The organism is Deinococcus sp., assembly GCF_018260555.1.
In the GTDB taxonomy this organism is placed as follows: Bacteria; Deinococcota; Deinococci; order Deinococcales; family Deinococcaceae; genus Deinococcus.
Genome location: NZ_JAGLBB010000020.1, coordinates 1 through 44429 on the forward strand (window position 1 = coordinate 1; position 44429 = coordinate 44429).

The 44429-nt window shown below is 68.8% G+C and carries 38 protein-coding genes and 5 tRNA genes; 26 read left to right on the top strand and 17 right to left on the bottom strand.

Features of this window, described 5'->3' with window-relative positions; genetic code table 11:
• Nucleotides 1-911, bottom strand: a 911-nt coding sequence (locus QZ271_RS05600; RefSeq protein WP_291429744.1) for a transposase, incomplete at its 3' end; no start/stop codon positions are given.
• Between the two features lie 113 nt (nt 912-1024).
• On the opposite strand from QZ271_RS05600, the gene QZ271_RS05605 reads away from it, so the two are divergent.
• Nucleotides 1025-2059, top strand: a complete 1035-nt coding sequence (locus QZ271_RS05605) for a metallophosphoesterase (protein ID WP_291429745.1) — start codon at nt 1025-1027, stop codon at nt 2057-2059.
• A gap of 69 nt (nt 2060-2128) precedes the next feature.
• On the opposite strand, the gene QZ271_RS05610 is transcribed toward QZ271_RS05605, so the two are convergent.
• Nucleotides 2129-2374: a glutaredoxin domain-containing protein gene (locus QZ271_RS05610; RefSeq protein WP_291429746.1), complete on the bottom strand. Its 246-nt coding sequence runs from the start codon at nt 2372-2374 to the stop codon at nt 2129-2131.
• A gap of 363 nt (nt 2375-2737) precedes the next feature.
• Nucleotides 2738-3409, bottom strand: a complete 672-nt coding sequence (infC, locus tag QZ271_RS05615; RefSeq protein WP_291429747.1) for a translation initiation factor IF-3 — start codon at nt 3407-3409, stop codon at nt 2738-2740.
• Between the two features lie 476 nt (nt 3410-3885).
• Here infC and QZ271_RS05620 point away from each other — a divergent pair, with 476 nt between their 5' ends.
• The 4 genes from QZ271_RS05620 to recR all read left to right on the top strand — a co-directional run bounded on the left by QZ271_RS05620 (nt 3886) and on the right by recR (nt 5870).
• Complete coding sequence (locus QZ271_RS05620; RefSeq protein ID WP_291429748.1) at nt 3886-4563, top strand: NUDIX domain-containing protein; 678 nt, start codon at nt 3886-3888, stop codon at nt 4561-4563.
• Nucleotides 4564-4619: 56 nt separating this feature from the next.
• Complete coding sequence (locus tag QZ271_RS05625) at nt 4620-4835, top strand: hypothetical protein (RefSeq protein ID WP_291429749.1); 216 nt, start codon at nt 4620-4622, stop codon at nt 4833-4835.
• Between the two features lie 128 nt (nt 4836-4963).
• Nucleotides 4964-5254: a YbaB/EbfC family nucleoid-associated protein gene (locus tag QZ271_RS05630; RefSeq protein ID WP_291429750.1), complete on the top strand. Its 291-nt coding sequence runs from the start codon at nt 4964-4966 to the stop codon at nt 5252-5254.
• Between the two features lie 7 nt (nt 5255-5261).
• Nucleotides 5262-5870, top strand: coding sequence for a recombination mediator RecR (gene recR, locus QZ271_RS05635; protein WP_291429751.1), 609 nt, complete (start codon nt 5262-5264; stop codon nt 5868-5870).
• A gap of 160 nt (nt 5871-6030) precedes the next feature.
• Here recR and QZ271_RS05640 read toward each other — a convergent pair whose 3' ends face one another.
• Together QZ271_RS05640 and QZ271_RS05645 are read right to left on the bottom strand one after the other, a co-directional pair.
• Nucleotides 6031-6699 carry a polysaccharide deacetylase family protein gene (locus QZ271_RS05640; RefSeq protein ID WP_291429752.1) on the bottom strand — a complete coding sequence of 223 codons (669 nt, stop codon included), beginning with the start codon at nt 6697-6699 and terminating at the stop codon, nt 6031-6033.
• Nucleotides 6700-6749: 50 nt separating this feature from the next.
• Nucleotides 6750-7985, bottom strand: a complete 1236-nt coding sequence (locus QZ271_RS05645) for an MFS transporter (protein ID WP_291429753.1) — start codon at nt 7983-7985, stop codon at nt 6750-6752.
• Nucleotides 7986-8080: 95 nt separating this feature from the next.
• Here QZ271_RS05645 and QZ271_RS05650 point away from each other — a divergent pair, with 95 nt between their 5' ends.
• Nucleotides 8081-8773, top strand: a complete 693-nt coding sequence (locus QZ271_RS05650) for a glycosyltransferase (RefSeq protein WP_291429754.1) — start codon at nt 8081-8083, stop codon at nt 8771-8773.
• On the opposite strand, the gene QZ271_RS05655 is transcribed toward QZ271_RS05650, so the two are convergent.
• Nucleotides 8715-9896 carry a glycosyltransferase family 4 protein gene (locus tag QZ271_RS05655; protein ID WP_291429755.1) on the bottom strand — a complete coding sequence of 394 codons (1182 nt, stop codon included), beginning with the start codon at nt 9894-9896 and terminating at the stop codon, nt 8715-8717. The two genes, QZ271_RS05650 and QZ271_RS05655, sit on opposite strands and share 59 nt — an antisense overlap.
• A gap of 192 nt (nt 9897-10088) precedes the next feature.
• Here QZ271_RS05655 and QZ271_RS05660 point away from each other — a divergent pair, with 192 nt between their 5' ends.
• Both QZ271_RS05660 and QZ271_RS05665 read left to right on the top strand, forming a co-directional pair.
• Entirely contained in the window at nt 10089-11150 is a 1062-nt protein-coding gene (locus QZ271_RS05660) for a Sectered polysaccharide deacetylase (protein ID WP_291429756.1), read from the top strand.
• Between the two features lie 16 nt (nt 11151-11166).
• On the top strand, nt 11167-11715 hold the full coding sequence (locus tag QZ271_RS05665; protein WP_291429757.1) for a VOC family protein: 549 nt from the start codon (nt 11167-11169) through the stop codon (nt 11713-11715).
• 92 nt (nt 11716-11807) lie between these two features.
• Here QZ271_RS05665 and QZ271_RS05670 read toward each other — a convergent pair whose 3' ends face one another.
• The 3 genes from QZ271_RS05670 to QZ271_RS05680 all read right to left on the bottom strand — a co-directional run bounded on the left by QZ271_RS05670 (nt 11808) and on the right by QZ271_RS05680 (nt 17325).
• A complete protein-coding gene (locus tag QZ271_RS05670; protein ID WP_291429758.1) occupies nt 11808-14774 on the bottom strand; it encodes a GAF domain-containing protein in 2967 nt (988 codons plus the stop codon).
• 4 nt (nt 14775-14778) lie between these two features.
• The gene (locus QZ271_RS05675; RefSeq protein WP_291429759.1) at nt 14779-15465 is read right to left on the bottom strand and encodes a response regulator transcription factor; all 687 of its coding nucleotides are present in this window, start codon (nt 15463-15465) and stop codon (nt 14779-14781) included.
• Nucleotides 15466-15573: 108 nt separating this feature from the next.
• Nucleotides 15574-17325 (bottom strand): ABC transporter substrate-binding protein, encoded by a 1752-nt coding sequence (locus QZ271_RS05680; RefSeq protein ID WP_291429760.1) that lies wholly within the window; start codon nt 17323-17325, stop codon nt 15574-15576.
• A gap of 669 nt (nt 17326-17994) precedes the next feature.
• Between QZ271_RS05680 and hslO the strand changes: the two genes are divergently transcribed.
• Nucleotides 17995-18903, top strand: a complete 909-nt coding sequence (hslO, locus tag QZ271_RS05685) for an Hsp33 family molecular chaperone HslO (protein WP_291429761.1) — start codon at nt 17995-17997, stop codon at nt 18901-18903.
• A 38-nt stretch (nt 18904-18941) separates the two neighbouring features.
• Nucleotides 18942-20327 carry a lasso peptide biosynthesis B2 protein gene (locus QZ271_RS05690; RefSeq protein ID WP_291429762.1) on the top strand — a complete coding sequence of 462 codons (1386 nt, stop codon included), beginning with the start codon at nt 18942-18944 and terminating at the stop codon, nt 20325-20327.
• Nucleotides 20328-20478: 151 nt separating this feature from the next.
• Here QZ271_RS05690 and QZ271_RS05695 read toward each other — a convergent pair whose 3' ends face one another.
• Together QZ271_RS05695 and QZ271_RS05700 are read right to left on the bottom strand one after the other, a co-directional pair.
• Nucleotides 20479-21345 (bottom strand): hypothetical protein, encoded by an 867-nt coding sequence (locus QZ271_RS05695; protein ID WP_291429763.1) that lies wholly within the window; start codon nt 21343-21345, stop codon nt 20479-20481.
• Nucleotides 21346-21405: 60 nt separating this feature from the next.
• Entirely contained in the window at nt 21406-21657 is a 252-nt protein-coding gene (locus QZ271_RS05700; RefSeq protein ID WP_291429764.1) for a PqqD family protein, read from the bottom strand.
• 369 nt (nt 21658-22026) lie between these two features.
• Here QZ271_RS05700 and QZ271_RS05705 point away from each other — a divergent pair, with 369 nt between their 5' ends.
• The 5 genes from QZ271_RS05705 (at nt 22027) to QZ271_RS05725 (ending at nt 28957) form a co-directional block, all read left to right on the top strand.
• Nucleotides 22027-22236, top strand: a complete 210-nt coding sequence (locus tag QZ271_RS05705) for a hypothetical protein (RefSeq protein WP_291429765.1) — start codon at nt 22027-22029, stop codon at nt 22234-22236.
• Nucleotides 22223-25573: an ExeM/NucH family extracellular endonuclease gene (locus QZ271_RS05710; protein ID WP_291429766.1), complete on the top strand. Its 3351-nt coding sequence runs from the start codon at nt 22223-22225 to the stop codon at nt 25571-25573. Before QZ271_RS05705 ends, QZ271_RS05710 begins: the two co-directional genes overlap by 14 nt.
• Nucleotides 25574-25917: 344 nt before the next feature.
• On the top strand, nt 25918-27216 hold the full coding sequence (locus QZ271_RS05715) for a trypsin-like peptidase domain-containing protein (protein WP_291429767.1): 1299 nt from the start codon (nt 25918-25920) through the stop codon (nt 27214-27216).
• Nucleotides 27197-28321 (top strand): CCA tRNA nucleotidyltransferase, encoded by a 1125-nt coding sequence (locus QZ271_RS05720; RefSeq protein WP_291429768.1) that lies wholly within the window; start codon nt 27197-27199, stop codon nt 28319-28321. The genes QZ271_RS05715 and QZ271_RS05720 overlap by 20 nt, the downstream gene beginning before the upstream one ends.
• 24 nt (nt 28322-28345) lie before the next feature.
• The gene (locus QZ271_RS05725; RefSeq protein WP_291429769.1) at nt 28346-28957 is read left to right on the top strand and encodes a site-2 protease family protein; all 612 of its coding nucleotides are present in this window, start codon (nt 28346-28348) and stop codon (nt 28955-28957) included.
• Between the two features lie 431 nt (nt 28958-29388).
• On the opposite strand, the gene QZ271_RS05730 is transcribed toward QZ271_RS05725, so the two are convergent.
• Together QZ271_RS05730 and guaB are read right to left on the bottom strand one after the other, a co-directional pair.
• Nucleotides 29389-30030: a hemolysin III family protein gene (locus QZ271_RS05730; protein ID WP_291429770.1), complete on the bottom strand. Its 642-nt coding sequence runs from the start codon at nt 30028-30030 to the stop codon at nt 29389-29391.
• A gap of 222 nt (nt 30031-30252) precedes the next feature.
• Entirely contained in the window at nt 30253-31755 is a 1503-nt protein-coding gene (gene guaB, locus QZ271_RS05735; RefSeq protein WP_291429771.1) for an IMP dehydrogenase, read from the bottom strand.
• A 116-nt stretch (nt 31756-31871) separates the two neighbouring features.
• Between guaB and QZ271_RS05740 the strand changes: the two genes are divergently transcribed.
• Nucleotides 31872-31947 (top strand) — tRNA-Ala (locus QZ271_RS05740).
• A gap of 255 nt (nt 31948-32202) precedes the next feature.
• Here the strand turns inward: QZ271_RS05740 and QZ271_RS05745 are convergent.
• Complete coding sequence (locus QZ271_RS05745; protein ID WP_291429772.1) at nt 32203-33873, bottom strand: PQQ-binding-like beta-propeller repeat protein; 1671 nt, start codon at nt 33871-33873, stop codon at nt 32203-32205.
• Nucleotides 33874-34014: 141 nt separating this feature from the next.
• Here QZ271_RS05745 and QZ271_RS05750 point away from each other — a divergent pair, with 141 nt between their 5' ends.
• The 4 genes from QZ271_RS05750 (at nt 34015) to QZ271_RS05765 (ending at nt 37330) form a co-directional block, all read left to right on the top strand.
• Complete coding sequence (locus QZ271_RS05750) at nt 34015-34509, top strand: hypothetical protein (RefSeq protein ID WP_291429773.1); 495 nt, start codon at nt 34015-34017, stop codon at nt 34507-34509.
• Nucleotides 34510-34671: 162 nt separating this feature from the next.
• A complete protein-coding gene (locus QZ271_RS05755; RefSeq protein WP_291429774.1) occupies nt 34672-35586 on the top strand; it encodes a PEGA domain-containing protein in 915 nt (304 codons plus the stop codon).
• Between the two features lie 99 nt (nt 35587-35685).
• A complete protein-coding gene (locus QZ271_RS05760; RefSeq protein WP_291429775.1) occupies nt 35686-36687 on the top strand; it encodes an MBL fold metallo-hydrolase in 1002 nt (333 codons plus the stop codon).
• A 181-nt stretch (nt 36688-36868) separates the two neighbouring features.
• Entirely contained in the window at nt 36869-37330 is a 462-nt protein-coding gene (locus tag QZ271_RS05765) for a hypothetical protein (RefSeq protein ID WP_291429776.1), read from the top strand.
• Between the two features lie 100 nt (nt 37331-37430).
• Here QZ271_RS05765 and QZ271_RS05770 read toward each other — a convergent pair whose 3' ends face one another.
• Nucleotides 37431-38564, bottom strand: a complete 1134-nt coding sequence (locus QZ271_RS05770) for a citrate/2-methylcitrate synthase (protein WP_291429777.1) — start codon at nt 38562-38564, stop codon at nt 37431-37433.
• A 107-nt stretch (nt 38565-38671) separates the two neighbouring features.
• Between QZ271_RS05770 and tsaB the strand changes: the two genes are divergently transcribed.
• Complete coding sequence (gene tsaB / locus QZ271_RS05775) at nt 38672-39262, top strand: tRNA (adenosine(37)-N6)-threonylcarbamoyltransferase complex dimerization subunit type 1 TsaB (RefSeq protein WP_291429778.1); 591 nt, start codon at nt 38672-38674, stop codon at nt 39260-39262.
• A 70-nt stretch (nt 39263-39332) separates the two neighbouring features.
• Here the strand turns inward: tsaB and QZ271_RS05780 are convergent, their stop codons facing one another.
• Both QZ271_RS05780 and QZ271_RS05785 read right to left on the bottom strand, forming a co-directional pair.
• A complete protein-coding gene (locus QZ271_RS05780) occupies nt 39333-41201 on the bottom strand; it encodes an ABC transporter ATP-binding protein (protein ID WP_291429779.1) in 1869 nt (622 codons plus the stop codon).
• Nucleotides 41198-43153: an ABC transporter ATP-binding protein gene (locus tag QZ271_RS05785; RefSeq protein ID WP_291429780.1), complete on the bottom strand. Its 1956-nt coding sequence runs from the start codon at nt 43151-43153 to the stop codon at nt 41198-41200. The genes QZ271_RS05780 and QZ271_RS05785 overlap by 4 nt, the downstream gene beginning before the upstream one ends.
• Before the next feature lie 538 nt (nt 43154-43691).
• Between QZ271_RS05785 and QZ271_RS05790 the strand changes: the two genes are divergently transcribed.
• The 5 genes from QZ271_RS05790 to QZ271_RS05810 form a co-directional block, all read left to right on the top strand.
• Nucleotides 43692-43767, top strand: a tRNA-Thr gene (locus QZ271_RS05790).
• A 61-nt stretch (nt 43768-43828) separates the two neighbouring features.
• Nucleotides 43829-43914, top strand: a tRNA-Tyr gene (locus QZ271_RS05795).
• Between the two features lie 7 nt (nt 43915-43921).
• Nucleotides 43922-43994 (top strand) — tRNA-Gly (locus tag QZ271_RS05800).
• Between the two features lie 9 nt (nt 43995-44003).
• Nucleotides 44004-44078, top strand: a tRNA-Thr gene (locus QZ271_RS05805).
• Between the two features lie 198 nt (nt 44079-44276).
• Nucleotides 44277-44429 (top strand): GTP-binding protein (locus tag QZ271_RS05810; RefSeq protein ID WP_291429781.1); only part of this gene is annotated, 153 nt, incomplete at its 3' end.

Consider the following 44429-nt stretch of genomic DNA (forward strand, 5'->3'; position numbering starts at 1 on the left):
ATGACCAGCCGTTCCAGGCTTTTCACATCCCGCAGCTTGGACGCTTCCAGCTCGAACAACCCGCTTTTCTCGTCCAGAAACCCTTCCTCGATCTGAAAACGCTCGCCGTACTCGCCAAAGGTTTCCACGCTGGTGGGCTCGTTGCTCACCACCTGCCATTGCTCTGGGTCGTCTGATGGACGACCCAGAACGACGTGCACCGGCCCAAATTGCCGTCCGGTCAGACGCACATGGTGAAAGCACGCCGTTTCCCTCGGTTGGAGTTTCACATCGCCGATCTTGCAGAGGCGCTGCCCGTCTGGCGTGCTGAGGATCAGGGTGGATTTGATACGGATGCGGTAGGTCCATCCGCAGTGCTGGAGCCATGCCATCAGGTCGGTGTCGCAGAAACCCCGGTCCGCCAGCAGGCGGACCTGACGGATTCCCACGAAGTCCAGGAGACCTTTGGCTTCTGCGAGCACGGGGAGCAATTCGTCTGTATCGACCTGGGCACTGGAATGCTCGAGTACCCGGGACACCAGTGGAACAGCCCGCCCCCGGAAGAGGACGGATACCCGGATGAGGCAGAATTTCTCGAACAGGACGCTGGTATCCAGTGCGAGGACCAGGGTGTCCTGGCCCCACTCGCGGAGTGCGCGGGTGATGATCGGACCGTAGAGCAGGCTCGGGTGAAGGTGCTTATTGCCTAACCAGCGTCGAAAGCGGCGTTCGGTGCTCTGCGCGAACGCTGCGCGGGAGTGGACGTGAGGGAGCCAGAAGGAGGGTGTGCTGCGCCTGGAGAGCAGCATTCCTGTGACCATCCAGGCGAGGGTGTGGACGTTGCGGACGTCGTTCCACAGGGCACCCTGGAGATGAGGGAGGATGGCTTGGTAGAGTCGTGAGGCGTCCCCAGTGGCATTTTCGGTCTTCACAAACAGAAAGTGTCCCCTACCGGGGACGCTTTCTCATAATTTCTGTCAGGCGGTCAGGTCTCCCTGAGGCGCGCCGTCTTGCTTGCGGGCAGTATAGAGAGGAGAGTGGGCGCATGTTGCCAAGGTTGAGGATGGGGCTGGCGCTGGTCCTGGGGGGTTTTCTGGTGGCCTGCGCGCCGCGCCTGACGGGCGCCGTGACCGTGACGGACGTGCGGGCGGCGCTCCCGGCCCTGCCCGCTGAGCGGCTGCGGGTGCTGGTGATGGGGGATCAGGGCACGGGGACGGAGGTGCAGCGGCGGGTGGCGGCGGCCATGCGGGAGGTCTGCGCGCGGGAGGGCTGTGACCTGGGGGTGGGGCTGGGGGATCACTTCTACCCGGCCGGGCCGAAGGACGCGTCCTCGCCGTTGTTCCGGGAGCGGTTCGCGGACGTGTACGGGCCGCTGGGCGTGCCGTTCCTGATGGTGCCGGGCAATCATGACGAGTCGTGGCTGGTGGGCGGTGACGGAGCAGACGCGCGTGGAGCGGAGGTTCAGGTGGCGTACTCGGCCCTGAATGCACAGTGGGTGATGCCGGGCCGGTCATACCGCGCGCCGGTCGGGGCGCTGGCGGAGTTCTTCGCGGTGGATACGACGCCGCTGGCCGCGTACCTGCCGGGCCTGCGCCCTGCGGAGCGGCCGGGTGGCGCGTGGGACGCCGCCCAGCGGGCGTGGCTTGCGGGCGCGGTGCGGGGCAGCGGGGCGCGCTGGCGGCTGGTGCTGGGGCATCACCCGCTCTTCAGTAACGGCAAGCATGGGGACGCTGGCCGGTATGACAACCTGCCGCTGACATTCCAGAAGGGCGGCGCGGTGCGGGACCTGTACGGCGCGGCGTGCGGCGTGGCCGACATGATTCTCAGCGGGCACGTACACGCGCTGGAAGTCTTCGCGCCGCAGCCGGGGTGCGCCGGTACCTGGACGGCCGTGTCGGGCGCGGCGGGTGAGGTGGGAGGCGGCCCGGTCAGCGCGCGCCCGGCGGCTTTTGCGGCGTTCGGTCAGCCGGGCTTCCTGCGCCTGGAAATCACGCCAGACACACTGACCGTCTGGGCGTACACGGTGGCAGAGGACGGAGTGGTGACGGCGCGCCAGGCCGCCCGACTGCGCAAGGGGTGATGGTCAATGGTTGATGGTTGATAGAGGGGCTTCCTCCATCAACCATCAACCTTCTACTTTCGACGTGTTTTACAGGCCGGCTTCGGCCAGGAAGGCGTCGAGCTTCTGGGGGCGGAAGCCGCTGAGGCTGGCGGCCACGTCGCCGTGGACGAGCGTGGGGACGCTGCGACGCCCGCCGTTGACGCTCATCACGTACTGGGCAGCCTGTTCGTCCTGTTCGATGTTGATTTCCTCGAAGGCGAGGCCCTTGCCTGTCAGGGCGCGTTTGGTGGCGTGGCAGTCGGGGCACCAGCTGGTCGTGTACATCTTGATCATGGGGTCTCCTTGGTGGTGGGCCGGGATGATCCGACCCGGATCGCAGTCCAGTTTATAAAATAAAGCATGTGCGGAATTGGGATGCGGGCAACAATGCAACCCGCTGGCACGCAGATACCCCCTCATACGGACTCCGGGTTGAAGAGGCTGCGAAGACCGTTCCATCCAAGCCAAGCGAGTGGGAACCGAAGCGGGTTCCGGACATGGAGCGGACCCGCAGAGCCACGCCGCAGAGCGAGTGGAAGGAGAGCGGGCTGTCAGGCGGGCCACTGCCGGGCGGAACGTCCGTACAGGAGCGCGGCCTACCCCGGTTCAGGGCAGGCCGCGTTCGGTGTACTCAGCGGTGGGTGTGCTGAGCGGGGGTCAGGCGCTGGCGGCTTCGCTGGGGGCAGCGGCGGGCACGTCAGCCACGTCGCCCTTGCCGGTCACTTCGGCCGGGTCGGCGGCCGTAGTGGGAGCCGTGGTGGGGGCGCCTTCGGTCGGGACGTCGTCCGCACGTTCCTTCTTCGGTGCCGGGGGCGCCTTGGGGGTCATGATCATGTTCATGTCCATGCCCATCATGCTGGGGGTCCCCTCGGGAACGCCGATGTCGGCCAGGGTTTCGGCGACGCGCACCAGAATGCGCTCACCGAGTTCCGGGTGGGTGCGTTCACGCCCGCGGAACATGATCGTAACCTTGACCTTGTGGCCTTCCTCGAGGAACCGGCGCACGTGCCCGGTCTTGGTCTTGAAGTCGTTGCCGTCAATCTTCACGCGGAATTTGATGGCCTTGACTTCCTGGGCGCGGGCGCGCTTGCGGTTTTCCTTCTCGTTCTGCTGCTGCTCGTAGCGGAAGCGGCCATAATCAAGCAGGCGGCAAACGGGGGGCACAGCCTGCGGGCTGACCATGACGAGGTCCATGCCCGCCTCGCGGGCCATCTGCATGGCGTCGCGAGTGTCAATAATGCCCACCTGCTCGCCTTCCGCGCCGATCAACCGGATCTGGCGCACACGAATCTGCTCGTTGACCTTGTGTTCTTTCGCTATGTTCATCACCTCTTACGCGCCCGGTGCACGCTGGCCATCCGGGCGGCTGTCGCCCGCGCAGTTCGCGGGCGAATGAATTTCAGTCTATCACGCAGGGTGACGGCGCCGGACCCGGCGGGCTTCTGGCGGGCTGTGGGCATGAGCCGTTCCTCAACTTCCGGCCCTGTCGCTCTACTCGGGTTGAAAGGTGTGCAGACTCATTCAACCTGAGTAGAGCGAGCAAGGAAGAAGCCGGTTGCAGGCGGGAAGTTGGCAAGCTGGTGCCGACCTGCGCGCGCACGTTCTCGTGTCGCTGGCCGAGGCGCGCGCGCGGCGCGGCCAGCCCCGGCCACCGCGCCGGTCCCCGGACCCGCTCCCACCCCGGGCGGGCCGCTGCCACTTTCCACCCAAAACCCGGCCTGAAACGCGCTGGCGTAGGCGTCCGGCGGGTGCGGGGGCAACACTTATCCTTGACGTACCAGGGACACAAACCCTAGCATTCAGGGATGAACTCCCTCGCCCTTCCCCCGCAGGCCACGCAGGTTGGCCTGGCGGTGGATATCGCCGCCTTTGCCATGCACGCCGGAGAACTGATGGTGCTGCTGGTGCAGCGCGGCGAACTGCCGCACGCCCGTGACTGGGCGCTGCCCGGCGGGTTCGTCCACCCTGGCGAGGAACTGCATGAGGCCGCGCTGCGCGAACTGCGCACCGAGACGAGCGTGGAACTCGAACCCCGGCACCTCGAACAGTTCTTCACATTCGGGGAGGTCAACCGCGACCCGCGCGGCCGGATCGTCAGCGTCGCGCACCTCGCAGTGCTGCCTCACGGGACGGTCAGTGTCAGCGGCGGCGGGCACACCCTGGGGGCCGAGTGGGTCAGCGCGCACAGCCCGCCCCGCCTCGCCTTCGATCACCAGGCGATCCTGGACCGCGCCCTGGCCCGGCTGCAACTGCGTCTGGAGTACGCGAACCTGGCGCTGGAATTCCTGCCCGATACCTTCACGCTGCCCGAATTGCAGGGCGTGTTCGAGGCGATCCTGAACCGCAAACTGGACAAACGCAACTTCCGTAAGCGGTTGCTGTCGCAGGGCACTCTGACTGTCAGCGGCGAGCGCCGCAGCGGCGTGGGCCGTCCCGCGCAACTGTACCGCCGCGCCAAGGGCACCCGCACGCCCGCGCTATGAGGGCCCGGCGCTCAGTTTCGCCCTACCGCGCCCGGTAGGGGTGCTACAACAGCCGCATGATCATCGGTGGACTGTTCCTGCTGGGCACGCTGCTGTTCATCCTCAGTGCCGTGCTGGGCGGCGACACCCTCAGCCGCGTGCCGGGTTTCCTGAGCCTGATCACCCTGGCAGTTGCGGGGACACTGGGGCTGATGGGTCTGGGCCGCGCGGTCGGGATCGCCTCGCTGCTGCTGGGCGGCGTGGTGGCGGCGCTCCTGTTCGGGTGGCTCTAGCACACCCGTCAGGAAAATCTGTTCTGGCCCGTATCAGGAATCCTTCTTCTCCCTGTGTGCATTCAGAGGAGTCCTTCAGGAGCCGCGCGCCACCTTCTGGCCCCCTGCGGCCCGTTAGACTGCGTGTCATGGACATGAAGAAGCTGATGAAGCAGATGCAGCAGGCGCAGGCCGCCGCTGCGAAGATTCAGGACGATCTGGCGGCCAAGAGCGTGGAAGGCAGCGCCAGCGGACTGGTGACCGTCACCATGAACGGGCACGGGAAGGTCACGGCCCTGAAGATCAAGCCCGAGGCCGTGGACCCGGACGACGTGGAAGCCCTGGAGGACCTGATTCTGGTGGCCGTGCAGGACGCGGGCGCCAAGGCCGACGCCCTGCAGCAGGACGCCACGCGCGGACTGGGCATCCCCGGACTCTGAGGCGCGCTTGAAGTACCCTCCATCACTGGTGGCGCTGATCCGCGAACTGTCGCGCCTGCCGGGCATCGGTCCGAAAAGCGCGCAGCGGTTGGCGTTCCATCTGTTCGAGCAGCCGCGAGAGGACATTGAGCGCCTCGCGCGGGCGCTGCTGGAAGCCAAGCGGGACCTGCACACCTGCCCCGTGTGCTTTAACATCACGGACGCCGACCGTTGCGACGTGTGCAGCGACCCGACCCGCGATCAGGCTCTGATCTGCGTCGTCGAGGAACCCGGTGACGTGATCGCCATCGAACGGAGCGGCGAGTACCGTGGCCTGTACCACGTGCTGCACGGCGTGCTGAGCCCCATGAACGGCGTCGGCCCGGACAAACTGCACATCCGGCCCCTGCTGCCGCGCGTGCAGGCGAACCAGGAGGTCATCCTGGCGACCGGCACGACCGTCGAGGGCGACGCGACCGCCCTGTACCTCCAGCGGCTGCTGGAACCGCTGGGCGCCGTCGTGAGCCGCATCGCGTACGGCCTGCCGGTGGGCGGCGCGCTGGAATACGCCGACGAGGTCACGCTGGGCCGCGCCCTGGCGGGCCGTCAACGCGTCAGCAAACCCCCTGTCAGCTGACAGCCCCCCCACCCAACCCTCGCTCCATGGGGTGGGGGCTTTTTACTGTTCCTGCCCGCCGCTTATAGGAACTGCGGCTCCATACCGCGGAGGGGCGCCTGCCCTTCCTCGCGTCCGCTCGGATTGATTCGGGACTGCACCGAATCAATCCCAGTCCGTACTACCCCCCGTAACTGCCGCGCAGCCGCGCCCAGCCTTCTCTCAGGCCGATGCGGCGGGGGCGCAGGTCGTTCAGGGTGACGGGCTCCAGGCCGCGTCCGCGCAGGCCGGTCAGCAGGGCGCTCAGGAGCTCGGGGGTCACCTGGGGGCCGTCGTGCAGCAGAATCACGCTGCCCGGGCGGGTGCGGGCCAGGGTCTGTGCGGCCAGTTGCGCGGCGGGCTGGGCGGTCCAGTCGCGGCTTTCCACGTCCCACAGGGCAATCTGGCGACCACTGCGGCGGGCCAGCAGGCGGGTCAGGGGACTGTGCCCGCCGTAAGGTGGGCGGTACAGGTGCGGGCCGCGCTGACCCGCGCGGGGGTGCCACGCGACCTGCGCGTACTCCTGCCAGGGGGGCAGCAGCAGGGCGTGGCGGTGCCAGCGGCCGTGCGCTTCGACCTGATGCCCGGCCGCGTGCAGGGCGCGGAGCTCTCCGGGGTGGGCGCGGCAGGCGGGCGCAGTCACGAAGAATGTGGCGGGGGCGCCGTGGACGGCCAGGACGGCCAGCAGCGCGGGGGTGCGGGGGCCCGGGCCGTCGTCGAAGGTCAGGGCGACGAGGGGCGCGTGGCGGGAGCCGGGGCCCCGGGCGCCCAGTCCGGCGGCGCGGAACAGCAGGTCCGTCAGGGCCAGCACGCCCAGGCCACCGACCACCCAGGTCAGCGCCCGGCGCGCCTGTGAGCGCTTCAGGAGATCGCCTTGCCCGCGCCTGCCTCCGGTCCGCTGGTCTGCCGGGCGGGCGGGAAGGCGTGGCGGAACAGGACGTAGAAGACGGTGGCCAGCAGCGCCAGCAGCGCGCCCAGCGCGAAGGGGCCGCGCGCGCCGAGCTGCACGAAGGCCAGGGTGCCCAGCAGCGGTCCGACGGCCGTGCCGATGTTCTCCAGGGTCATCAGGACGCCCCACGCGGCGGGACGCTGCGGCTCGGGCAGCGTGCGGGTGACCAGGGCCCCCCAGCCGGGTTGCACGCCAGCAAAGCCCAACCCGACGAGCGCGGCCAGCGGGAACAGCGCCCAGGTGGGCGGCAACAGGGCGATGCCGCCCATGCCGAGTGCGATCAGGCCGAACCCGGCGGTCAGGGTCAGGGTGGCGCGGCCCTGGTCAGCGACCTTCCCGATGAACGGGAGACTGCCGAACGCGGCCGCCCCACCTGTGACCAGAATGGCGATCATGGTCCAGTACGTCAGGTTCAGGTCGTCGGTCACGCGGAACAGCACCTGTCCGAACAGTGAGAGCGTGACGGTCTGCATCAGCGCGGCGGGCAGCAGGGGGCGCAGGCGGCGCAGCACCTCGCGGCGCGCCTGGGTGTTCATGACCTCGCGGGCGGGACCACGAACGGCGCGCGCAGGCAGCAGGAAGGCCGCTAGCAGCGACAGGGCCAGCACCCCCAGGCCAAGCAGGTACACGCCCTGCAGGGGCGCGGCGCGCAGCGTGCCGAACAGGAAGTACCCCAGGCCGATGAACGGCAGGATCACCATGGACACGGCGGTCAGGGCGCGTCCCTGCATGCCGTCCGGGGTGGAGTCGGCCGTGAGGTTCATGGCGCCGGGCCACGCCGCGCTGAAGCCCACGCCGTGAAGCGCGGCGATCAGCAGCAGGGCCCAGCCGGCGTGCGCGGCGGGCAGCAGGGCCAGGGCCAGCAGGCTCAGGGCCGCTCCCGCGATCATGACCGGGCGCAGGCCGTAGCGGGCGATCAGCAGTCCGGCGGGGCCGCGCATGACGGTATCCGCGCCGATGTGCAGCGCCCACGCCAGGCCCACCACGGACGGCGTGATGCCCAGGGCGTTCTGCGCCGACGCGCTCTGCCCCAGGTAAGACAGGTACAGGCCCGAGCGGAGCATCTCCGCGCAGGCCAGCGAGAACGCGGCGGCGAACACGGCGCGCGCGGTGCCGGGGCGCAGCGGCAGGCGGTCCCGGAGGGTCACGGCGCCCGCCCGCCTGACGCCAGCGCGGGCGCCCCCGGCCGCGCGGTCCTCATGAACCCGACTTGAAGGGAGTGCGGGCCTGCTAGCCTGTGCGCGTGCCCGGATTCACCGTCGTCATTCCCGCCCGCAACGAGGAGGTCTACCTGCCCCTGACGCTGCGCGCGCTGGCAGGGCAGCGCCACGCGCCCGACGAGGTGATCGTGGTGGACAACGGCAGCACCGACCGGACCGTGCAGGTCGCGCGGGACTGGGGCGCCACTGTGCTGCGCTGCGAGCGGCCCGGCGTGGCCTACACCCGCCAGATGGGGCTGGAGGCGGCCAGAAGCGAGTGGGTCGCCACGACCGACGCGGACTCGCTGCCCAGTCCGCAGTGGCTGGAGAAACTCAGTGAGGCCGCGCCGGGCCGGGTGGCCCTGTACGGGCCCATGCGGTTTTGCGGGGTCGCGCCGCACTGGTCGCGCCTGTCGGGCGCCGGGTACAGCGCGTTCCTGCATGTCTGCCGGTTGCTGGGCAAACCGAATCTGGCAGGCGCGAACATGGCGTACTCGCGAGAGGCGGCGCTGCTGACCGGCGGGTACGCGGAGGTAGAAGCCTACGAGGACGTGATCCTGGGTCAGGCCCTGGCGCGGCTGGGCGAGGTGGCGTTCGTGCCGGGCGCGCTCGTAGAGACCAGTGCGCGCCGCCTGGACCGGGGCGTGCTGCCCTTCGCGTGGCAGCACCTGCGCAACATCACTGGTCATACACGAGGCTATTTTGGGGAGGAGCGCCGGCCTCCACCGGAAAGTTGACCTCGCGCTCTGTTCCCAGAACCGTGGCGTACACGTCCAGTACCTGCTGCGCCACGCCGGCCGGGGTGGTCGAAGTCCCGAAGTCGCGCGCCCCGGCCGACAGCCGCGCCCACAGCCGCGGGTCGTCCAGAATGTCGCGGGCGTGGCGGATCAGGGCGTTCACGTCGGCGGGCGCCACGAGGTACCCGCTGCTCTCGTGCGCCACGCCGCTGAGGGTGCCGCGCGCGCCGACAGCCACGACCGGCACGCCCATCAGCTGCGCTTCTTGCAGCACCAGCCCCTGCGTCTCGGTGTCGCTGGCGAACACGAACAGTTCCGCCTGGCGGTAGTACGCGCCGATCTGCTCCCAGGGGCGCACGCCCAGAAAGGTCACGCGGTCCGCCACGCCAATGCGGGCGGCGTGCGCTTCCAGGTGCTGGCGTTCCGGGCCCTCGCCCAGCATCACGAGGTGAGCGTCGGGCAGGCCGGCCAGGGTGTCGAGCACGTGATCGAAGCGTTTCTCGCGGGCGAGGCGGCCGACGCTCAGCAGGCGGCGTTTCCCGGCGGGCCAGGGACTCTCGACGGCCGGGGCGGCCTGCAGGACGCGCGGGTCGATGCTCGTGGGAATCACGACCGGGTGGCGCACCCGCATCGCGCTCAGGACGTCCAGCATCCCGGCGGTGGGTGTGATGACGGCGTCGGCGCGGCCGTACAGCAGGCTCATGACGCGGGTCACGACGCCCGTGTGGCGTTGCAGGGCCGTGGCGCCCGGCACGTAGTGCGTGTAGGACTCGACATGCGTGTGGTACGTGGCGACGTGCGGCACGTCCCACTTGCGGGCCAGTCGCGCGCCCGCCAGTCCCAGGGTCAGGGGCGTGTGGGTGTGCACCACGTCGTACTTCTGGTGAAAGTCCTTGCGGGTGGGCCACGCGAGGCGGTAGGTGGGCAGGAACACGTAGCGCAGGCTGTCCACGCGGACCACGTCGCTGCGGGTGTCCACATGTTCCGGGAAGTCCGGGGCGACCACGTCCACGTGGTGTCCCTGGGCGCGCAGCTCGTCACTGAGCAGGGCGACGCTCGTCACGATGCCGTTCTGGTCCGGCAGGAACGTGTCGGTGAACAGCCCGATCCGCAGCGGTTTCATGCGCGGCCGCCGCGTGGGCCGGTCATCCGGAGCCCGTACAAGTTAAAGGAGTCCTGAGGCATCGCTCTGAGGAGCATACGACGCCGAACATGAGAGTGTCGCCCAACTTGCGGTGGATACCCCCACCACCCTGCCCTGCACGCGGTCCCCGCAGGCAGGGCGGACCGCGGCGCATGGGGTAGATTTCACCCCATGGCCTCCCCTCACAGTTCGCAGGAACGCGCGACCCACGACCGCCCCCCCCGCGCCGCGCAGGGGCTGCTGCGCCTGGCCCTGCGGGCCGGGGTGGGCGGCGCCTGGCACGGCGGGCATCTGGGCGTTCCGCAGGTGGGCCTGCTGGTGCCGGTCGCGGACGCCGGGGAGTTGCAGGCGGCGCTGACGGCGCTGGCAGGCACGCCCGCCACCCTGCTGGTCCCTCCCGCCCTGGCCCTCCTGGACCCGCGCGGCGTGCGCGAGGCCGTGCAGGCCGGGCATGAACTGGCTGGTCAGGGCGACCCGGCCGGCGTGACCCTGCTGGAAGCCACGGCCGGTCAGGCCATCACGGACTGGGCCGCGCCGGACAGCGCCGCCGCCCTGCGGAGCCTGCTGGTCCGTGGACTGAGACCCCTGCCGGCCACCAGTGAGCGGCCCGAACCGGGATCGCTGCGCGCCGTCAGGCCCGCTGACCTGAACGCGACCCTGACAGAGTGGCGGGCGCTGGGCTACCGGCCGGTACCGCTGCGGGACCTGCCGGGCCGGCGGGCCGGCACGCCGCGCGACCTGCTGAACCTGGCGTACACCCGCGTAGTCGAGGACCGCTTTACGCGCGCTCACGGCGTGATCGACCTGACCGACCGCGTCGACGCGGTTCTGCGGGTCGCGCCGCTGGATCACGCGCCCCCTCCCCTGCCCCTGCCGCCAGGCACCCCCACCGCCGAACTGCACCTGCACTCCCCCCGGACGGTGGGGCTGGCGTCGCGCAACGTGCTCGGCGCGTACCGGGCGGGCCACCGGAGCCTGAAGGATGTGGGCCGCGCGCTGCGCGAACGCCCGGAACTGGAGTCCGCGCAGGCCGTGTTCGCCGTCACGCTGTTTCACCGGCCGCTGGAGCAGGCGGGCTTCACGCTGCTGGACCTGCCGCCCGCCCGGGCCTGCTGGTACGGGCTGGGCTTCCGGCTGCTGCGCGGCGCGTACGGCACGATCAAAGCGCCCAGCGAGGGCACGCCTAAGATGGGATGGATGCCCCGCGAGGCCTTTTTGCGCCGATACGGCTGATCACGTACCATGAAGTATGATCCGCAGCGCCGCAAGCAGGGTGCAGGTACAGGGCCTGCATCACGTCACCATCGTCGGTTCCACCCGCCAGAGTGCCCTGGACTTCTGGGAGGGGGTGCTGGGCATGCCGTTCGTGTTCGAGCAACCCAACCTCGGCAACCCGGCCGAGAACCACCTGTACTTCGACCCGGGCGACGGCCGCCTGCTGACGGTGTTCACCAACGAGAGTCGCGTGGACGCCGGGCGGGACGCGCCGCGCGAACCCGGGACCGTCGAGCACCTCGCGTTCAACGTGTCGCGCGCGACCTTCCAGCTGGCCCCCGCACGGCTGCGCGCGCGCGGCATCGAGGTGCTGGAACGCGACCGGGGCTTCATGGATTCGCTGTACTTCCGCGACCCGAACGGCATGAAGGTCGAACTGGCCTGCTACAAGTTCCAGACGCCCGAGGGCCTGCGCGACGCGGACGTGCTGCGCCGCGCCTACGAACTGCGCGTGGCACGCGGCGACAGCTACCTGAACCCCGAGCACCTCGCGGACGCCATCGAGGAATTGCTGCGCCGATGACCCCGCGCGCCCCTGCCCCGGCACACTGAAGGTCAGCCCGGCACACTGAAGGTCAGTCCGGCAGGGTGAAGGTCAGTCCGGCAGGGTGAAGGTCAGCCCGGCAGGGTAAAGGTCAGGGTGGTGCCCTCACCGGGGGCGCTCTGCACGGCCAGGGTGCCGCCAGCCAGGGTCACGCGTTCACGCAGGCCCAGCAGGCCCAGGTGTCCGGCCTGCGCCTGCGCGCGGGCCTGTTCGGGCGTGAACCCCCGGCCGTCGTCGGTGATGGCGACCCGCACGCCCCCCTGCGGCGCCTCGCCGAAGGCCACGCGGATGGCGGCGGTGTGGGCGTGGGCGTGCTTATCGACGTTGTTCAGGGCTTCCTGGGCCAGCCGGAACACCGTGAGTTCCGTGGCGGGGCTCAGGCGGCGCTCGGCCCCGCTGACTTCCAGGCGGGTGGCGGTCTGGGCCTGCGTGGCCAGCCATTCCAGGGCTGGAAGCAGGCCCAGGTCGTCCAGGACGCTGGGGCGCAGGTTCCGCGCGAAGCGGCGCACGCCGTCGATGGCGGCGTTCAGGTCGAGCAGGATGTCGTCGGCGCGGGCTTTCTGCTCGCCGCTCAGGTCGCGGGCCAGTCGGGCGACGCGGCGGGTGGTGGCCGTCAGGACCTGCGCGGTGTCGTCGTGCAGTTCGCGGCTGATGCGGCGCCTCTCCTCCTCCTGCGCCTGCGTGAACAGGGTCAGGAAGCTGCGCAGTTCGCTCTGGCGGCTGGTGGCGGCTTCCAGCGCCTGCCCGCGCCGCGCGATCTCGTCGGCCAGGGTCTGCAGTTCGCTCAGGTCACGGCTGACGGTCAGCACGCCGCGCCCGTGGTCCACGCTGCCTACCCGGACCTCCAGGTGGTACGGGCCGATACGGATCTCGGCGCGGCTGCCGCTGGTGCGGGCCTGCGCGTCGGCCCACGCGACTTGCAGGGCCGCCTGCGTGTCGCGGGTGGGGAGGGTCAGGAGGTTCGCGCCGGTCAGCGGGCCGGTCAGGGGTTCAAGGAGCGTGCGGGCGGCCGGGTTGGCGTAGTCGATCACGCCGTGCGCGTCGCTGCTGATGATCAGGTCGTGCGCGCCCTCGGCCAGTTGCCGGTAGCGGGCTTCCTCGCGTTCCAGCGCGGCCAGCAGGCGTTCGCGGGTCAGGGTCTGAGCGATCTGGTCGGCCAGACTGCGCGCCAGTTGCAGGGTGCGGTCGCCCGGCAGGTCGCGGCCCGGATCGTCGAAGTACAGGAATCCCAGCGGCGTGCGGGCGTCGCTCTGGGCGCTCAGCAGCGGGACGATCAGGGCGCTGCCGGCCACAGGCAGGGCGTAACGGCGGGTCAGGGCGCGGGGGCCGCGGCCCAGTTGCGCGCTCAGGTCGGCCAGTTCGGAGGTGTCCGGGGGGTGCAGGTTGTACGCCGCGCAGCGCGTGACGCGCCAGCCGTCCGGGCCGGGCGGCGCGTCTGCCGGGAAACTGCCGGTGGCGTCGGGGAACAGGGCCAGCAGGCCTCGTCCGGCGTGCAGGGCCAGGGTCGCCTCGCGGATCACGCCGCGCAGCGCCGCGTCGTCGGGGTGTCCCTGCGGGCGCTCGCCCAGCATGCGGCTGATGGCCAGCAGCGCCCCGGCTTCGCGCTCGCGCAGCTGCTCTTCCTCGTACAGGCGGGCGTTCTCGATGGCAAGGCCCGCCTGCGAGGCGAACACCCCGGCCAGCGCCAGGTCGTCACTGTCCAGCGGAAGCGGCGCCGACCAGTACAGGGTCAGTGCGCCGAACACGTTCGGACCGACCCGCAGCGGCAGGCTGATCACGCCCCGGTAGGGGTAGGTGTGGCTGGCCAGCAGTTGCCGGGTGTAGCGGCTGCTGCCGCCGCCGTTCTCGGTGGTCAGGTCACGCGCGGCGATCAGCGTACCTTCCCCGACCGCGCGGCCCGTGACGCCCAGGCCCACCTTGGCTTTCACGCGCAGCATGTACTCGCTGCTCAGGCCCACCGCCGAGCGGATATTGATGCTGCGCCCGTCGGGTTGTTTCTCGTACACGGCGGCGGCGTCCGCGCGGAACAGGGTCACGGCGCGTTCCAGCACGCGCTCCAGGGTCTCGCTGAGGTGCAGGCTGCCGGCCAGCGCCGCGCCAGCCTCACGCAGCGCCTCGGCCGCCTCGCGCTTGCGGGTCTCGATGCCGTACAGCCGCGCGTTGTCGATGGCCAGCGCGGCCTGCTCGGCCAGGGCCAGCACGATGCGGGCGTCGTCCTCGGTGGCGGGCACCGGCTCGGAGGTGTCCACGTACAGCAGGCCCAGCGGTTGCCCGCGTGCGTTCAGGGGCGCGATGACGGCCGTTTCCGGGTTCAGTTCCCGCAGGCCGCGCGCCAGCGGCGACTCGTGGTCACGGCCCCGCTCAAAGCGGATCGCCTCGCCCCGGCGGACCAGCGTTTCGAAGGTCACGGGGCCCACGCCGATCCCGCCCGTGAACGGCTGCGTGAACCCGTGCGTGAAGACCTCCCCGGTGCGCGCCCCGCCGTCGCTGAGTTCGCTGAACAGCGCCACGAAGGCCCGCCGGAACCCCAGCGCCAGCGCGGCACTCTGCGCCGTGACGGTCAGGACCTCGGACAGGTTCAGGCTGCCGCCCAGGCGGCGCATGAGGCCCTCGACGGTCTCCGCGATGCGCCCGTGGCCGCGCCGCGCCTCGCGGGCCTGCACGCCCTCGACGGCCAGGGCCAGCAGCGGCCCCGCTCCCAGCAGAGCGTGCAGGCTGTCCGGGTCGGCCCCCACGAACTCCAGCACCCCGCACCCGAACGGCAGGGCCGCCAGCATTCCCGCGTGCAGCAGCGCTCCGCCGCTCAGGGCGCGGGCGACCAGCGTGCCGTCGCTGAGGGCCAGCCCGCGCCCCTCCTCGGCCACCGGGAGCGGCTGACCGTCCGTGACCACCCACACCTGCACGCCGTGCGCGTGCGTGGCGCGGCAGGCGTAGGCGGCCAGCAGGCCCGCGAACTGCGAGACCGTGGAGGCCGCCGACAGGCCCGGCGGCAACGGAGGCAGCGTCACGCCCGCACGGTCCGGAAGGTGAGCGCTCACGTCCTCAGATAGTCTGCGGGTCGATCCAGCCGCGCTTGATGCCGTGCAGCACGGCCTCGGTGCGGCTGCCCACGCCCAGCTTCGAGAAGATGTTCGCCAGGTGCACCTGCACGGTGCGCGGACTGATCTCCAGGTCCCGCGCGATCTCCTTGTTGGTGCGGCCGGTCGCGGCGACCCGCAGGACCTCCAGTTCACGCGGGGACAGGTCGTCCTCGGGCGGGGTGGGCGTGGTGTGTGCGCTGAAGCGTTCCAGGACCTTGCGGGCCACGCTGGGGTGCAGGGCGCTCTCGCCCGCCGCGACGGCCCGCACGGCGCCCAGCAGATCGTCCTCGCTGGCGTTCTTCAGCAGGTACCCGGCCGCTCCGGCCTCCAGCAGCGCGAACACGTAGGCGTCGTCGTCGTAACTGGTGAGGACCAGCACGCCCACGCCGGGCCGCTCCGCCTTGATGGCGCGCGTGGCGTCAATGCCGTTCATGCCGGGCATGCTGACATCCATCAGGATCACGTCCGGGTTCAGGGCGCGCGCCTTGACGACTGCTTCCTCGCCGCTGCCAGCCTCGCCGATCACGCGCAGGTCCGCGCCCGATTCCAGCAGTTCGCGCGTGCCCTTGCGCACCACCGGGTGGTCATCGACCAGCAGCAGCGTGATGGGGCGCGCGCCCCCGGATTGCAGCGTATCGGCGTCGAGCATACGGGCAGGATAGTGCAAGACCCGCCCGCGCACGGCCCCGTAGACGGCGGCAGCGGGCCGCCCCCCGCAGGAGGACGGCCCGGTCTGTCCGGCTGTGCCGGGAAGGGGTCAGCTCTTGGTGAGGTTCTTCCAGTACGTGCCGGCCCAGAAGGCGATCATGGGGTTGTAGGTGCTCTCGCCCACGCCGCCGATGTTGTCACGGTACGTGAAGACGTTCGGGGAGGCGGGCATGATCACGTAGTACGCCTGATCCAGTCCGCGCTTGGCGATCTGCGCGTACAGGTCGTCGCGTTTGGCCCGGTCGGTGGTGGTGCGGGCCTCGGTGATCAGGGAGTCCATCTGGGCGTCTTTTGCGTTCAGGCGCGGGCCGTAGTAGCCGGTGCTGGCGTAGAACGTCGTGACGAAGTTGTCCGGGTCGGCGTAATCAGGCGCCCACGCGGACATGATCATGGCTTCCCTGGGTGCGTTGTCGGCCTTGATCAGTTCGCTCCATTCCTTGGCGACGATGTTCAGCTTGAACTTGGGGTTCAGGGACTCGATGTTCTTCTTCAGGAGTTCCATGGCGGTCTGCTGGGTCTGCGCGCCGGCGCGGTAGGAGATGCTGACCGTGAAACCGTTCTTCCAGACCTGACCGCCCCAGGCACGCTGGAAGGCGGCCTTGGCGACCTCGGGGTCAAAGGTGGCGGCCTCGATGTTCGTGTCGTACCCGGGGAACGAGTCGGGCAGCAGGAAGTTACGGGGCGCGCCCTTGCCTTCCTGAACCTCCTTGATGTAGGTGGGCACGTCGAACGCCGCCACGAAGCCGCGGCGCACGTCGGCGTCACTGAAGAAGTTCGCGGGGATGCCCTGGCCGTCCAGTTTGCCGCTGCCGAGCGCGCCGCCCTTGGCGATATTCTCGTTCATGCTGAAGCCCGCAGCGGTGGTGTTGGGCAGGTCGTCCAGTACGCTCACGCCGGGTTTCCCCTGCAACTGCGAGGAGATGATGGACCGCCCGCCTTCCTCGATGAAGTCCGCGTCGCCCTTCAAGAAGGCCTGAATGCGGGCAGCCTGCTCGGGGACCTTCTGAATGACCACGTTCTTGATGCTGGGTTTCTGCTCGCCCCAGTACCCGTCGAAGGCGGTGGCGCTGACGCTGGTGGCGTCCTTGCCGACCAGCTTGTACGCGCCGGTTCCGCTGGGCTTCTGCGACAGGGGGCTGCCCGTCAGCTCCTTGCCGACGGCCGCCTTCCAGGTGGCCTCGGTGCCGTCCCACTCGCCAATCTCGGTGGCGTGCTTGCTGTCCACGATCCCCTGCCCGATGTACGCGAGTTTCGCCAGGAAGGCCGGGTCGGTCTTCGGGAGTTTCAGGACCAGCACGTTCCCGTCGCACTTGACGGCGTCCGTGATGCGCTGCCACGTGACGCCCTTGTCGTCGTTGGCGTTGGCGGGCGTGCCCAGCAGGCTCTCGGCGATGAACCAGTTGCCGCTGTCGGCGGTGTTCGTCACGAGGTTACGGCGCAGCGTGTACTCGGCGTCCGCGCAGGTGAAGTCGTTGCCGCTGTGAAACTTCACGCCTTCGCGCAGCGTGAAGCGGTACTCGGTACCGGCGTCGTTGGCGCTCCACTCGGTGGCCAGCACGGGCGCCAGTTCAGTCAGGCTGCTCCCCTTGTACCCGATCAGGGTTTCGTACAGGTTCTCGACGACCTGAGCGCTGGCGGTGTCGTAGGTGGTGCCGGGGTCCAGGGTGGGGATGTCGGCGGATTGCTGGATGACCAGGGTGTCGCTCGCGCCGCCACCGGCGTTTTCCTTGTTGTTGCAGGCGGCGAGCGTCATGGCGAGCGTGGTCAGAGCGACGGCTCCTGAGATCTTGTTGCGCTTCATTTTTGCCTCCTTGGCTGGGGCGCGCGCCCGTGTTCCCCTGCGCCGCGCCTCCTGCTCCTACCGGGCGGTGCCGGGCTGAGCCCCGGATACGGGCTCCGGCCTGTCGGGAACGCCCTGTTGCCGGAAGTGCGCTGCGGCCAGTGGTGCAGGAAAGCCGGTGGGGCCGGGGAACGTAGGACAGGGGAATACGGTGCGTCTGCGTCTGAGCCTGCGGGCCGGAAAGCCGGTCGGTGCTCACGAGAAGTCACAGGCAGCGTGCGACCTTCAGCACAGGCCTTCAAACACCGGGCCTTCACGGTTTCGCATCGTAGGGAGCGCAGATGAGAACTCCGCCCCGGAAGGCTGAAGGTACCCTACGCCGCCGGACAGCGCCAGTCCGGGTGTCCGGGAGACAGGAACGACAGGCCCCACGCTGCCCGCACCACACCCCACACGGCCGCCTGCTGCCCTCAACACCCCGAACGACACCGGGCGGCCCCCTCCACGTGCGACACGCCACCTGAGCTCCTGCCTGCGTTCGCTCAGATGGAATGGGCCTGTAGACTATTCAATCGGAATCGGTATGACCAGACTCCGATTGACGGTTTCCGGGTACACGCGGCCGGGTGTCTCTTCATAAATGAAAGGTCACCCACAGCGCCCCCATGGCCCGCCCGTTAGGGTTTCGGGATGACTGCTTCCATTCCCGCTTCCTACGTCCTGCGCGGCACCGCAGCCGGCGGCACCCTGCGTATCGTGGGCATGGACTCGACACAGGTCGTCGAGGACGCCCGCGTGCGTCACCACCTCAGCAAGACTGCCACGGCGGCGCTGGGCCGCACCCTGACCGGTAGCGTGCTGCTGGCCACCGTGCTCGGCAAACGCAGCGACAGCCGCGTCACCGTGCGCGTCGAGGGTGACGGCGCGGTGGGCTTTATGGTCGCCGAGGGCAGCGTGGACGGCCGCGTGCGCGGGTACGTGCGCCATCCCGACGCGGACCTGCCCCTGCGGGAAAGCGACGGAAAACTCGACGTGAGCGGCATCGTCGGCACGCAGGGCGAGCTGAGCGTCACCCGCCTGCTCGACAACGGCGAACCCTACACCGGCAGCGCCCACCTGGTCAGCGGCGAGATCGCCGAGGACATCAGCACCTACCTGGGCGTCTCGGAGCAGATCCCGAACGCCGTGCTGCTCGGCGTGTACGAGGAAGGTGGCCGCGTCGCGCACGCCGGCGGCCTGCTCATCCAGGCGATGCCCGGCGTCACCGACGAGACCCTCGGGAAACTCGAGGCGAACATCCGCGCCATGGGCCAGATCACCGACAACCTGCGCCGGGGCGGCCTGATGGAAGCCATCAACCGCGCCACCGACGGCCTGAACGTGCAGCTGGCCGCCGAGGCGCAGGGCTCCCGCTTCGAGTGCCGCTGCTCGCGCGAGAAGGCCAGCGACTCCCTGAAATTCTTTGGTGCCGACGAGCGCCAGGACATGATCGACGCCGGCGGGCAGGAAATCGTGTGCCACTGGTGCGGCGAACACTACCAGATCACCCCCGACGAGATCGCCGCGCTGGACGCCACCGACACCCACGCCCGCGCCTGACCTTCCCCCACCGCCCGGCCCCCGGTACACTGCCGCCTATGCCTGACCCCGCCGCTGGCGTTCGACCCGACCTCCGCGTGCTGGAGCGGGCGTTGCGGGGCGGTCCGCTGGGCTCCCCGGACCTGCCGCACCTGCGCGCCGCCGGCCTGGAGGGCGCCGTGCGGGCCCGCCTGCCCGCAGACCACCCGCTGCGGGCAGACCTGCGGGCCGGAGCACTGGCGCTCGGCGCGAGGCACGCCCTGATCCGCTCGGAGCTGCGTGACCTGCTAAGCGCCTGGGCAGCCGAGGGCATCGGGGCCCTGCTGTTCAAGGGCTTTGCGCTCAGCGAGTTCGGGTACGCGACCCGCACCGAACGCTTCTACGGGGACGTGGACCTGCTGCTGCCGGGCGATCCCGCCACGGTGTCGCGCGCGGCGCACCTGGCGCTGGCACGCGGCTGGCGCAGTGACGGGCAGCACGCGCACCCGGACCGCTGGACGCACGAGACCATGCACCTGTTCAGCCCTGGCGGGCACGCGCGGCTGGACGTGCACCGCTGGCTGGTTCCTGACTGGTACGCCGGTCGGCGCCGCACCGTCACGGTCACCCGGCAGGTGTGGGCCGCCGCCCGGCCGCACGACTGGGACGGCCTGCGCGTCTGGCGTCCGGACCCGCTGGATGAACTGGTCGCGGCGCTGGCCATCAGCCGAAGCTGGGGAGGCGATACCGGCGGCCTGAAACCCGCTGACCTGCTGGACCTACGGCAACTGCGGGACCGGTACGCCCTGAACACCCCAGACGGAGCAGCGCAGCTGGCGGCGCGCGCCGCAGACCTCGGCGCGGCGCACACCTGGGCCGCCTTCGAGCAGCTGTGCGACCCTACGCAACCGACCCTGGACCCGGCCCGCACTGGACCGGTTCTGGCGCGCGCCCTTCGCCGGGACGGACTGCGCCCGGCCCTGCGGCGCCACTGGCTGCGCGCGCAGCGGGCCGCGTTTCTGCTACCGGGTGTTCCGCAGGCCACGGCGGACGTGCTGAGTGCCATGCACGCTGTGCGGCGCGGAGGCGACCCACGCGCCCACCTGAACCGCTGGACCCCGCCCGGCCCGACCCGCACGCTGGACCCCGCCCGTCTGGACCGCGCCGTCACGAACGCCCGCCTGCTCACACGCGCCCTGCATCCCCGGCAGAAGAGCGCCGGGGTGTGCGTGCCGCGCGCTTACGCCACGTACCGCGCGCTGCGCCGCCTGGGTCACCCGGCCGTGTTCGTGAGCGGCGCGGCCCGGCACGGCACCCAGATCACGGGGCACGCCTGGGTCGAGGACACACGTGGAATCCTGGAAATCTACGGAGAGGACCACAACCGGCGGGCCTTCCGGGTTCTGTTCACGTATCCACCAGAATCCGACACAGGTACTCCTGATCAGCCCGGCTCAGTACCTTGAGACATGGCGCCATGCCGGGAAAGCGCCGGAACCTCTCCACTCCCGCTCCAACGTACTTTCCTTCTGCTCCGCGCTCCGCGCGGTTTATCTACAAGATAAACGCAGTGTACTTAGATGAGACGGACTCCGGTTGAACGACCTGGCAGGGGATTCAAGCGGAGTCGGTGTGAAGCGGTGCGCCCAGCAGCTCAGGCACGAGTGACAGCAGCTCCTCCCGGCCTGCCGGACGCCACAGGACCGTCTGAACGAGCCGCTGCGCGGCGGCACTGACCGCCTGCTGGCCCGCTGCGCCCAGCGGCACGCCGGTCGCCTGCCAGAATTCCCGCACCCGGTCCGCCGGGCCCAGCGCTCCAGCGTGTCCGAGCAGCAGCACCGCCGTCAATGGCAGCGACACCGGCGGCGCAGCCAGCGGCAGCAGACGCTTGCCACGGCCGTCGCGGTGCGCGGGTGCGCCGCCCAGCCACTCCGGCGCGAAGAGCGCCAGACTGTCGTCCAGGGCGCGGAGCGTGCGGTCCAGACCGGCCGCCTGCCCACCGGGACCGATCCAGGCGCGGTCCTCTGCCAGGACCGTCCATCCGGCCGCGCGCAGCCGCAGGCAGGCCGTCGTCTTGCCTGCCCCGCTGGGACCCGTGACGGCCACCACCCCGCCCTGCCCGGCGATCAGCGCGGCGTGCAGCGGCACCCAGCCGGCCGCGCGGTGCGCTTCGGTGAAGGCCAGTGCCCACAGGTCCCGCCCGGCCCCCTGCGGCCCGCAGGTCAGGACGCTCAGACGCGCGCCCAGCCGTACGTGCAGGCGACCGCCGAGCCACAGCTCATCCCCGAGTACCTGCGCCTGCGCCGCGCCGTCCGGCAGCGCCACTTCCCGCGTGACCGCCCCGGACGGCAGGGGCGGCAGCGGCCCCACCTGCACTTCGATCCGCCGGGCCGCTGCGGCGCTCTGCTGCGCAGGGCAGCCCAGGCCCCAGTCGTACCGCAGGGCGTCCAGCCAGGTGGGCGGCACGTCTGGCGCGCAGTTCACCAGGGCGTCCAGGCTGGGCCAAGCTGTTTGCTCGGGAGTTGGCGGCGCGTCTGCCACCCGTCAGACCGCCCGGATCAGGTGCCGGACGGACAGGTCGTTCAGGACGGCCCGGACATCCGCCTGCGCCTGCCCGCCGGGGAGTTCGAAGGTGGTCGCCAGCAGCGCCGTCAGGGTCTCCTCGGTCGCCGGGAGGGCCTGCCACAGCAGCCGCCCGGTCGAGTTGAGGCTGAACATCTCGCTGCGGCCAGCGTGCATCAGGACCAGCTCATCGTCCAGATCGGTGACCAGCACATCCCCGTTTCTCTGCCACATGACAGGCAGGGTAGCGCAGCGGCGCGCCCACCGGGCCGGACGGTTCCCGGTTGAACGCGCAACGCTGAATTCTGAACAAACCATGACAGTTGAGGCCTAGGGTACCCCCGAGCATCTGCCATGAAGGCATGTCTAAAGCACTGTCTTTACGGCTGGGCGAAGCGAGTGAAGTTGACCGAGCGGGACGGAGGATGGAGGCGTCAGGAGTCCTGGTTCCTGAGACCGTCATTCGAGAGACCGCGCCGGTGGAATCGCCGCTTCGTCGGCTGCCACGCGACTGTTCAGTTCCACCTTTACCCCGTGCCGGGGGACGTGTGAGGCCGCACCGACATGCGGCCCTAGTTCTTCCAGTACCACCCAGGAGTCCGAATGAAGCACCTGCCACTGTCCACCCCTCCTTCCTCCCAGCAGCCCTGCGTCCAGCAGCCTTGCGACCAGCAGCCGGGGTCCTGCCGCACCTACGAAGCGCCGCGCGTGCAGGACCTCGGCGCCTGGCAGGCCGTCACGCTGATCGCCTCTGTGGGCTTTAACAGCTTCCCGGGACTGCCGGGACAGGAGAACAACCGTGGCTCGTACTGAATCCCGCGCACTGCTCCTCGCCGGCCTGCTCGCCCTGAGCGGCTGCGCCACCACCGGTACGCCCACTGCACCCACCGCGCAGACGCCCGCCACCAAGGCCGCCCGCGTGCTCGGCCTGTACGAACTGAGCGTGAATGGCCTGAGTGGCCCGTCTGCCCAGGCGACCATCCGACCCGCCACCGGCCTGAGCGCCCAGGCGGCCGAGGTCACAGGCGGCCTGAGCTTTACCCGGACGAACATGTCCAACCTCGTGGACGAAACCAACCACGTGGTGCACATGACCGCCACCTTCACCGTCACGAACACCACCCAGACCCCCATCGCGCTGCCCACCTACATTCCCGTGGATACCGCCGGCACCGGTGGCACCAGCGGCAGCACGCCGTTCGGTGAAGTCCGCACCCGCACCGGCGCGCCGGTGAGCGCCACCGGCATGCAGGTCGAGGTCTCTCACCAGAGTTCCGGCGGCGTCATCCAGCCCGACCCGAGCGCCACCCCGCTGCGGGACGGCCTGGATACCGGCGGCCTGCAGGTCACGGCGCCTGCCGGGCAGAGCGTCGCGGGCCTGAGCCACCAGGGCTGGGAAGGCGGCGCGCTCGCTCCGGGAGCGTCCCAGACGATCACCTTCGCCGCGCGCGTTCCCCTGAAGGGCGCCCAGATCAGCGACGCCGACCCGTTCATCTTCAAACTGATGTTCGCGGTGGCCGACACGCCCGGACGCGTGGCCCTGACCAACGTTGCCAGCGTGCAGGGCAGCACTCCCGCCGGGGACGCCGCCACGCCCCTTAGCGGCCAGAGCGTGACGGTCGAAGGGATTGTCACGGCCGCATTCAACGCGTCCCTGCAGGGCTTCTTCGTGCAGGAAGAAGGCATCGACGCGGACAGTGACGCCACCACCAGCGACGGCGTGTTCGTGTACTGCGGTACGAGCTGTCCCACCGTGAATGTCGGGGACCGCGTCCGCGTGACCGGCACCGCCACTGAATTCAACACTTCCACGCAGATCACGGCCACGGCCAGCAGTGTTACCACGCTCGCCAGCGGTGTGGCTCTGCCGGACGTGCAGTCGCTGACCCTGCCGCTGAACTTCACGGCTCGCGAGCGGTCCGAAGGCATGCGCGTCAGCGTCAGTGGGAAGGTCACGAACACCTTCCCGCTGGGCCGTTTCGGGAGTTTCGACATCGCCGATGACCGCGTGATGAACTTCACGCAGTTGAACGCCCCCGACGTGGCGGCGAACGCCGCGTATCAGGCGGACTTCAAGAACCGGTTCATCCGCATCGATGACGGCAACCGTCAGCAGAACCCCGACCCGGAGATCTTCGCGCGCGGCGGCCAGAACCTCAGCGCCGCGAATACCCTGCGCGGCGGCGACAGCGTGCAGGCCACCGGCGTCCTCACCTGGAGTAACGACAGCAGCACCCTGACCAGCGGCGGCAGCCTCTACACCTACCGCGTCCTGGCCGCGCAGAGCGACGTGCAGATCACGGACAGCAACCCCCGCCTGAACGCCCCGGAAGCGGTGGGCGGCAACCTGCGCGTCGGCGCGATGAACGTCCTGAACTACTTCACGGCGCTGGTCACGACCAACACCGGCTGCACGCCCAACGGCGTGGGCGGCAGCGCGGCCCGGGGGGCGAACGACTGCGGGGAGTTCCTGCGCCAGCAGGACAAGATCGTGGCGGCCATCAGCGGCATGAACCCCGACGTTTTGAACCTGATGGAAATCCAGAACGACTTCGATAAGGGCAGCAGCAGCTCCGTGGCGTGGCTCGTCAACGCCCTGAACAGCAAACTCGGGGCAGGCACGTACGCCTACGTGAACCCCGGCGCGAAGGTCGGCACGGACGCCATCAGCGTCGCCATGATCTACAAGCCGGGCGCCGTGACGCCGGTCGGAAACCTCGCCCTCCTGAACAACACCTTCGACGCAACCTACACCGACACCTGCAACCGTCCCACCTGGGCGCAGACCTTCCAGAGCAACGCGAACGGCGGGCGCTTCACGGCCGTGGCCATGCACCTCAAGAGCAAGGGCAGCGCCTGCGCCGACACCAGCGACGCCGACACCGGCGACGGGCAGGGCAACGGGTACATCGCCCGCCGCAACGCCGCCAGGGCCATCGTGGCCTGGCTGAACACCAACCCCACGGGCGTCACCGAGGACGACCGCATCCTGATGGGCGACTACAACGCCTACGCGGCCGAGGAACCCCTGACCATTCTGGGGGGCGGCGGGTACGCCAACCTGTTCGGTCAGAACGTGTACTCCTACCAGTTCGACGGGCAGTGGGGCAGCCTCGATCACGCCACGGGCAGCGCCAGCCTGGCCGCGCAGGTCACAGGCAAGACCAAGTGGCACATCAACAGTGATGAACCCGCGGTGCTGGACTACAACACCGAATACAAGAGCGCCGCGCAGCAGACCAGCTTCTACGCCGCCGACGCCTTCCGCAGCAGCGACCACGACCCCCTGCTGATCGGCCTGAACCTGACCGCCCAGCCGCCGATCACGCCCCCCGCCCAGACCAGCAGCGTCAGCCTCTCCGCGGCGACCGCCAGCGTTAGCGTCCCAGCGGGCCAGAGCACCACGAACACCGTCAACGTTACCCGCAGCAACTTTACCGGCAGTGTGAGCCTCGCCACCAGCGTCAGCGGCAGCGGGACAGCCCCCAACGTCACCGTGACCACGCAGCCCGGCACCGGCAACAGCGGCGCCCTGAACATCGACGCGACTGGCGCCACGGCCGGCACCTACACCGTCACCGTGACCGGCAGCGGCACTGGCATCAGCAGCGCGACCACCACCTTCACCGTGACCGTCGGCGCCGTGTCCTCGGCCCAGGCAGGGCTGATCTTCAGCGAGTACGTGGAAGGCACCAGCAACAACAAGGCCATCGAGATCTACAACGGAACGGGACAGACCGTGGCCGCCAACCGCGTCAGCGTGAAGCTGTACTCGAACGGTGGAACCACCGCCGGCAGCACGTACACGATCCCGTCGGCTCTGGCGCCCGGTCAGACCTTCGTTATCACCAACTCCAGTGCAAACGCCACGCTGGCGGCGAAATCCAACGCAACCAGCGCCGTGACGGCCTTCAACGGTGACGACGCCCTGGAACTGCTGCTCGACGGAGCGGTCGTCGATACGTTCGGACAGGTGGGCTTCGATCCTGGCACCGCCTGGACCGGCGGTTCAGTTTCGACCCTGGATAAGACCCTGCGCCGCAAAGCCAGCGTCACCACTGGCGATATCAACGGGGCCGACGCCTTCGACCCGTCTGTGGAATGGGACGTGTTCAACGTCGATACCTTCGACGGACTTGGTACCCGCTGAGTCTTTAGGCTGATGGGCACATGCCCCGCACCGCCGCCCCTCCGGGGGCGGTTTTTACATGGCAGGCTGGTCCACCCTGGGGTGAGCCCGGGCTGCCATCCGTTTTGCACGCCGCCTTCCCACGCACCGGGTTATGAGCCACACGCCCGGAAACCCGCTTCCCTACTCGGCTCTGCGGCGCGGCTCTGCGATTCCACTGCGTTCATGTGACCGGGGTCCATGTGGCCGGGGTCGGTGTATTTGGGGTCCATGCAGTCGGGATTCATGCGGCTGGGGGTTCATGCATGAAGCACACCACAGCGCGTCCCCACCCGGTGTCCGTCCCTGGGCGGATAATGCCTTGTATGAAGGGTCGTGGCGTGGGAATCGTGCTGGTGCTGGTGGGTCTAGGTTTGGGGGCGACGCTGCTGCGTGACCAGGTGCCGGTGGGCGGGGCGCAGGCTCCGGCTATGAGGGGCGCAGCGCCCGATGCGGCAGCGGCCACTCCGGTGGCGGCCGTTTCGCTGGCGGCGGAGGCAGGCGCACGCCTTCAGAACGAGCAGAACACCATTGACGTGGTGGGGCGTTTCGAGCCGGGTCTGGTATTTATCAGCACCGAGAACGAGGTGATGGGCCAGGATCCGTTCGGGATGTTCGGCGGCAGCGAGGTGCAGCGCGGGCTGGGCAGCGGGTTCTTCGTGAACGACGCGGGGGACATCCTGACGAACTATCACGTGGTGGCCGGCGAGTCCGGGTCGGGCGCGGCTCAGAAGATCAGCGTGCGGGTCATGGGGCAGGAGCAGAGCGTGGAGGCGCGCGTGATCGGGCTGGCCCCGCAGTACGATCTGGCGCTGATCCGCCCGGTGGGCCTGGACGCCAGACTGATCCGGCCGATTCCGCTGGGTGACAGCGACGCCCTGAAGGTCGGGCAGAAAGCCATTGCGATGGGCGCGCCGTTCGGTCTGGATTTCAGCGTGACCGAAGGCATCGTGAGCAGCGCGGCGCGGCAGATTCCGATCGGGTTCTCGGGCAGCGGCGTGGGCCAGGGCATCACGCAGAAGGCCATTCAGACGGACGCGGCCATCAACCCGGGGAACAGCGGGGGACCGCTGCTGGACAGCGGGGGGCGCGTGATCGGTATTAATACGCAGATCTACTCGCCCAGCGGGCAGGCGACCGGGGTGGGGCAGAGTGCCGGGGTGGGCTTCGCGATTCCCGTGAACACCGCCAGGAACCTGTTGCCGCGGCTCCAGGCGGCCGGCGGGCGGGAGGTGCGCGCGCCGACGCTGGGCGTGGCGGCGGGCCTGTTGGTGCGCGGGCAGCAGCAGGCGCTGGCGGTGGGCCTGAGCGTGCTGTCGTCGGAAGGCAAACGGCAACTGGGGTTGCCGGAGCGGGGACTGGTGATCGGGGAGGTCACGCCGGGCACCCCGGCCGCGCGGGCGGGCTTGCAGGGCGGTACGCGCACCGAGACGTTCCGGGGCGGCGCGATCCGCCTGGGCGGGGACGTGATCACGGCCGTGAACGGCAAACCGGTAGACGCCCTGGAGGACCTCCAAGCGGGCCTGATTGACCGCAAGGAGGGGGATACCGTGACGCTGACCGTCGTGCGGGCCGGGAAGTCCCGCGCGGTAAAGGTCACGCTGGATGAAACATCGTTCCGCTGAGGAAGCCGCGCGGGCGCGGGCCGTCTGGGGGGCGCTGCGCCCGCAGGACCGGGCGTGGCTGCTGAGCGTGGCGGCGCAGGCGGGTGCGGGCGGCGCGGCGCTGGTGGGCGGCGCGGTCCGGGACGCGCTGCTGGGAGTAGCGCCACTGGACCTGGACGTGGTGATTCCCGGCGTGGACGTGCAGGCACTGGCGGCCGGGCTGGGGTTGCCCTTCGTGGTCCACCCAGTGTTCGGGAACGCGACTGTGACCCTGCCGGACGGCCGGGCGGCGGATCTGGTGCGGGCACGCCGGGAGGTCTACCCGGTGCCGGGCGGCAACCCACTGCCGCTGCCTGGCTCGCTGACCGACGATCTGTGGCGGCGGGATTTCAGCGTGAATGCGCTGGCCCTGCACGTCCCTTCTGCTGGCGAGCCCACGCTGCTGGATGTCACGGGCGGCCTGAACGACCTGGGGGCGCGGCGGCTGCGGCCCCTGCACCCGGCTTCGCTGCGGGAGGATGCCAGCCGACTGGTGCGCGGCGCACGGCTCGCCGCGCGGCTGAACCTGGGTGCCGCGCCCGAACTGCTCTCTCAGGTGCCGGACGCGCTGGACATGGCCGGGCGTACGCCCCGGTTGTGGGCGGAACTGCGGCTGCTGCTGCACGAGCCCAGGCCGGGCCGCGCGGCAGGCGTGCTGGGCAAGTGGGGAGCGGGGGCGCTGCTACCGGACACGACGCTGCTCCGCGCCCTGGACGCCCGCCGGGACGCGGGGGCGACCCTGCCCATGCACGCCTACGCGGCGGCGCTGCTGCACGCCGCGCCCGACCCGGCGGCGCTGGCGGAGCGGCTGAGCCTGGGCGACCGGCCGTCGGCGCTGCTGGCGCGCGCCCTGTCCGACACCCACTTCCCGGACGGCACCCCGGAACGCGAACTGCGCGCCCTGCTCCGACCGGAAGCGCACGAACCCCTGACCGGGAAGGACGTCCTGGCGCACGGTGTTCCGCCGGGCCGGGGCGTGGGCGAGGCACTGGCGCACCTGGCGGGCCTGCGCCGCGCCGGAACGCTGGGCAGCGCCGAGGCCGAGCGGGCGGCGTTGAAAGCGTTCCTGGAGACGAAAGCCCGGTAGGCCAACCCTCTAGAATGCCTGCCTATGGGCCTCATCTCTCTGCTGAGCAGCAACCCGACCGCGTTTGTGATCATCGCGGCGGCGCTGGTCCTGTCCCTCGCCTTTCACGAGTTCGCTCATGCGTACGTAGCGGACCGTCTGGGCGATCCCACGCCCCGGCGCTTCGGGCGCGTCACGCTCAATCCCATCAGGCACCTCGATCCGTTCGGGACGCTGCTGCTCCTGCTCGTCGGCTTCGGCTTCGCGCGGCCCGTGCCGATCAATCCGAACAACCTGGGCCGCTGGGGCACCATGTGGGTGGCGGCGGCCGGGCCGATCAGTAACCTGCTGATCGCGGTGGTATGCGCCGTGCTGCTCAAGGTCGCGCCCCAGACGGATCTGACGTACACGATCCTGATGATGGTCCTGGGCATCAACGTGGTGCTGGCGGTCTTTAACCTGATCCCGATTCCGCTGCTGGACGGCAGCCGCATTCTGGGAGCACTCGTGCCGTCGCTGGGCCGCGCCCTGAATCAGTTCGAGATGATGCCGTACTCGTTCCTGATCGTGATGGGCTTCATCTACCTGTTCCGCCCGCAGATCGGGCAGCTGATCGGTACAGTGCAGAGATGGGTCATCGGTTTCGTCGGCGTGTGAAACGGACTGCGACGAACTGGTGGGCAACACCTGTTCCATCCAAGCGGAGCGATACGGATTCCGCGCCATACCGCGAAGGGGCGTCTGTTGTTCCTGCTCGCATCCGCTCGGATTGATTCGGAACTGCACCAACTCAATCGGAATCAGTATGAGTGCGAGAGAAACGGGTTGCGGGCGTGGAGTTGGTGTTCACGAAACAGCCGGCAGTCCATACGACCTTGAACAGCAGCCCGGCCGGAGGGAAGCACCTAAGTACACTGCGTTTATCTTATAGATAAACCGCGCGGAGCGCGTAGCAGAAGAAAGTACGTTGAAGCGGGAATGGAGAGGTTCCGGCGCTTTCCCGGAATCTCGTAATGTTAGCTTCAACGTACTTAACCTTCGGCCCGGCTGTCTGCTGTGTTCAGTGCCGGTCGTTCAGTGTCGGTCGTTCAGCGCAGGTTGAACATCATGATGACGTGCGCGGCGGTGCCTGCCAGCACGAACAGGTGCCAGATCTCATGGAAGCCGAACACGCCGGGGCGGGGGTTCCAGCGTTTCGTGGCGTAAACGACGGCCCCGGCGGAGTACAGCACGCCGCCGGCCGCGAGCCAGAAGATGGCGGCGGGTGGCAGGTGGCGGGCCAGTTGCGGCACGAAGGCCAGGGCCAGCCACCCCATGCCGAGGTACAGGCCGGTGCTGACCCAGCGGGGCAGGCTCAGGGTCACGAGTTTCAGGGTGATGCCGCTCAGGGCGATTCCCCAGATGACCCACAGGACGGCCGCCTGCCAGGGTCCCTGAAGGCCGAAGTACGCGACCGGGGTGTACGTCCCGGCGATCAGCAGGAAGATTCCGGCGTGGTCGAGTTTTCGCAGCCACAGCAGGCCGCGTTCGCCGGGAAAGAACGAGTGGTAGCTGGCGCTCGCGGCGTACAGCAGGGTCATGCTGCCGATGAACACGGCGAAGGGCCACACGGCCAGGTCGCGGGTGTGCGCCCACCACAGCAGCGGCCCCAGGATGATCAGCGCCGCGAGAACACCGGCCCAGTGGGTCAGGGCGTTGACGGGTTCGCGGGGGGCGGTCAGGAAGCGCATTCCTCTACCCTAGCTCCCACTGCTGATGACGGTCTATCAACTGGGACGGATTCCGGTTGATTAGGTCCAGTTCCGGGTCAATCCGAGCGGACGCCAGTAGAAACAGCAGACGCCCCTTCGCGGTGTGGAGCCACAGGCCGTGTCTTCCCGACTGTGGCGCAGTGGAGCGCAGTCCGTATGAGACGGGATGGCGTCCTCTCCCCCGCCCGGTCGGGCAGAGACTCAGCGGCCGCCGTAGTTGGGGGCCTCCTTGGTGATGGTCACGCCGTGCGGGTGGCTTTCCACGAGGCTGGCCCCGGTGATCCGCACGAACTGCGCCTCGTCACGCAGCGTCTGGAGGTCCGGCGCGCCGCAGTAGCCCATCGAGCTTTTCAGGCCGCCCACGAACTGGTAGATGACCTCGCCCGCCGTGCCCTTGTACGCCACGATACCTTCGATGCCCTCGGGAACGAACTTGCGGCTGCCGCTCTGGAAGTAACGGTCGGCGCTCCCCTGGTCCATGGCGCCCAGGCTGCCCATCCCCCGGTAACTCTTGTAGCGGCGGCCCTCGCGCAGGATGCTCTCGCCGGGGCTCTCGTCGGTGCCGGCCAGCATGCTGCCCATCATGACGACGTTCGCACCGGCGGCAATGGCCTTGGGCACGTCGCCCGTCTGCTTGATGCCGCCGTCCGCGATCACCGGAATGCCGGCCTCCATGGCGGCGGCACTGGCCTCGAAGATCGCGGTGATCTGCGGAACGCCCACGCCGGTCACGACGCGGGTGGTGCAGATACTCCCCGGCCCGATACCGACCTTCACGGCGTCCGCTCCGGCCAGGATCAGGTCGCGGGTCCCGGCGCGCGTGGCGACGTTCCCGGCGATCATATCCACGTCAAAGGCTTCCTTGACCCGGCTCAGGGCGCTGAGGATGCCCTGGCTGTGCCCGTGGGCGCTGTCAAGTACAAGCACGTCCACGCCGGCCTGCACGAGCGCCCCGGCGCGGTCCATCAGGTCAGCGCCGACCCCGATGGCTGCCGCGACACGCAGGCGGCCCAGGCTGTCCTTGGACGCCCGGGGGTACTTCACGCGTTTGGTCAGGTCCTTGATGGTGATCAGGCCACGCAGGGTGTAGTCAGCGTCCGTGACGAGCAACTTCTCGACGCGGTGGCGTTTGAAGATCTCCTGCGCCTCTTCCAGGGTGGTTCCGACCGGCACGGTGATCAGGTTCTCGTGGGTCATGAGGTCCGCGATGGGGGTGGACATATCCTCGATAAACCGCATGTCGCGGTTGGTGATGATGCCCAGCAGTTTCCCGTCCGGAGCCGTGATGGGCACGCCGCTGATGCGGTACTCACCCATCAGGCGCTCGGCGTCCGCCACGGGCGCGTGCGGGGGCAGCGTGATGGGGTCCACGATCATGCCGCTCTCGGAACGTTTGACCTTGCGGATCATCTCGGCTTGCGCGTCGATGGGCATGTTCTTGTGCACCACGCCGATGCCGCCCTCGCGGGCCATGGCGACCGCCATGTTCGTCTCGGTGACGGTGTCCATGGCAGCCGACATGAACGGAATGTTCAGGCGCACCCGGCGGGTCAGTTGCGCCTCGATGTTCACCTCGTGCGGTAGAAAGCGCGAATGCCGGGGTTGCAGCAGCACATCATCGAAGGTGATGCCCTCCTGCGCGAACTTGTAGGCGAAACGGTCACTGCCCTGGGCAGCGGGGACGGGCGTGGCGGGCGCACTCATGCAGGCGAGTGTAAGGGACGGTACGTAAGCAGAAGGTAAGCGCGTCCATATGGCCTGACCGCCTGGCCTGCCCTTGCGCGGGGTACCGGGAGCGTGGTAGATTCCCTCTCGCTTGTGGGGCCATAGCTCAGCTGGGAGAGCGCGTCGTTCGCAATGACGAGGTCAGCGGTTCGATCCCGCTTGGCTCCACCACCCAACCGCACCCGCCTGTTTCAACGCAGGCGGGTGCGTTCGTCTGCCCGGTCATGGCAGAACCAGAAGCGGCAACTCCCCGTACTTAAGTGCCACACGCCCCAAGGCAACGGCCCGGGAGCGTGTAGCGTTTACGGGTTATACGGATTCCGGAACAGCAGGTCAGCTCCGCGCCCGGAATCTGCCCTGCACCTGCTCCCACGGGTCTGGTTGAATGCTCAACCGCAGGCCGCATCCGGCCAGACGAACGGACCTTCAGCCTTTCTGGAGGGGTCCCACGAACTCGGGTTTTCCGGGCAACGGAACCAGTTTCCCGAGGCTGAGCGGGAATCGGGTCGTCTGGGCGTTCAGGGTCAGGGTCACGGCGGGCGCGTTCCCCGTCACCAGCTGCGCGCGCACGCCGGGCAGGCCCGTCAGGGCTGCCAGCGGCACGAACGGCACGCGGTCCAGTACGCGCACGGTGACGGGCACGGCCGTCGGTCCGACCAGCACGGTGGCGGTCGTGGCGGTCACAGTCTGGAGTTTCAGGCGCAGCGCGCCCACGCTGTCCTCTAGCGGCAGGAACAGTTGCCCGTCGAGCACGCGCACGCGGCTGGCGGCCGACTGCGCGAGCTGCTCGGGCGTGGGGGCCAGTTTCGGGGCCGGTGCGGGTTGCGGGGTCGGCTGTGGGGCCGTCTGGGGGGGCGTGGGCCTGGGTGCCGGGGTGGGCGCCGGGGTGGGCGCCGGTGCAGGAGTCTGGGGTTTCACGGCGACCGGGGCGCCCAGCGGGGCGGTTGCGGCGTCACGCCGGGCCCTGGCCTGCGCCTGCAACTCGGGCTCGCTGGGCACGCGGCCCCACGCGGCGGGACTGGCGTGGAAGGTCGGCCAGGCGCCCACCGCCAGTGGCCGCTGCCTGTTCAGGATGTTCAGGCCGCCGCCCTCGGTCGTGAAGTACACGCTGCCCTGATCACTGACGCTGATGCCCAGGTCGATCTTCTTACCGGTCTTGATCTGCCACAGGGACTGCCCGGCCTTGCCGATGGCGTGCACGGTGCCCGCGAGGTCCGGCACGATGACGCTACCGTCGCTCAGTTCGGCGGCGCTCCCGGCGATCCCGGCGCCCGCCTTGTACGTCCACTCGATCTCGCCGGCGGGGTTCACGGCGTACACGCTGCCGTCGTAACTGCCGACCACGACCAGTCCGGCGCTGGTCACGATGGGGCTGGCGTTCACGAACAACCCGGTCGGCAGGGACCAGCGGGGCGTGCCGTTGGGGTTCAGGGCGTAGATGCGGCGGTCGCTGGACCCGAAGTACACCGCGCCGTCCGGCCCGATGGCGGGGCTGCTGAACACCAGGGACCCGGCCGCGTACGCCCACTTCAGTTTCCCGTCGGGGCTCAGGGCGTGCAGGCGGCTGTTCTGCCCGCCGAAGTAGATGGTGCCGTCCGCGGCAATGGCGGGGCTGCTGAACACCGGCGCGCCGACCTTGTAGGCCCACAAGGTCTTCCCCTGGGGGTCCAGGGCGTACACGGTGCCGCCGGCGGTGGCGACGATCACGCTGCCGTCGGCGCGCAGGGCAGGCGTGGCGAAGATGTCTCCGTCGAGCTTGGTCTTCCATAGCAGTTTCCCGGCAGGGTCCAGCGCGTACACGGTATCGTCGTAGGTCGCGGCGATGGTGGTGCCCTGGGGCGTCACGACCGGGTAGGCGCGGCCGATATCACCGGTCAGGAACGACCATTTCTCGCTGCCTGTCGCGTCGGTGCGGTGCACGCGGGCATCCGAAGCTATGAAAGTCAGGTCGCCGTTGGGACTGACGGTCACGCCGGAAATGACGCGCAGTTCCTTGAACACGCCCACCTTGGGCGCGACGAAAGTGGGAACGGGGGTGGCCTGGGTAGGAGTGGATTGTGCAGGACTGGTTTGTGCAGCGGCGGCCGAAAAACCCACCAGTGTCAGCAGAGAAGCAAGGGGGAGTACGTGGGTGATCCTCATGTGAAGGTAAGCTCCTTTACAGACCCTTTACGGTAGGGCCACGGGGGGCGGCGAGTGTGGACGCCTGACAGGGTAAAGCCTAAGATGCGAACTGTTATGAAGAAGATCCTCATGCTGACCGCGTTCGCGCTGACCGGCCTTGCCGCCGCGCAGAACTCTGCTCCCGCCGATACCGTGGAAATGGCCGGTCCTGCCGCCATGAGCGCCAGCGAGAACTTCGCGAAGGCTCAGGAATACGCTGTGCAGGCCGACGTGGCCTACCCGGTGCCCTTCTACGACCGCACGCTTTGGAAAGCCGCTGTGGACCACTCCTACTACGCCTCCAGCATGGAAGCCAGCAACCGCGACTACAGCGCCTACCTGGCGCAGCTGTACACCAAGACGCAGTGGTGGATCAACGCCTACAACGCCTGGGGCCGCCTGGGTGCCCTGAGCGACCAGGAGAAGCAGTGGGCTTCCCTGAGCGCCGCGAAACTGGCCTACCTGGCCCTGCAGCGTGGTGACAATGCCACCGCCCGCACGTACGCCGAGAAGGGCATGAACTGGGCCGACAGCGCCAGCCTTCAGTCCATCATGAAGCGCCTGAAGTAATCCACTGTTCAGCCCAGAAGGCCCCGGTCCGCAGACGGGGGCCTTTTTCTGTTGCGAGCAGGCGGACAGACAGGGCATCCGAGCACCCGCCGATCAAATTAGGTGAAGGGCGCGTCAGGCGCCCTTATCCGTGCCTGGCGAGTGCCGCAGTACCCTGTGGGCATGAAACGGGCGTGGGCGGGACTGGTTCTGGCAGGACTTCTGAGCGGGTGTGTGCCCGCGCCGCTGCGGGCGCAACCGGACGCGCAACTGCGCCTGCGGGTCACACTGGGCACGCCGCCCGTGCAAGCGGTTACAGGCGAGCAGGACCTGTACCGCCCGCCGGGGCCGGGCACACTGCTGGTGTCTTCGGACCGCGCGGCGTTTGTGACCAGTGTGGTACTGCCGCAGGGCGGCGGGGCGGCCGTGCTGCCTGCTGTGCCGGTCACGCCGGGTCAGGCGCAGGTGACGGCTCTGCCCGGCACACTGGGCTTCACGCAGGTGTTCACGGTCGCCAGTCTGGAACCGCTGAACCTGGGCGGCGCAGCCGGAGCGCGGGGCGTCAACGAGATCGCGCGCGCGGTCGAGGCGGCGGCGGCCAGTCTGCCGCGCGGGGCGTACACGGCGGCCACGACCACGTACCGCGTCGAGCAGTTCGGTGCCCTGAGCGTCCGGGCGTCCCAGCCGGGCGCGGAGGTCCGCGTGAACGACCGCCCGGTCGGGACCGCCCCGCTCGTGGTGACGGACCTGCCGCAGGGACCGGTGACGGTCAGCGTGTCGCTGGGCGGCTACCAGACGTTCACGCAGCGCCTGACCATCCAACCGGAAACCATCAGTGAGGTCAGCGCGGCCCTGCGGCGCATTACGGGCACCCTGAGTGTCCGCAGTGACGTTCCGGCGGCCGTGCTGATCGAGGGAGGGGCGGCGGGTAATACGCCACTGGACCTGAACGTTCGGCCCGGCGTGTTCTCCGTGAACGTGGTTCCCGCCGACCGCCGCCTGAGCGCGCAGAACGTGCTGGTGCGCGTGAATGCTAGCCGGGTCACGGCGCTGGTGTGCAGTGTCACGGCAGGCGAGTACCGCTGCGGTGTCCGCTGATCGGCCCTCACCCCTGAATACCCGGTGTTCCCGGACCGGTGGCGCCCGCTCCGCGGGGCCCGCCGTTCTGGCAGCGGGTCAGGCGCTACGCTGCCCGGTATGACTGCCGAGCCCTCTACCCCGCTGCTGACGCCCGTGCTGGGCGAGCTGTACGCCCTGCAAGTCCCGATTCCGTATCCCATGAAGTACGTGACGGTTCTGATCGACCGGCCTGCGGGCGGGCCGGTCACCATGATCGACACGGCTCTCGATACGCCCGAGGCGCGTCAGGCCATCGAGGATGGGCTGGGCGCGCTGGGCCTGCACTGGGCCGATGTGGACCGCGTGATCATCACGCACCACCACCCGGACCATTACGGGCTGGCGGGCGTGGTCGAGGAACGCAGCGGGGCGTCCGTGCACATGCTGGACGTGGAGATCGGGCGCGGCGAACGCTACTGGCACCTGTGGGAGGAATGGCTGCCCGGGCACCTCAAGCACATGCGCGATCACGGCCTGAGCGCCGAATCCCTGAGCGACATGATCGCCGACACCCACCGGGGCCGCGAGCGGGTTCACCCGGCCTCGCGCGTGCATCCGCTGCGCGAGGGGCAGCACGTCACGCTCTCCGGCCTGGAATGGGAGGTGCTGTGGCTGCCCGGTCACGCGGACGGACACCTGGGTCTGTGGAACGAGCAGGAAAGTGTGCTGATCGCCGGAGACGCCATCCTGCCGCGCATCAGTCCGAACGTGGGCCTGTACGCCTACACCCGCCCGGACCCGCTGGGCGACTACCTTCAGACCCTGGGGAAACTGGAGGCCCTGAACCCGGCCCGCGCAGTCGTCGGGCATCACGGGCCGGTCATGGGGGGCGTGCAAGCCCGCGCGCGTGAACTGCGCGACCACCACCACGAGCGGCTGGACTTCCTGAAGGCCGAGGCGGCCCGCGAGGCCCGCAGCGCCTACGACCTGTCGCTGGTGATGTTCAACCGGGAGCTGAACGTCAGTGGGCGCCGCTTCGCGCTGGCCGAAACGCTGGCGCACCTGGAGCACCTGCGGCTGCTGGGGCAGCTGTACCGCACCTGGAACGAGGAACGCAGCGTGTGGCTGTACCACGCGTGAAGGGTGTAGGGTGATGGTTGATGGTTGATGGTTGATGGTTGAAGGTTGATGGTTGATGGAGAGGGAAAGGTTCATCGACTTTCAACCCGCAACCAGCAACCATCCAACCCCCACGCGATCCGCCAGTGGACCGTGTATCCCGTGACCGTCGCCCGTGTGCGCGGGCTCTATACTCGGTCGCATGACGGCATCCCAGTCGGAACTGCAGCGCATCATGACGGCGCTGCAACAGAGCGGCCTGACCGTCGAGGCGATCGAGGACGGCGCCCTGATTCAGAACGGCGAGACGCGCGTGGCCCTGTTCGCCGAGAGTGACGAGCAGGGCGGCGTGATCGTGCGGCTGCACCTGGACCTGGACCTGTACGTGGAAGAGGACAGCCTGCCGGACATCCTGATGGGCATGAACCTGATGAACCAGGGCCTGGATTACGGCGCGCTGAACCTCGATCCGGTCGATCCGGAAGACGAAACGGACGAGGAGGCCCCGCTGACCTTCGCGGTGCTGGGCCGCAGCGTCCTGTGGCTCCCGGACATGGGCGCGGCCGAGATGGACCGCCTGCGTGAGCACCTGCGCCGCTTCGAGGCGGAAGTCACGGAGTCCGTGGAACGCACCCTGCACGGCAGCCGTGGCATGAGCGCCTGATACAGATTCCGCTTGATTCAGTCTTCAGTGCTGCCCTGGCCTGAACAGAAAATGGCAGGCGCACCCGCCCGGGCGCACCTGCCATTCCTGTGGGCCACTGTTACTGGCGGTCTTGCAGCTGCACGTAGTGCGCGTCGGTCACGCCGGTGTACACGGCGTCGGGGCGCAGCAGGCGGTTGTCGCCGGTGTACTCGATCACACTGGCGCACCAGCCGCTGATGCGGGCCAGCGCGAAGATGGGCGTAAAGAACTCCTTGCGGATGCCCAGGTCGCTGTACACGGTGCCGCTGTAAAAGTCGACGTTGGGGTAAATGCCCTTGGACCCGATGCGTTCCACGACGACCTTCTCGATGGTTTCCAGGATCTGGTAGTAGGTGCTCTTGCCTTCCTTGTTGGCGACCACTTCGGCGTAGTCGCGCAGGACGCGGCTGCGGGGGTCGAAGTACTTGTACACGCGGTGCCCGACGCCCATGATCTTGGTCTTGGCGTCCAGCTTGGCGTTGATGTACGCCTCGGCCTTGTCCGGCGTGCCGACCTCGTCGAGCATGTCCATGACGGCCTCGTTCGCGCCGCCGTGCAGCGGGCCTTTCAGGGCGCCGATGGCGCTGGTCATGCAGGAGTACATGTCAGACAGCGTGCTGCTTGTGGCGATGGCAGTGAAAGTGCTGGCGTTCATGCCGTGATCGACGTGCAGCACGAGCGCCATGTCGAACAGGCGGGTCTGCTCGGCGGTGGGTTCCTTGCCGGTCAGCATGTACAGGAAGTTTCCGGCGTGCGTGAGGTCCATGCGGGGCGCGACGATCTCCTTGCCTTCCTGCGCGCGGCTGATGGCGGCGATGATGGTCGAGAACTGCGCGATCATGCGCACGGAGATGGCGCGGCGCGCCTCGGCGCCCGTGTCCTCGGACTGCGGGTCCAGCAGGCCCAGGTACGAGACGGCGGTGCGCAGCGCCTGCATGGGGTGCACGCCCCGGGGCATGTGCGTGATGACCTGGGCCAGCGCATCGGGAATGGCGCGGTTGGCTTTCAGGTCGGCGTCGAAGGTGGCGAGCTGCGCGGCGGTGGGCAGCTGACCGTTCAGCAGGGCGAGGGACAGTTCCTCGAAGGTGCTGTTCTCCGCCCATTCCTGAATGGGAATGCCCAGGTGCGTCAGGACGCCTTCGGCCCCGTTGATAAACGTGAGTTTGCTCTCTGTAAAGAGGACGCCTTCAAGCCCTTTGGCGATGTTCGTCATGATGATCGAGCATACCACCCCCCGCTTTGAACCGGGTCCGGCGGACGTTCCCGCAGCGGTGACAGCGGCCTGTCCGGAGGCCCGCCGCCGGCCTAGAATGCCCGGCAATGACGGCCCCTGAACCCCCTTCTGCTTTCCCTGTGCGTCCCGCCCTGCCCGCCGTGACGCTCGCCCTGGATACGGCCACGCCCTGGCTGACGCTGGCGCTGCGCTGGTCCGGCGGCGAACGGACCGTGTCGAGAGAGGTGGGGCGCGCGCACGCCGAGCAGCTTCCCGGCGCGGTCGCTGATCTGTTCGCAGGAGCGGGGCTGCCGCTGCGGGCCGATCTGGTCATCATCGGGACCGGCCCCGGCTCGTACACGGGCGTGCGGGTCGGCGCGAGTTACGCGCTGGGCCTCGCGCGGGTGTGGGGCGCGGCGGTGCGTGGCGTGAGCACCCTGGAGTCCCTGGTGACCGGCGACGGCCCGCAGGCCGTGTCCATGGACGCCCGCAAGGGCAACGTGTACGGCGCGGCGTACGACGTGCAGGCCGCAACGGTCGTCGGCGTGCGCCACGCGCCCGCCAAGCACCGCCTGGAGGACTTCGTGGCCCTGACGGCTCCGCTGCCCCACCGCCGCGACCCCGCCCCGGACGGACTGGCGCTGCTGCGCGCCGGACTCGATCATGGCGTGGACGGCTGGGAACTGGCCTACCTGTAGAGAGGTGCCTGGGCGGCGGGGCGTATCGGTTAAGTCTATCCGCTACGCCCCGCCGCCCGATTCCCCGCGTTCAGTCGGCGGCGTCGGCCTGCGCGTACTGGAGACGGTGCAGGCGGGCGTAGTACCCACCCTTTTCCAGCAGTTGATGGTGGCTGCCCTGTTCCACGATGTGGCCCCGGCGCATCACGACGATGCGGTCGCAGTGTTCGATGGTGCTGAGGCGGTGGGCGATGATGATGCTCGTGCGCCCCTGCATGACGCGCTTCAGGGCCTGCTGGATACGCAGTTCGGTTTCGGTGTCCACGTTGGCGGTGGCCTCGTCGAGGACGAGCAGGATGTCCGGGTTCTGGATCAGGGCGCGGGCGAAGGCCAGCAGTTGCTTCTGCCCGGTTGACAGGGTCGCGCCGCGTTCACGCACCTCGGTCTGGTAGCCGTGTTCCAGACTCAGGATGTACTCGTGCACGCCGACATACCGGCACGCTTCGATCACGCGTTCATGGGGGATGTCCGGGTTGTTCAGGGTCAGGTTGCTCTCGATGGTCCCGGCAAACAGGAACACGTCCTGCAACACGACGCCCACGTGGCGGCGCAGGTCGTGCTGCGCGAGGTCGCGCACGTCGGTGCCGTCCACGTTCACGCTGCCGCGCTGCACGTCGTAAAAGCGGCTGACGAGCGCCGTGACGCTGGTCTTGCCCGCGCCGGTCGCGCCGACCAGGGCAACGCTCTCACCGGGGCGGATGTGCAGGTCGATGCCGCGCAGAATCCAGCGCTCGTCGGTATCGGGGGTGTCGGCGGTGACCGTCTGATCGTACGCGAACCACACGTTCCGGAAATCCACGCGGCCCTCGAAGTTCGTGAGGCTCCGGGCGTCCGGCTTGTCGGTGATGCTCTCCTCGGTGTCCAGCACGCCGAAGATGCGTTCGCTGCTGGCCATGGCCGCCTGGAGGTTGTTGAACACGTCGGCCAGGTCCTGAATGGGCTGGAACAGCTGCTGCGAGAGCTGAACGAACGCGAACAGCGTGCCGACCGTGATGGCCCCGGCCACGGCGCCGCTGGCGTCCACGCCGAGGATCTGGCGCGCCGCGAAGTACAGGATCAGCGCGACGGCCACCTGCCCGAGAACCGCCACGACCGGCATGAACAGCGAGAACCACTTCACGGAATTCTCGTTGGCGCTCAGCAGGGCGCGGTTACTCAGGTTGAAGTCCAGGGCGCTGCGGCGTTCGCGGCCGAACAGTTGCACGGTCAGCATGCCTGTGATGTTCTCGTTCAGTTTGCTGTTCACGGTGGCCTGCTGCGTGCGGGTCTCCCGGAACGCGTCGCGCAGGCGGGCGCGGAAGTAGTTGGTCGCCAGGAACAGGACCGGCAGCACCGTGAACGAGATCAGCGCCAGCTGCCAGTTCACGCTGAGCATGATGACGACGTACACGACGATAATGAAGCTGCTCTGGATCAGGCTGACCAGACCGCCCGTGATGAACTGGTTGATGGCGTCCACGTCGCTGGTGACGCGGGTGATCAGGCGGCCCACCGGGTTCTGATCGAAGTACGATAGCGGCAGGCGCTGCAACTTGCCGAACACGTCGGCGCGGATATCACGCAGCACGTTCTGACCCAGGTACCCAATGGCGAGCGTGAAGGCGTATTGCAGGGCGAATTCTACGACTTTCAGGCCCATGTACAGCAGGGCCGCGCCGGTCAGGCCGCGCCGCAGCAGGTCAAGGTCCGGTTCGGTTCGCAGGGCCAGCGGGGACAGGTAGGCGTCGATGGCGTGCCGCTGGATGAGCGCGAACACGGGCGCGGCCAGCGAGATCAGCAGGGCCAGCAGCACGCCGCCGATGACCAGTGGCAGGTAGGGGCGGACGTAGTGCAGGATGCGGCGGGTCAGCTGGGTGTCGAAGCCTTTCTGGAAGGCGTCGCTGGCGTCGGGGCGGGTCATCGGTTCACCTGTTCGGGGGTGGGGGCGGCTGGCAGCCTGTCGGCAGCTGCCTCGGGGTCCAGGGGGGCGGCGAGATCACGGGGCGCCTGTTCATCACTGGGCGTCTCGTCCGCGTCGAGGTCGCTGGCAAGGCGTTGCAGGCGCTCAAGCTGCGCGTAGTGGCCGTTCTGCGCCAGCAGGGCGTCGTGACTGCCCTGCTCGGTGACGCGGCCGTCCTCAAGAACCACGATCTGATCGGCATGGCGCAGGGTGCTGACGCGGTGCGCGATCAATATGACGGTGCGGCCCCGGCTGACCTCGCGCAGGCCGTCCAGGATGCGGCGTTCGGTTTCGGTATCCACGGCGCTCAGGGAATCGTCCAGAAGCAGGATGCGGGGTTCGCGGACAAGGGCGCGGGCGATGGCGGTGCGTTGCCGCTGCCCGCCGCTGAGGGTCACGCCACGCTCTCCGAGCATGGTGCCAAAGCCCTGCGGGAAGCCGTCCACGTCCTCGGTCAGCCCGGCCAGGCGGGCCGCCTCACGCACGCGGGCGGGGTCCGGCTGCTGGGGAATGTCGTCGGGTGGGGGGGCGCCGACCACGCTCACGCCCGTCAGGACGGGGGGCAGGTCGCGGTTGTCGAGGCCCAGGCCGATGTTGTTGGCGATGGTGTCGCTGAACAGGAACGGTTCCTGGGGGACCACGCTGACCGCGTCGCGCAGGGTACGCAGCGGGATGACGCGCACGTCGTGGCCGTCCACGAGGACACGCCCGCCCGTGGGGTCCATCGAGCGGGTCAGCAGTTGCCCCAGCACGGTCTTGCCGCTGCCGGTGGGGCCGGTGATTCCCAGGAAGGTCCCGGCGGGTATGTGCAGGTTCACGTCGTTCAGGACCGTTTTGTCGCCGTAGCGCACGGTGACGTTCTCGAAGGTCACGTCGCCGCGCACGGTGCGCAGCGTCGGGTCAGTGCGGCCCGGTTCATCGCGCACGAGGGCCTGAGAGTCGAAGATCTCTTTCAGACGCAGCCAGGAGGCCAGGCCGCGCTGGGTGACGCCGGTGATCCAGCCGACCATCAGCATCGGGAAGGTCAGGCGTTCCAGGGTCCCGACGAACTGCACGAACATGCCGACCGTGAACGTGCTGTCCGGCGCCAGAATCAGTCGCCCGCCCACCAGCAGGATCAGGCCGAAGGCGAGACCCAGCAGCAGGCTCATGAAGGAGCGCAGGGGGCCGTCCACCCTGGTCAGGGCGATGTTGCGGCGCAGCAGTTCCAGGTTCATGGCGCGGTAGTCGTCGATCTCGCGGTTCTCGATGGCGTAGCCCTTCACGACCCGCGCGCCGCTGAAGTTCTCCTGGGCCTTGGCGGCGATCAGCGAGTTCTGCTCCTGCGCCAGCCGGTGCCGGACGTTGATCTGCCGTGCCAGGTACGTCAGGACGCCCACGATGACCGGCACGAGGGCCAGGACGATCAGCGTGAGTTGCCAGCTGAGGCTGAACATCACTGAGAAGGCCGTGATGAACCCCGACACGATGTTCACGATCTGCCACGCGCCGAAGCCCAGCATCTCGCGCACGGCGCTCAGGTCGCCGGTCAGGCGGTTCATCAGGTCGCCGGTGCGCGCGCGGTCGTAATACGGCTTGTCCAGGCCCTGCAGGTGCGCGAACAGGTCGCGGCGAATCTCGTACTCGGTCTGACGGGACGCAACGACGATCATGCGCCGCATGAGCAGCATGAAACCCCCGGCAACAAGCGCGGCGGCCACGATGCCCAGCGCGTACAGTCCGGCGGTGCCGAGCGCGATACCAGTCGTGGCCGGGTCGCCGTCCACCTGTCCGGTCAGGCCGTCAATGGTCAGGCGGATGAAGTAGTACGGCAGCAGGTTGACCGAGTTGGCGATCACGACGGCGATCAGGCCGATCACGTACTGGCCCCGGTGAAGCCGCAGATACGGAATCAGGGTGCGGAAACTGTCCAAGGGGAACCTCGTGGGGGGAGCGGGGGCAAGCAGGTGAAGAGGGGCGGAGAAAGGCAGGCTGGGAGGGTCAGTGGCCGTTCATCGGGCCCCAGCCGCCCTGCCCTGACTTGGCCAGTCGGGGCAGCCGCGCGGTCCCGTGCGCGGGTCAGCATACGCCCGCTGCCTCAGGCGCAACTGAGCCACATGGCGCATACCACCGCCTCGTTCAGGGTTTGCTCAAGGGAACACCCGGCCGGGTGCCACGGCCCGCCACCTTGACGCCCGCAATCCACTTCTCTTCTGCTTGCTCGGCGGCGCGGTTTAGCGGGTTCCCTCGGGCCGGAATCTCCTGATGAAGATTCAACCCCAGCCCGTCTCAGAGGGTCCTGAAGGCCGGAAGATCTGTCAGACGGATCAGGCAGGAACGCGGGTCCAAATGGGGATGATTGACACGTTAGGGGGGCGGTGCTACTATTCCCAGCCGGAAGTGATTGCGCCCTGCGCAGCAGCTTCCGCACTCAGAAGCCGGACATTGTTCCAGCATCCGAACAGGGACGGTGCCACCCTAGCTCAACTGGTAGAGCACCCGACTTGTAATCGGAAGGTTGGGAGTTCGATTCTCCTGGGTGGCTCCAAGCGCGAAGGACCTCCACAAGCCCGGGCGTGATAGATTCGAGACAGTGGGTATGACAATCTGGGTAGGTGGCCGAGTGGTTAAAGGCGACAGACTGTAAATCTGTTCACGTACGTGTACGGCGGTTCGAATCCGCCCCTGCCCACCACGATCACGCGGGAATAGCTCAGTTGGTAGAGCGTCAGCTTCCCAAGCTGAATGTCGCGAGTTCAAGTCTCGTTTCCCGCTTTTCCTAACGCTTCTGTAGCTCAGTGGCAGAGCACTCCCTTGGTAAGGGAGAGGTCATCGGTTCGAACCCGATCAGAAGCTCCAACAACTGGCGCGGCCCTCAACTTGTGGGCCGCGCCTCTTCTCCTCGCCCGCCCTCTTCTCCTCGCACTCACTGTCACACCACCACTGGCCGGCCGTGAGAACCCTGAGCCGCTAGGCTCTTTGCGTTTCCCGCGCAGACCAGTACACTGTCAAGGCTTGCCCGGAAACCGGGCAGTTCCACCTCAGGAGGACACACACATGGCTAAGGGAACGTTTGAACGCACCAAGCCCCACGTGAACGTGGGCACCATCGGTCACGTCGACCACGGCAAGACCACCCTGACGGCGGCCATCACCTTCACCGCCGCCGCCTCGGACCCCACCATCGAAAAACTGGCCTACGACCAGATC

Excerpts from the sequence above, each read along its gene's own strand:
- QZ271_RS05755 (WP_291429774.1), top strand. The coding sequence starts at position 34,672 with ATGAAACGGGCGTGGGCGGGACTGGTTCTGGCAGGACTTCTGAGCGGG.
- QZ271_RS05675 (WP_291429759.1), bottom strand. The coding sequence starts at position 15,465 with ATGCTCGACGCCGATACGCTGCAATCCGGGGGCGCGCGCCCCATCACG.
- tsaB (WP_291429778.1), top strand. The coding sequence starts at position 38,672 with ATGACGGCCCCTGAACCCCCTTCTGCTTTCCCTGTGCGTCCCGCCCTG.
- QZ271_RS05620 (WP_291429748.1), top strand. The coding sequence starts at position 3,886 with ATGAACTCCCTCGCCCTTCCCCCGCAGGCCACGCAGGTTGGCCTGGCG.
- QZ271_RS05660 (WP_291429756.1), top strand. The coding sequence starts at position 10,089 with ATGGCCTCCCCTCACAGTTCGCAGGAACGCGCGACCCACGACCGCCCC.
- QZ271_RS05655 (WP_291429755.1), bottom strand. The coding sequence starts at position 9,896 with ATGAAACCGCTGCGGATCGGGCTGTTCACCGACACGTTCCTGCCGGAC.
- QZ271_RS05750 (WP_291429773.1), top strand. The coding sequence starts at position 34,015 with ATGAAGAAGATCCTCATGCTGACCGCGTTCGCGCTGACCGGCCTTGCC.
- QZ271_RS05705 (WP_291429765.1), top strand. The coding sequence starts at position 22,027 with ATGAAGCACCTGCCACTGTCCACCCCTCCTTCCTCCCAGCAGCCCTGC.
- QZ271_RS05715 (WP_291429767.1), top strand. The coding sequence starts at position 25,918 with ATGAAGGGTCGTGGCGTGGGAATCGTGCTGGTGCTGGTGGGTCTAGGT.
- QZ271_RS05700 (WP_291429764.1), bottom strand. The coding sequence starts at position 21,657 with ATGTGGCAGAGAAACGGGGATGTGCTGGTCACCGATCTGGACGATGAG.
- hslO (WP_291429761.1), top strand. The coding sequence starts at position 17,995 with ATGACTGCTTCCATTCCCGCTTCCTACGTCCTGCGCGGCACCGCAGCC.
- QZ271_RS05765 (WP_291429776.1), top strand. The coding sequence starts at position 36,869 with ATGACGGCATCCCAGTCGGAACTGCAGCGCATCATGACGGCGCTGCAA.
- guaB (WP_291429771.1), bottom strand. The coding sequence starts at position 31,755 with ATGAGTGCGCCCGCCACGCCCGTCCCCGCTGCCCAGGGCAGTGACCGT.
- QZ271_RS05780 (WP_291429779.1), bottom strand. The coding sequence starts at position 41,201 with ATGACCCGCCCCGACGCCAGCGACGCCTTCCAGAAAGGCTTCGACACC.
- QZ271_RS05630 (WP_291429750.1), top strand. The coding sequence starts at position 4,964 with ATGGACATGAAGAAGCTGATGAAGCAGATGCAGCAGGCGCAGGCCGCC.
- QZ271_RS05690 (WP_291429762.1), top strand. The coding sequence starts at position 18,942 with ATGCCTGACCCCGCCGCTGGCGTTCGACCCGACCTCCGCGTGCTGGAG.
- QZ271_RS05725 (WP_291429769.1), top strand. The coding sequence starts at position 28,346 with ATGGGCCTCATCTCTCTGCTGAGCAGCAACCCGACCGCGTTTGTGATC.
- QZ271_RS05770 (WP_291429777.1), bottom strand. The coding sequence starts at position 38,564 with ATGACGAACATCGCCAAAGGGCTTGAAGGCGTCCTCTTTACAGAGAGC.
- QZ271_RS05665 (WP_291429757.1), top strand. The coding sequence starts at position 11,167 with ATGATCCGCAGCGCCGCAAGCAGGGTGCAGGTACAGGGCCTGCATCAC.
- QZ271_RS05730 (WP_291429770.1), bottom strand. The coding sequence starts at position 30,030 with ATGCGCTTCCTGACCGCCCCCCGCGAACCCGTCAACGCCCTGACCCAC.
- QZ271_RS05605 (WP_291429745.1), top strand. The coding sequence starts at position 1,025 with ATGTTGCCAAGGTTGAGGATGGGGCTGGCGCTGGTCCTGGGGGGTTTT.
- QZ271_RS05610 (WP_291429746.1), bottom strand. The coding sequence starts at position 2,374 with ATGATCAAGATGTACACGACCAGCTGGTGCCCCGACTGCCACGCCACC.
- QZ271_RS05625 (WP_291429749.1), top strand. The coding sequence starts at position 4,620 with ATGATCATCGGTGGACTGTTCCTGCTGGGCACGCTGCTGTTCATCCTC.
- QZ271_RS05720 (WP_291429768.1), top strand. The coding sequence starts at position 27,197 with ATGAAACATCGTTCCGCTGAGGAAGCCGCGCGGGCGCGGGCCGTCTGG.
- QZ271_RS05760 (WP_291429775.1), top strand. The coding sequence starts at position 35,686 with ATGACTGCCGAGCCCTCTACCCCGCTGCTGACGCCCGTGCTGGGCGAG.
- QZ271_RS05680 (WP_291429760.1), bottom strand. The coding sequence starts at position 17,325 with ATGAAGCGCAACAAGATCTCAGGAGCCGTCGCTCTGACCACGCTCGCC.